Origin of the sequence: Pacificoceanicola algae, from assembly GCF_049341065.1 — a bacterium.
GTDB lineage: Bacteria > Pseudomonadota > Alphaproteobacteria > Rhodobacterales > Rhodobacteraceae > Pacificoceanicola.
In genome coordinates this window covers 226,575-282,246 of the sequence record NZ_JBMPIX010000001.1, presented here as the reverse complement: position 1 = coordinate 282,246, position 55,672 = coordinate 226,575, and the positions used below count along the sequence as shown (strand labels likewise).

The 55,672-nt window shown below is 61.6% G+C and carries 57 protein-coding genes (2 of these 57 only partly in view); 33 read left to right on the top strand and 24 right to left on the bottom strand.

Features of this window, described 5'->3' with window-relative positions:
• From ACOYQJ_RS01365 to ACOYQJ_RS01350, 4 genes are all read left to right on the top strand, one after another.
• Positions 1–450: the end of a bifunctional 2-C-methyl-D-erythritol 4-phosphate cytidylyltransferase/2-C-methyl-D-erythritol 2,4-cyclodiphosphate synthase gene (locus ACOYQJ_RS01365; protein WP_422904201.1), read on the top strand. The gene continues 684 nt to the left of window position 1, outside the view; only the last 450 of its 1,134 coding nucleotides appear in the window; the start codon falls outside the window, past its left edge; it ends in the stop codon at positions 448–450.
• 2 nt (positions 451–452) lie between these two features.
• Positions 453–938: a phosphatidylglycerophosphatase A family protein gene (locus ACOYQJ_RS01360; protein ID WP_422904200.1), complete on the top strand. Its 486-nt coding sequence runs from the start codon at positions 453–455 to the stop codon at positions 936–938.
• On the top strand, positions 935–1,408 hold the full coding sequence (locus tag ACOYQJ_RS01355) for a CinA family protein (RefSeq protein WP_422904199.1): 474 nt from the start codon (positions 935–937) through the stop codon (positions 1,406–1,408). Before ACOYQJ_RS01360 ends, ACOYQJ_RS01355 begins: the two co-directional genes overlap by 4 nt.
• 233 nt (positions 1,409–1,641) lie before the next feature.
• A complete protein-coding gene (locus ACOYQJ_RS01350; protein ID WP_422904198.1) occupies positions 1,642–2,820 on the top strand; it encodes an ammonium transporter in 1,179 nt (392 codons plus the stop codon).
• 70 nt (positions 2,821–2,890) lie between these two features.
• Here ACOYQJ_RS01350 and ACOYQJ_RS01345 read toward each other — a convergent pair whose 3' ends face one another.
• Entirely contained in the window at positions 2,891–3,340 is a 450-nt protein-coding gene (locus tag ACOYQJ_RS01345) for a type II toxin-antitoxin system RatA family toxin (RefSeq protein WP_422904197.1), read from the bottom strand.
• Between the two features lie 80 nt (positions 3,341–3,420).
• On the opposite strand from ACOYQJ_RS01345, the gene hpt reads away from it, so the two are divergent.
• The 3 genes from hpt (at position 3,421) to ACOYQJ_RS01330 (ending at position 5,469) form a co-directional block, all read left to right on the top strand.
• Positions 3,421–3,960: a hypoxanthine phosphoribosyltransferase gene (gene hpt, locus ACOYQJ_RS01340; protein WP_422904196.1), complete on the top strand. Its 540-nt coding sequence runs from the start codon at positions 3,421–3,423 to the stop codon at positions 3,958–3,960.
• A gap of 162 nt (positions 3,961–4,122) precedes the next feature.
• Entirely contained in the window at positions 4,123–4,578 is a 456-nt protein-coding gene (locus ACOYQJ_RS01335; RefSeq protein WP_422904195.1) for a c-type cytochrome, read from the top strand.
• A 6-nt stretch (positions 4,579–4,584) separates the two neighbouring features.
• Positions 4,585–5,469 (top strand): cytochrome c, encoded by an 885-nt coding sequence (locus ACOYQJ_RS01330; RefSeq protein ID WP_422904194.1) that lies wholly within the window; start codon positions 4,585–4,587, stop codon positions 5,467–5,469.
• Positions 5,470–5,606: 137 nt separating this feature from the next.
• Here ACOYQJ_RS01330 and lipA read toward each other — a convergent pair whose 3' ends face one another.
• From lipA to ACOYQJ_RS01315, 3 genes are all read right to left on the bottom strand, one after another.
• Positions 5,607–6,557 carry a lipoyl synthase gene (gene lipA, locus ACOYQJ_RS01325; protein WP_422904193.1) on the bottom strand — a complete coding sequence of 317 codons (951 nt, stop codon included), beginning with the start codon at positions 6,555–6,557 and terminating at the stop codon, positions 5,607–5,609.
• A gap of 102 nt (positions 6,558–6,659) precedes the next feature.
• Entirely contained in the window at positions 6,660–7,652 is a 993-nt protein-coding gene (locus tag ACOYQJ_RS01320) for a hydrogen peroxide-inducible genes activator (protein WP_422904192.1), read from the bottom strand.
• Between the two features lie 75 nt (positions 7,653–7,727).
• On the bottom strand, positions 7,728–8,822 hold the full coding sequence (locus ACOYQJ_RS01315) for a DUF6456 domain-containing protein (protein WP_422904191.1): 1,095 nt from the start codon (positions 8,820–8,822) through the stop codon (positions 7,728–7,730).
• 259 nt (positions 8,823–9,081) lie between these two features.
• Between ACOYQJ_RS01315 and ACOYQJ_RS01310 the strand changes: the two genes are divergently transcribed.
• The gene (locus tag ACOYQJ_RS01310) at positions 9,082–9,369 is read left to right on the top strand and encodes a DUF6477 family protein (RefSeq protein WP_422904190.1); all 288 of its coding nucleotides are present in this window, start codon (positions 9,082–9,084) and stop codon (positions 9,367–9,369) included.
• Between the two features lie 57 nt (positions 9,370–9,426).
• Here the strand turns inward: ACOYQJ_RS01310 and ACOYQJ_RS01305 are convergent, their stop codons facing one another.
• Complete coding sequence (locus tag ACOYQJ_RS01305) at positions 9,427–10,971, bottom strand: trimethylamine methyltransferase family protein (protein WP_422904189.1); 1,545 nt, start codon at positions 10,969–10,971, stop codon at positions 9,427–9,429.
• Positions 10,972–11,189: 218 nt separating this feature from the next.
• Here ACOYQJ_RS01305 and ACOYQJ_RS01300 point away from each other — a divergent pair, with 218 nt between their 5' ends.
• The 4 genes from ACOYQJ_RS01300 (at position 11,190) to bmt (ending at position 15,108) form a co-directional block, all read left to right on the top strand.
• Positions 11,190–11,972 carry a delta-class carbonic anhydrase gene (locus ACOYQJ_RS01300; RefSeq protein WP_422904188.1) on the top strand — a complete coding sequence of 261 codons (783 nt, stop codon included), beginning with the start codon at positions 11,190–11,192 and terminating at the stop codon, positions 11,970–11,972.
• A gap of 76 nt (positions 11,973–12,048) precedes the next feature.
• Entirely contained in the window at positions 12,049–12,219 is a 171-nt protein-coding gene (locus ACOYQJ_RS01295) for a hypothetical protein (protein WP_422904187.1), read from the top strand.
• Between the two features lie 57 nt (positions 12,220–12,276).
• Complete coding sequence (gene guaA, locus ACOYQJ_RS01290; protein WP_422904186.1) at positions 12,277–13,833, top strand: glutamine-hydrolyzing GMP synthase; 1,557 nt, start codon at positions 12,277–12,279, stop codon at positions 13,831–13,833.
• A 258-nt stretch (positions 13,834–14,091) separates the two neighbouring features.
• Positions 14,092–15,108: a betaine--homocysteine S-methyltransferase gene (gene bmt, locus ACOYQJ_RS01285; RefSeq protein WP_422904185.1), complete on the top strand. Its 1,017-nt coding sequence runs from the start codon at positions 14,092–14,094 to the stop codon at positions 15,106–15,108.
• A 69-nt stretch (positions 15,109–15,177) separates the two neighbouring features.
• On the opposite strand, the gene ACOYQJ_RS01280 is transcribed toward bmt, so the two are convergent.
• On the bottom strand, positions 15,178–16,263 hold the full coding sequence (locus ACOYQJ_RS01280; RefSeq protein ID WP_422904184.1) for a PA0069 family radical SAM protein: 1,086 nt from the start codon (positions 16,261–16,263) through the stop codon (positions 15,178–15,180).
• 177 nt (positions 16,264–16,440) lie between these two features.
• Between ACOYQJ_RS01280 and ACOYQJ_RS01275 the strand changes: the two genes are divergently transcribed.
• From ACOYQJ_RS01275 to ACOYQJ_RS01265, 3 genes are all read left to right on the top strand, one after another.
• Positions 16,441–17,142 (top strand): corrinoid protein, encoded by a 702-nt coding sequence (locus tag ACOYQJ_RS01275; protein ID WP_422904183.1) that lies wholly within the window; start codon positions 16,441–16,443, stop codon positions 17,140–17,142.
• A gap of 123 nt (positions 17,143–17,265) precedes the next feature.
• Positions 17,266–17,439: a hypothetical protein gene (locus ACOYQJ_RS01270; protein ID WP_422904182.1), complete on the top strand. Its 174-nt coding sequence runs from the start codon at positions 17,266–17,268 to the stop codon at positions 17,437–17,439.
• A complete protein-coding gene (locus ACOYQJ_RS01265; protein WP_422904181.1) occupies positions 17,411–18,067 on the top strand; it encodes a DUF1638 domain-containing protein in 657 nt (218 codons plus the stop codon). The genes ACOYQJ_RS01270 and ACOYQJ_RS01265 overlap by 29 nt, the downstream gene beginning before the upstream one ends.
• 75 nt (positions 18,068–18,142) lie before the next feature.
• On the opposite strand, the gene ACOYQJ_RS01260 is transcribed toward ACOYQJ_RS01265, so the two are convergent.
• A complete protein-coding gene (locus ACOYQJ_RS01260; protein ID WP_422904180.1) occupies positions 18,143–19,681 on the bottom strand; it encodes a divergent polysaccharide deacetylase family protein in 1,539 nt (512 codons plus the stop codon).
• A gap of 129 nt (positions 19,682–19,810) precedes the next feature.
• On the opposite strand from ACOYQJ_RS01260, the gene ACOYQJ_RS01255 reads away from it, so the two are divergent.
• The 7 genes from ACOYQJ_RS01255 (at position 19,811) to lexA (ending at position 25,316) form a co-directional block, all read left to right on the top strand.
• Complete coding sequence (locus ACOYQJ_RS01255; protein WP_422904179.1) at positions 19,811–20,392, top strand: anthranilate synthase component II; 582 nt, start codon at positions 19,811–19,813, stop codon at positions 20,390–20,392.
• Positions 20,389–21,408: an anthranilate phosphoribosyltransferase gene (trpD, locus tag ACOYQJ_RS01250; protein WP_422904178.1), complete on the top strand. Its 1,020-nt coding sequence runs from the start codon at positions 20,389–20,391 to the stop codon at positions 21,406–21,408. The genes ACOYQJ_RS01255 and trpD overlap by 4 nt, the downstream gene beginning before the upstream one ends.
• Positions 21,405–22,052: a uracil-DNA glycosylase gene (locus tag ACOYQJ_RS01245; RefSeq protein ID WP_422904177.1), complete on the top strand. Its 648-nt coding sequence runs from the start codon at positions 21,405–21,407 to the stop codon at positions 22,050–22,052. The genes trpD and ACOYQJ_RS01245 overlap by 4 nt, the downstream gene beginning before the upstream one ends.
• A complete protein-coding gene (trpC, locus tag ACOYQJ_RS01240) occupies positions 22,049–22,852 on the top strand; it encodes an indole-3-glycerol phosphate synthase TrpC (RefSeq protein WP_422904176.1) in 804 nt (267 codons plus the stop codon). Before ACOYQJ_RS01245 ends, trpC begins: the two co-directional genes overlap by 4 nt.
• Positions 22,849–23,325 carry a cyclic pyranopterin monophosphate synthase MoaC gene (gene moaC / locus ACOYQJ_RS01235; RefSeq protein WP_422904175.1) on the top strand — a complete coding sequence of 159 codons (477 nt, stop codon included), beginning with the start codon at positions 22,849–22,851 and terminating at the stop codon, positions 23,323–23,325. Before trpC ends, moaC begins: the two co-directional genes overlap by 4 nt.
• Positions 23,322–24,488, top strand: coding sequence for a molybdopterin molybdotransferase MoeA (locus ACOYQJ_RS01230; protein ID WP_422904174.1), 1,167 nt, complete (start codon positions 23,322–23,324; stop codon positions 24,486–24,488). The genes moaC and ACOYQJ_RS01230 overlap by 4 nt, the downstream gene beginning before the upstream one ends.
• 132 nt (positions 24,489–24,620) lie before the next feature.
• On the top strand, positions 24,621–25,316 hold the full coding sequence (gene lexA / locus ACOYQJ_RS01225; RefSeq protein WP_422904173.1) for a transcriptional repressor LexA: 696 nt from the start codon (positions 24,621–24,623) through the stop codon (positions 25,314–25,316).
• On the opposite strand, the gene ACOYQJ_RS01220 is transcribed toward lexA, so the two are convergent.
• Positions 25,310–27,376 carry a ComEC/Rec2 family competence protein gene (locus ACOYQJ_RS01220; protein WP_422904172.1) on the bottom strand — a complete coding sequence of 689 codons (2,067 nt, stop codon included), beginning with the start codon at positions 27,374–27,376 and terminating at the stop codon, positions 25,310–25,312. The genes lexA and ACOYQJ_RS01220 overlap by 7 nt on opposite strands.
• Before the next feature lie 77 nt (positions 27,377–27,453).
• On the opposite strand from ACOYQJ_RS01220, the gene gltX reads away from it, so the two are divergent.
• Both gltX and gltA read left to right on the top strand, forming a co-directional pair.
• Positions 27,454–28,857 (top strand): glutamate--tRNA ligase, encoded by a 1,404-nt coding sequence (gene gltX, locus ACOYQJ_RS01215; protein ID WP_422904171.1) that lies wholly within the window; start codon positions 27,454–27,456, stop codon positions 28,855–28,857.
• An 89-nt stretch (positions 28,858–28,946) separates the two neighbouring features.
• Positions 28,947–30,242 carry a citrate synthase gene (gltA, locus tag ACOYQJ_RS01210; protein WP_422904170.1) on the top strand — a complete coding sequence of 432 codons (1,296 nt, stop codon included), beginning with the start codon at positions 28,947–28,949 and terminating at the stop codon, positions 30,240–30,242.
• A gap of 72 nt (positions 30,243–30,314) precedes the next feature.
• Here the strand turns inward: gltA and ACOYQJ_RS01205 are convergent, their stop codons facing one another.
• The 5 genes from ACOYQJ_RS01205 to ACOYQJ_RS01185 all read right to left on the bottom strand — a co-directional run bounded on the left by ACOYQJ_RS01205 (position 30,315) and on the right by ACOYQJ_RS01185 (position 34,955).
• Positions 30,315–31,091: an enoyl-CoA hydratase-related protein gene (locus ACOYQJ_RS01205; protein WP_422904169.1), complete on the bottom strand. Its 777-nt coding sequence runs from the start codon at positions 31,089–31,091 to the stop codon at positions 30,315–30,317.
• A 167-nt stretch (positions 31,092–31,258) separates the two neighbouring features.
• The gene (locus ACOYQJ_RS01200) at positions 31,259–31,747 is read right to left on the bottom strand and encodes a cytochrome c-type biogenesis protein (protein WP_422904168.1); all 489 of its coding nucleotides are present in this window, start codon (positions 31,745–31,747) and stop codon (positions 31,259–31,261) included.
• Positions 31,744–33,711, bottom strand: a complete 1,968-nt coding sequence (locus tag ACOYQJ_RS01195) for a heme lyase CcmF/NrfE family subunit (RefSeq protein ID WP_422904167.1) — start codon at positions 33,709–33,711, stop codon at positions 31,744–31,746. Before ACOYQJ_RS01195 ends, ACOYQJ_RS01200 begins: the two co-directional genes overlap by 4 nt.
• Before the next feature lie 87 nt (positions 33,712–33,798).
• A complete protein-coding gene (locus tag ACOYQJ_RS01190) occupies positions 33,799–34,350 on the bottom strand; it encodes a holin family protein (RefSeq protein WP_422904166.1) in 552 nt (183 codons plus the stop codon).
• Positions 34,341–34,955: a holin-associated N-acetylmuramidase gene (locus ACOYQJ_RS01185; protein WP_422904165.1), complete on the bottom strand. Its 615-nt coding sequence runs from the start codon at positions 34,953–34,955 to the stop codon at positions 34,341–34,343. Before ACOYQJ_RS01185 ends, ACOYQJ_RS01190 begins: the two co-directional genes overlap by 10 nt.
• 80 nt (positions 34,956–35,035) lie before the next feature.
• Between ACOYQJ_RS01185 and ACOYQJ_RS01180 the strand changes: the two genes are divergently transcribed.
• Entirely contained in the window at positions 35,036–35,467 is a 432-nt protein-coding gene (locus ACOYQJ_RS01180) for a cupin domain-containing protein (RefSeq protein ID WP_422904164.1), read from the top strand.
• 92 nt (positions 35,468–35,559) lie between these two features.
• On the opposite strand, the gene pgi is transcribed toward ACOYQJ_RS01180, so the two are convergent.
• Genes pgi through zwf form a run of 3 tightly spaced genes read right to left on the bottom strand, consistent with a single transcriptional unit; the run spans position 35,560 to position 39,274 of the window.
• On the bottom strand, positions 35,560–37,140 hold the full coding sequence (gene pgi, locus ACOYQJ_RS01175; protein ID WP_422904163.1) for a glucose-6-phosphate isomerase: 1,581 nt from the start codon (positions 37,138–37,140) through the stop codon (positions 35,560–35,562).
• A 5-nt stretch (positions 37,141–37,145) separates the two neighbouring features.
• Positions 37,146–37,823, bottom strand: a complete 678-nt coding sequence (pgl, locus tag ACOYQJ_RS01170; RefSeq protein ID WP_422904162.1) for a 6-phosphogluconolactonase — start codon at positions 37,821–37,823, stop codon at positions 37,146–37,148.
• Positions 37,820–39,274 (bottom strand): glucose-6-phosphate dehydrogenase, encoded by a 1,455-nt coding sequence (zwf, locus tag ACOYQJ_RS01165; RefSeq protein ID WP_422904161.1) that lies wholly within the window; start codon positions 39,272–39,274, stop codon positions 37,820–37,822. Before zwf ends, pgl begins: the two co-directional genes overlap by 4 nt.
• A gap of 188 nt (positions 39,275–39,462) precedes the next feature.
• Between zwf and ACOYQJ_RS01160 the strand changes: the two genes are divergently transcribed.
• The 5 genes from ACOYQJ_RS01160 (at position 39,463) to ACOYQJ_RS01140 (ending at position 44,342) form a co-directional block, all read left to right on the top strand.
• Positions 39,463–40,410, top strand: a complete 948-nt coding sequence (locus ACOYQJ_RS01160) for a radical SAM protein (RefSeq protein ID WP_422904160.1) — start codon at positions 39,463–39,465, stop codon at positions 40,408–40,410.
• A gap of 437 nt (positions 40,411–40,847) precedes the next feature.
• Positions 40,848–41,789 (top strand): nucleoside hydrolase, encoded by a 942-nt coding sequence (locus ACOYQJ_RS01155; RefSeq protein WP_422904159.1) that lies wholly within the window; start codon positions 40,848–40,850, stop codon positions 41,787–41,789.
• Positions 41,790–41,986: 197 nt separating this feature from the next.
• Positions 41,987–42,433, top strand: a complete 447-nt coding sequence (locus ACOYQJ_RS01150; protein ID WP_422904158.1) for a GNAT family N-acetyltransferase — start codon at positions 41,987–41,989, stop codon at positions 42,431–42,433.
• The gene (locus tag ACOYQJ_RS01145) at positions 42,430–42,897 is read left to right on the top strand and encodes a GNAT family N-acetyltransferase (protein ID WP_422904157.1); all 468 of its coding nucleotides are present in this window, start codon (positions 42,430–42,432) and stop codon (positions 42,895–42,897) included. Before ACOYQJ_RS01150 ends, ACOYQJ_RS01145 begins: the two co-directional genes overlap by 4 nt.
• A 26-nt stretch (positions 42,898–42,923) precedes the next feature.
• Positions 42,924–44,342: a protein adenylyltransferase SelO gene (locus ACOYQJ_RS01140; RefSeq protein ID WP_422904156.1), complete on the top strand. Its 1,419-nt coding sequence runs from the start codon at positions 42,924–42,926 to the stop codon at positions 44,340–44,342.
• Positions 44,343–44,418: 76 nt separating this feature from the next.
• Here the strand turns inward: ACOYQJ_RS01140 and ACOYQJ_RS01135 are convergent, their stop codons facing one another.
• Complete coding sequence (locus ACOYQJ_RS01135) at positions 44,419–45,300, bottom strand: DMT family transporter (RefSeq protein ID WP_422904155.1); 882 nt, start codon at positions 45,298–45,300, stop codon at positions 44,419–44,421.
• A 122-nt stretch (positions 45,301–45,422) separates the two neighbouring features.
• Here ACOYQJ_RS01135 and ACOYQJ_RS01130 point away from each other — a divergent pair, with 122 nt between their 5' ends.
• From ACOYQJ_RS01130 to ACOYQJ_RS01120, 3 genes are all read left to right on the top strand, one after another.
• Entirely contained in the window at positions 45,423–46,316 is an 894-nt protein-coding gene (locus ACOYQJ_RS01130) for a DUF533 domain-containing protein (RefSeq protein ID WP_422904154.1), read from the top strand.
• Between the two features lies 1 nt (position 46,317).
• Complete coding sequence (locus ACOYQJ_RS01125; RefSeq protein WP_422904153.1) at positions 46,318–47,193, top strand: DMT family transporter; 876 nt, start codon at positions 46,318–46,320, stop codon at positions 47,191–47,193.
• Between the two features lie 63 nt (positions 47,194–47,256).
• On the top strand, positions 47,257–47,670 hold the full coding sequence (locus ACOYQJ_RS01120; RefSeq protein ID WP_422904152.1) for a Fur family transcriptional regulator: 414 nt from the start codon (positions 47,257–47,259) through the stop codon (positions 47,668–47,670).
• Between the two features lie 135 nt (positions 47,671–47,805).
• On the opposite strand, the gene ACOYQJ_RS01115 is transcribed toward ACOYQJ_RS01120, so the two are convergent.
• The 7 genes from ACOYQJ_RS01115 to ACOYQJ_RS01085 all read right to left on the bottom strand — a co-directional run.
• Positions 47,806–48,528: an alanyl-tRNA editing protein gene (locus tag ACOYQJ_RS01115; RefSeq protein WP_422904151.1), complete on the bottom strand. Its 723-nt coding sequence runs from the start codon at positions 48,526–48,528 to the stop codon at positions 47,806–47,808.
• A complete protein-coding gene (locus tag ACOYQJ_RS01110; RefSeq protein WP_422904150.1) occupies positions 48,525–50,936 on the bottom strand; it encodes a DUF3772 domain-containing protein in 2,412 nt (803 codons plus the stop codon). The genes ACOYQJ_RS01115 and ACOYQJ_RS01110 overlap by 4 nt, the downstream gene beginning before the upstream one ends.
• Positions 50,933–51,967 carry a cysteine synthase A gene (locus tag ACOYQJ_RS01105; protein WP_422904149.1) on the bottom strand — a complete coding sequence of 345 codons (1,035 nt, stop codon included), beginning with the start codon at positions 51,965–51,967 and terminating at the stop codon, positions 50,933–50,935. The genes ACOYQJ_RS01110 and ACOYQJ_RS01105 overlap by 4 nt, the downstream gene beginning before the upstream one ends.
• Positions 51,968–52,033: 66 nt before the next feature.
• Positions 52,034–53,149 (bottom strand): gamma-glutamylcyclotransferase, encoded by a 1,116-nt coding sequence (locus ACOYQJ_RS01100; protein ID WP_422904435.1) that lies wholly within the window; start codon positions 53,147–53,149, stop codon positions 52,034–52,036.
• Between the two features lie 11 nt (positions 53,150–53,160).
• Entirely contained in the window at positions 53,161–53,601 is a 441-nt protein-coding gene (locus tag ACOYQJ_RS01095; RefSeq protein WP_422904148.1) for a TrgA family protein, read from the bottom strand.
• A gap of 4 nt (positions 53,602–53,605) precedes the next feature.
• On the bottom strand, positions 53,606–54,847 hold the full coding sequence (locus tag ACOYQJ_RS01090) for a class I SAM-dependent methyltransferase (protein WP_422904147.1): 1,242 nt from the start codon (positions 54,845–54,847) through the stop codon (positions 53,606–53,608).
• A 79-nt stretch (positions 54,848–54,926) separates the two neighbouring features.
• Positions 54,927–55,672, bottom strand: partial view of a cryptochrome/photolyase family protein gene (locus tag ACOYQJ_RS01085; protein WP_422904146.1) — the 3' portion only. It continues 676 nt past the right edge of the window; only the last 746 of its 1,422 coding nucleotides appear in the window; its start codon lies off the right edge, out of view — the gene reads right to left on this strand; the stop codon is at positions 54,927–54,929.

The window sequence follows — 55,672 nt, the reverse complement described above, 5'->3', positions numbered from 1 at the left end:
GTACATGCCTTTGAGGACGGCGATCACGTTGTTCTTTGCGGTGTGAAAGTCCCGCATGATCACGCGCTCAAAGGCCATTCCGATGCCGATGTCGGCATGCACGCGGTGACGGATGCGATTTACGGCGCGCTGGCCCAAGGCGACATTGGTCGCCACTTTCCGCCCTCGGACCCGCAGTGGAAGGGCGCCGAAAGCCATATTTTCCTGCGCCACGCCGCCGATCTGGCGCGCAGCAAGGGGTTTGCGATTGCCAATGTCGACTGCACCCTAATCTGTGAGCGCCCAAAGATCGGCCCCCACGCCGAGGCGATGATGCAGGCGATGGCGGCGATCCTTGACATCGCAGCCGAGCGGGTGTCCATCAAGGCCACTACCTCGGAACGGCTTGGCTTTACCGGACGCGAAGAAGGCATCGCCGCCATCGCCACCGCAACATTGATGAAAGCCTGAGCATGAAACTGATCGCCTCTTTCTTTAACGTCGGTTTTATCCGCCCTGCCCCCGGCACATGGGGCTCGCTTGCGGCGCTGCCCTTTGCCTATGCGCTGCATCTGGTGGGCGGCTTCTGGCTGCTGCTGGTTGCCACGGTCGCGGTGTTTCTTCTGGGCTGGCAGGCCACGAAACAGGTCACCCAAGGCTCCGAGGATCACGACCCGTCATGGATCGTCATCGACGAAGTGGTCGGCATGTGGATTGCGCTGTTCCCGGTCAGCTATGGCGCCGGGATGATGGGGATCGAAGTGTACCGCCTTTGGCCCGGCTGGATCGCGGGCTTTGTCCTGTTCCGCCTGTTCGACATCACCAAGCCGTGGATCATCGGCAAGGCGGATCGCCTTGGCACGCCGATGGGGGTCATGCTGGACGATGTGTTTGCCGGACTGTTCGCTGCAATCGGCTCGGTCATTCTGGCCAGCCTCTACCACGGGTTTCTGATGTGACGACAGCGCTTGCCCTCGACATCCTGACCCGCGCCAAGTCGCGCGGGCTGACCGTGACCACCGCCGAAAGTTGTACCGGCGGCATGGTGGCCGCGGCGCTGACGGATATCGCGGGCAGTTCCAACATCTTTGAACGCGGCTTTGTCACCTACAGCAATCTCGCCAAACAAGAGATGCTGGGCGTAAATGCAGAAACTCTTGAAGCCCACGGCGCCGTTTCAGAACAGGTCGCCCGCGAGATGGCCGAAGGGGCGCGTGCCGCCGCGCGCGCCGATATCGCCGTGGCGATCAGCGGCATCGCGGGTCCCGGCGGATCCGAGTTCAAACCCGAGGGCCGCGTGTGTTACGCGCTGGCCACCGCCCAAGCCACGCAGAGCCTGACCATCGAGCACGGCGCTTTGGGCCGCGCCAAGGTCCGCGCCGCCGCGACCAAACAAGCCCTGTCCATGATCCTTGCGGCATTGAGCTGAACGCAAACGGCGCGGCATTTCTGCCCAACCGCCGGGGCCAAACCCGCGATCTGACGAAACACGCCCAGCCCTACTTCGCTCAATTTCACCTCAAATGGGGAAATTTCAGCCTAGTAATTAGGCGTTTTGCAAACCGCCCGTATTTTGCACAGCAAAACGCCCTATGCCGCTTTTTTCCGCAGACGAATCCCGCTTTTACCGCGCGTAACAAGAAAACGGGAAGGACAGGACAAATGAACGGAGCGGATACCGCTTGGATTATCGTCGCGACAGCCTTGGTGCTGTTCATGACGCTTCCGGGGCTGGCACTTTTCTACGGCGGGCTGGTACGGGCGCGAAATGTGCTCAGCGTCTTCATGCATTGCTATTCGATCGCCTGCTTGATGAGCATCCTTTGGCTGGCGGCGGGCTATTCCATCGCCTTTGGTGATGGCAACGCGATCTGGGGGGGGCTGGGCAAGGCCTTTCTGAACGGGATCGACGCCGATACCCTGTCGGGCACCCTTCCCGAGGTGCTGTTCTTTGCCTTCCAGATGACATTCGCCATCATCACCCCCGCGCTGATCGTCGGTGCCTATGTCGAGCGCATCGGCTTTGGCTTTGTGCTGCTGTTCTCGGCGCTGTGGATGCTGCTGTGCTATGCCCCCGTGACCCACTGGATCTGGGGCGGAGGCTTTCTGGCCGACGGTGGGATCTTTGGCGAAACCGGGGTCAAGGACTTTGCCGGCGGTATCGTCGTGCACGAGACCGCTGGTCTTGCGGCGCTGCTGGTCGCCTACTTTCTTGGGCCGCGCAAGAACCACACCACGCCGCCGCACAACCCCGGTTATGTCTTCATCGGCGCGGCCATGCTTTGGGTTGGCTGGTTCGGCTTCAACGGCGGCTCGCAACTGGCAGCCGATGGCGGCGCGGCCATGGCGCTGACCGTCACACATATCTCGGCGGCGACAGCGTCGCTGACCTGGGCGCTGTGGGAAAAGATCAAGTTCGGGCGCGCTTCAATGGTTGGCATCGTCACCGGCACCATCGCGGGCCTTGCCTCGATCACCCCGGCGTCTGGCTTTGTCGGGCCGGTCGCAGCGCTGGTCATTGGCGGCATCGCGGGCATCCTGTGTCAGGAAGCCGTGGGCCTTATCCGCAACAAGCTCAAGATCGACGACACGCTGGACGTCTTTGCCGTGCACGGCGTTGGCGGCATCTTCGGCACCATCATGATCGCGGTTTTCGGCGCGGGCAGCTGGGCCGCCCAACTGGGCAGCCTTGCAATCGTTGGGGTTTTCACCGTGGTGGTCACCGTGATCTTGATCTTTGTGGTCAAAGCCATCACCCCGCTGCGCGTCGATCCCGAATCCGAAGTCAACGGCCTGGATATCGCGGTCCATGGCGAGCGCGCCTACGACCACGCCAGCTGATCAGACACTCCAAAACGCAAAAACGGGCCTTTCGGGGCCCGTTTTTTCTTGCCGCATGCCAAGGCGGAACCTAGGAGCCGTAAAGGTCCGCCGCGCGCCGTTCAAAGGCGCGGACCACGCGCTGCATAGCCTCGTAAAAGAACATGCCGGCCGCGCCTTGCAGGATGCGGTTCTTGAATTCGAAATCGACAAAGAAAGACACATCCACTCCGCCGCCCTCGGACTCCGCAAAGGCCCATTTGGAAATCAGGTGTTTGAATGGGCCATCAAGGTACTCGGTGTCGATGCGCCGCTCATCGGGCCAAAGCGTCACCTTGGAGCCAAAGCGTTCGCGGAAGACCTTGAAGCTGATCACCAGATCGGCCAGCATCACTTCGTGATCGCCGCAATCCTCGCGGGAACGGATGCGCGCCGCCGCTGTCCATGGCAGAAAGGCGGGGTAATTGGCCACATCGGCCACAAGGTCGTACATCTGATCTGCCGTGTACGGCAGGTGACGGGTTTCAGAGTGGGTCGGCATGTCGCCCCTTTTCGCGCCTTTGCTTGGTGACAATGTTGCCTCATGTCGTATGCTGCGCCCGAAAATTCAAGGGGATAGACATGCCACAGCGTCCTTATGTCGTAGACCAGATGATCTCGGCCAAGACCATTGCCGCGCGGATCGAAGACCTGAGCCGCGAGATCGAGAAAGAGTTCAGCAAGACGGACAAGCTGGTTGTCGTGGGATTGCTGCGCGGCTCGTTCGTGTTTATCGCGGACCTCGTGCGCGAGCTGGCCTTGGATGTTGAGGTCGACTTCCTCGAAGCCTCATCTTACGGAAATGAAATGGAAACGTCGCGCGAAGTGCGCATCCTCAAGGACCTGCGCGGCGGCATCGAAGGGCGCGACGTGCTGGTGGTCGAGGATATCATCGACACCGGGTTCACGATGAAACATGTGCTGAGCCTGCTGGCGTCACGTGGGCCGCGCAAGCTGCGGTCAATCGCACTTTTGGACAAACCGGCCCGCCGCGAGGTCGAGGTCAAAGCGGATTGGACGGGCTTTGAAATTCCCGATGAATTCGTCGTTGGTTACGGCATCGATTTTGCCCAGCACAACCGCAACCTGCCATTTATCGGCAAGGTTCGTTTCACGGATTGATTGCGCCACCACCCCGGCGCCATGCCTTATTTTGGTGCGTTTTCGAACAGGGCATGATCACATCTGCGCGCGCAAGTTATGGTATACCTGAATAGGATTGTGCGACATTCTGTACCTACTATGGTCAAGCTATTGTACGAATAAACTTACAGGGAGACTCTCATGAACAAGACTTTCGCAATTGCCGCCGTCCTGTCGATGCTTGGCGGAACCGCCGCCATGGCGCAGGATCACGCCGCCGAGGTTAAAGCCCGCCAAGGTCAATTCCGCATTCTGGCACTCAACCTTGGGGTGTTGGGCGGAATGGCCAAGGGCGCGATTCCCTATGACGCTGCGGCGGCTCAGGCGGCTGCGGATTCTCTGGTGGGTGTCTCGATGGTGCACCAGCCCACGCTTTGGCCCGAAGGCTCGGACAACATGAGCATCGACGGCACCCGCGCCCAGCCGAACATCTGGGAAAACCTTGATGACGTTCTGTCCAAATGGGATGCCCTTGGCGTCGCGGCAAAGGAAATGCAGGTCGCCGCAGGCACTGGCCAAGAGGCCATTGGCCCGGCCCTGGGCAAACTGGGCGGCGCTTGCAAGGCCTGCCACGACACCTATCGCGCCCCCGAGTAAGTGCACATGAAACGCGTATTGAAACTGCTTGTCCCGGTGGCGATTATCGCCGCCGGGGTGGGTTGGTGGCTGACCGCTCCGGCCGAGGTCGATCCGGACCGGATCGCCGGGCTGACCGGCGATGCGACGCGGGGCGAGGCTGTATTTACCGCGGCTGGCTGTGCCTCGTGCCACCATGCTCCCAAGAGCGAAGAAAAGCTGCTCCTGTCCGGAGGGCAAGCCTTTGCAACGGCCTTTGGCACCTTTTATTCCCCGAACATTTCGCCCGATCCGGAACAAGGAATTGGCGCATGGAAATTTCCGGACTTTTCCAATGCGGTCCTGAAAGGCACCTCGCCCGAGGGCCAGCATTATTACCCCGCCTTTCCCTACAGCGCATACACCAAGATGGAGCCTCAGGATCTGGCTGACCTCTGGTCTTACATGCAGACTTTGCCGCCCGATGCCACACCGTCCAAGGCGCATGACGTCGGGTTTCCGTTCAACATCCGGCGCAGTCTGGGAGGCTGGAAACTGCTGTTCTTCTCGGATGACTGGGTGATCAGGGATGTGCCTGCGGATCTGGAGCGCGGGCGTTATCTGGTTGAGGCGCTGGCCCATTGCGGCGAATGCCACACCCCGCGCAACCCTCTGGGCGGATTGGAAAAATCCCAATGGCTGGCCGGTGCGCCGAACCCGTCGGGGCAAGGCACGATCCCGGCGCTGACCCCGAACAAGCTGACATGGGCCGCAACGGACATCGCCTATTACCTAGAGACCGGCTTTACCCCCGACTTTGACAGTGTCGGCGGCCATATGGCCGAGGTGGTGGACAACTTCTCGAAACTGCCCGCAGAGGATCGCGCCGCGGTTGCGGCCTATGTGAAAGCCCTGCCCGTCCCATCAGAATAAAGCGCAGATTTATCTGACTGAAAAAACCGGCCGATTGGGCCGGTTTTTGCTTGATTGGTAAGGGGTTGGGGGCTCTGCCCCCGGCGCAGCCGGGGCTGCGCTCCCCCGGGATATTTTCAGACCAGTGAAGCGGCGGGTCAGTGCTTGGCCAGTTTGGCCTCGCGCGCGGCGCGCAGGCGGGCAAAGTCATCCCCGGCGTGATAGCTGGAGCGGGTCAGCGGCGTCGCCGAGACCATAAGGAAGCCTTTGCCGAAGGCGGATTTTTCATAGGCCGCAAATTCATCCGGCGTGACAAAGCGATCAACACGGTGGTGTTTCGGCGTTGGCTGCAGATATTGGCCGATGGTCAGGAAATCCACATCGGCGGCGCGCATGTCATCCATGATCTGGCCCACGGCCTGACGCTCTTCTCCGAGGCCGACCATGATGCCGGATTTGGTAAAGATCGAAGGATCAAGCTCTTTGACCCTTTGCAGCAGGCGCAACGAATGGAAATAGCGGGCGCCGGGGCGGACCGTCGGGTACAGGCCGGGGACGGTTTCAAGGTTGTGGTTGAAGACATCGGGTTTGGCCTCGACCACGGTCTGAAGCACGCTGTCATCGCACTTGAGGAAGTCCGGCGTCAGGATTTCGATGGTGGTGCCGGGCGAGCGGTGGCGCACGGCCCGGATCGTCTGGGCGAAGTGTTCAGCACCGCCATCTTCGAGATCGTCGCGGTCAACCGAGGTGATCACAACATGGTTCAACCCAAGTTTCTGCACCGCATCAGCGACGCGGCCCGGCTCGAAGGCGTCCAGCGTGTCGGGTTTGCCGGTGGCGACGTTGCAGAAGGTGCAGCCGCGGGTACAGATCTCGCCCATGATCATCATGGTGGCGTGGCCTTGGTTCCAGCATTCGCCCGCGTTCGGGCAGCCGGCCTCTTCGCAGACGGTGACCAGCTTGTGTTCACGCATGATGCGCCGGGTTTCGTTATAGCCTTCACCGCCGGGCGCCTTTACCCGAATCCAATCCGGTTTCTTCGGCTGGGCATTGTCCGGGCGATGGGCCTTTTCAGGATGCCGCTCGGACGGGATTTTGAGATCACGCACGTTTTTTTCCCCGCGAAGATATGACGTTACGTTCTTATTAAAGAAATGCAGGGGGTTTTACCAGTACCGCTTGGAGTGTCTCCGAGTGGCGCATCCCAACCTTTAATGAGTGCCCCCTGCACCCTTTTCCATATTTGACAATGGCTTATGCTGTGTGCCGCGCCCTGCAACCGCGTCGCATAGCTGCTTTGCATCACTGACAAGTCGCGTACCCACGCCGCTCAGGGTTTGTGCCAGCTCATCAAACCATGGCGCCGATTGCCGGGTCGCGCGGCGCACCAGACCGATGGCGCGCGACGGCTCGGCTCCATCGAAACGGCGCAGCGCGATGCCCGGCGCCACGGCGCATTCCGTGGTGGCCGCCAGTTCCGGCATCAAGGTCAGGCCAAAGCCCGCCTCGACCAATCGTGTCAGGGTTGGCAAGGACGAGGCGCCCATGTGGATACGCGCATGGCCCCGCCCGCGACCGCAAACAGCCAGCGCCTGATCGGTCAGACAGTGACCGTCCTCCAGTAGCAAAAGTTGACTGTCGCCAAGCCCGTCAGGGCTGAGATCGGGGCCAAGGCTGTCCAGCCGCGCCGCGCTTCCGGCCAACAGAAAACGGTCTGTGAACAGCACACGTTCCTCAAGCCCGTCACGCTCAGCTGGCAGCGCAAGGATGCAGGCGTCGAGACCGCCGTCAGACAACATGTCCAGAATGCGGTCCGTCTTGCCCTCTGTGATCTGCACGTCCAGCGAAATATCGGCCGAACGCAGGGCCGCCAGCACTTCGGGCAGAAGGTAGGGCGCGATGGTCGGAATGACGCCAAGGCGCAGCGCACCTCCAAGGCCAAGCCGGCTGTGGGCGCTGTGTTCAAGTTGCGAAATCTCGGACAAAACGCGCTGCGCTGTCTCGAGCACTTCGCGCCCAAGAGGTGTCAGATGCAACTGCCGAGCCTGACGTTCGACAAGAGGGCCCCCCAAACTGCGTTCGAGTTCCTGAATTTGCACGGAAAGCGCGGGCTGGCTGACGCAACACTGCTCGGCTGCGCGGCGAAAATTGCCCTGCTCGGCGAGCGCTTTGAAATAGGTCAGCTGTTTGAAGGTGATGCTCATGCAAAGTACCTATCGCTGGGGGCGATAGGTTCAAGGTAGGCTAATCAAAGATTGTCTCACAAAAGGTGGAATTCGTCAGCCAACAAGGTCGCCGCCCTTGGCAGACTGTTCCTCGTAGTGGCGGCGCAGTCGTTGCAGCGCGATCCGCAAAACCACCTTGCCTGAACGGGCAGACCAGCCAAGCTGTTTCTCGGCGGTCTCCAGCCCTTCGAGGTAGCAGCAGCAGCGCAGGGCCACATCGCCCAGGCCCGGGCCAAGATCGCGCAAGGCGGCCTCAAGGCGCGCGCGGGCCGCCGAGCTGCCCATGTTGCCCTCGCCCCGGCCCTGCGACTGGGCACCGGCGGTCAGGAACTGATCCCAGTTCTGCGTGGTCCGCGGCCCCATCTTCGCCAGTTCAAAGTCTTCGCGCATACGTTCCCCTGCCGAGACAAGCGCATCGCTCAGGAAGGGCGTGCCCTCTTTGTCGCGGCGGCGGGCCAGGGCGGTCAGCGGGCTTTCGACCAGCATGAAACGGCCTTTGCGGGCGCGCGGATCGCGGTCGATCTCATCCAGCGCTTCTTCGGCCTCCCGGCCGGTGTCAAAACCCGCCTGCGCTTCGGCAAAACCGCGCACACGGCTTTCCTGTTCGGCCATCAGCTTGTTCAATGCCGCACGCCCCGCCGAGGTGATGCGGTAGCGTGAAATCCGGCCCGGCGCCTCGCAGGCGATCCACTCCTTGAGTGCCATGGCCTGCGCGATGGCCGAATCGACAACCGCGGTGCGGGTCGATCCGCCTTCGCCGGTGTCCCGGACGACCACGGATTTGTCCATCTCTGCCGCAACGGCCAGGACAGCGCCGCTCTCACAAAGCCGTCGCAACACCCGGCGGGCCTCGCGGGCAAGTGTCTTTTCGTCCGGAGTGGACGGTATATCGCAAAAAGCCGTCATTACGTCACTGTCCTTTTCAGAAGTCATCGCACCCTTGGCAGATCTGCAGTGGCCAAGCTGTCGCAAGGCGGCATCGATCAATGGATCATCACGACGAGTTTCAATCCGCCGCACCTGCCGCAGCACGGTCGAGGCATGACACCCCGCCTGCCGCGCAAGTTCGTGGATGGAATGGCCTTGTTCGGTATGCGCAAGATAGACCCGCGCCGCTTCAGGCACCCAGTTAGGTAGCGTTGCCACCATGTTTCTTCCCCTGGCCTCGATCATGATTCCCCTTCCCCGGGCGATCGGTTATCCACAATTTTATCCCCATGGATCGATCGCAACCTAGGCGTGTATGTGTTACTCCAAAGTTAAGATTGCCGTGCAGCGTCTAGATTTCGCCACATTTTCTAAACAGTCCGGTAGCCATGCGTTCGCGCCACCACAGTCCGGCGCAACACCGCCCCAAGCTGTGCCAGTTTTCCATCAACAGAATCACCGAGTTTTTTGAGACCGAGCCATGAAAGACATTCTGGGACTGTTGAACGACCTGCGCCGCCCGCGCCTGCTGATCCGTGCCGCCCGGATCGGCGTGCAGGATTACCGCCGCGATCCGCACCTGCATCGGCTCTTGGGCTATGGCGCCCTGCCACGCTCTGGGGCGGCAATCATGAAACTGATGGAACTTGAGACAGATCTCGATGATCGGAGGCGCAGTGCCGACGCGGGCTATTCGGTGGCGCGCCACGTGGAATTACTGGTCGCGCTGATGGGCGAGGCCCGCATTCTGCGCGAATCCCGCAGTTGAGCGACGCGCTCGGTGATCGCGGCCCGACCTGACGGGTCGGGCCTGTTCTTGTCGATGTCAGCTGAAGCTGTCGGGCATCGAGGCCTTTTTCTGCGCCACATAGCTGGTGAGAGCTTCGGCAATGCCCGGGTCCATCTGCGGCTGCTGGTAGGTGTCCAACAGCTTTTTGACGCGGGCGGCCGCCAATGTCATTGTGTCCCGCGCGCCATCTTCGGACCAGGTCTCGAACGGTTTGTAGTCGAACAGTTCTGAGCGCCAGAAGGCCGATTTGAAATTCGCCTGCGTATGCGCGCACCCAAGGTAATGCCCGCCTGGGCCGACCTCGCGGATGGCATCCATGGCCTGCGCGTTTTCATCAACCGACACGCCTTTGGCCAAGTGGTGCAAGGCCCCCAGCTGGTCCGCGTCCATCACGAATTTCTCGAACGAGGACACCAGCCCGCCTTCCAGCCAGCCGCAGGCGTGCAGCATGAAGTTCACGCCCGATTGCAGACCGACGTTCAGCGAATTGGCTGTCTCATAGGCAGCCTGCGCATCCGGCAGCTTCGATCCGCAGAACGATCCCGCCGACCGGTAGGGCAGCCCCAGCCGCCGCGCCAACTGGCCCGCGCCATAAGTAATATGCGCGGCCTCCGGGGTGCCAAAGGTCGGCGCCCCCGAGTTCATGTCGATCGAGGTGACAAAGGCCCCCATGATCACCGGCGCACCGGGACGGATCATCTGGCTGTACGAAATTCCGGCCATCGTTTCGGCCAGCACCTGCGTCAAGGTGCCCGCCACCGAAACCGGCGCCATGGCCCCGCCCACGATAAACGGAGAGATGATGCAGGCCTGATTGTTTGCTGCATAAACCTCAAGCGACCCCATCATCACGTCATCGAAGGTCAACGGCGAGTTGATATTGATCAGCGAGGTCATGACCGTGTTGTTCTGCACAAAATCCTTGCCGAACAGGATCTCGCACATGTCGACCGAGTCCTGCGCCCGGCTGGGTTCGGTCACCGAGCCCATGAAAGGCTTGTCCGACAGCGTCATGTGCGCATGGATCATGTCCAGATGGCGCTTGTTCACCGCCACATCGGTTGGCTCGCAAACGGTGCCGCCGGAATGGTGCAGCCATTTGGACATTTGCCCCAGCTTCACGAACTTGCGGAAATCCTCCATCGTCGCATAGCGCCGTCCGCCTTCCATGTCGCGCACGAAGGGTGGACCATAGACCGGCGCCAGCACGAGATTCCGACCGCCGATATCCACATTGCGCTGCGGATTTCGGGCGTGCTGGGTGAACTGGCTGGGCGCCGTCTTGATCAGCTCGCGCGCAAGACCGCGCGGCAGGCGCACCCGTTCGCCATCCACATCCGCGCCAACCGCCTTCCAACGCTCAAGCGCCGCCGGGTTGTTGACGAAATTGACACCGATCTCTTCCAGCACCGTTTCGGCGTTGTGCTCGATGATCTGAAGCGCTTCTTCGTTCAGAATTTCGAAGTTGGGGATATTGCGCTCGATAAACCGGGCGGTCTCGACCACGACCGATGTGCGTTCTGCCCGCCGCGCGGCACCGCCGCCACCCCGAGCCCGTCTGCGCGCTTCAACTTCTGCCATGTCTCAAGCCCTCATATCTTTGGGCGCGTGGCACCCGCTGCGCCCCGCCTTTGCAGCGGTTCTATCCTGTCCCGAAGCCGCACCGTTTGCCTTTTCCGGCGATTGAGGGGGGAAAACGACATCCCGTACCATCTGAAATTTTAGAATTGTCGGTTTAAGGCGGCGTTAGCAGAGCTTGGATCAAGGTGCGCCCTACGCACTTGCCGGAGCTTTCTGCAATGATCTTTCGCCTCGTCCTGCCACTTGTCGCACTGGCCCTCATTGCCAACAGCGCCAACGCTGTCTGCGCCAATTTCGGCCCACAAACACCGCGCGACATTTCCAATGCCTACGGAATGAACATGTCGCGATTTGCCATGGCGCCCCCGGCCGAAGAAATGAACCTGTGCAATATCCACACGCACACCAATGCCGAACACATGGGGCCGGGCTTTTCGGTCTATGCCGGGCCGGGCGAAAATGGCGGGTTCAAGTGCTCCGCCAGCAGCCAACTGAGCGAGGCCGAGCTGACCCGACCGCACGGCAGCCACGGTGCCTTTCATGGCGTCGAACCGGGCGACACGATTGAGGTGCATTGGGTCTATTCCACCTGTCCGGTGCAGCCCGGTCCAAGCCTTGGCTCTTGCCTGTCAGAGACCTGTTCAAACCCGCAATTGCGCGTGGAAAGCCAGGTCTTTCTGGTTGTGAACGATCCCAACGCGCTGGATTTCCGCGACTTCACCTATCGCGGCACCCGCCGTGGCGGGCTGTATCAAGCCCGCGCCCTGCCCACCGGCACCGGCAATCCAGTGGTGTTCCGAGGTTCGACCACCGGGCCAAGCTATGACGAACAGACATGTTCCCCGATGCAGGTCACATGGTCTGTGCGACCGCGCTGTGCCCGTCTGGACATCGAATCGCTGGACGCCTGGGCTGAGGCCGGCAATGTGTTTGAGGAAAACCACAGCCATGGTGTGCGCCAACTGGTCACCAATCCGGCCTTGCTTGCACCGATCCAGTGACCTCGCCGCCCTGAGCCAGATCAAGGCAAATCCTTTGCCGCGCGTCATACTCCGATGACGAATACGGAGGATGAACATGGATTGGCGCAGGAAAAAGAAACCTCTGATGGGCCTTGTCGGCGGTCTCGGTGTCGTGGTGGCGATGGGTGGGCTGATTGGCGGATGGTACAGTTTTGGTACAATGATCGTTTTGACCTTCGGCATCTGGATACTTGGCGCGCTTCTCGTCAATCTTTTCTGCGACTAGCCACCAAACACCCCAAGCCATCTTGCACAGAGGCGCGCGCCCGCCTAAAGCGTGGCCATGATACAGCATGACCGCCTCCTCATCATCGACTTCGGCTCTCAGGTGACGCAGCTGATCGCGCGCCGCTTGCGTGAATTGAACGTCTACTGCGAAATCCATCCCTATCAGGCCGTGACCATGGACATGGTCCGCGAGATGGCGCCAAAGGCGATCATCTTTTCCGGTGGCCCCGACAGCGTGACCCGGGCAGGCAGCCCTCGCGCGCCGCAAGAGATTTTCGACTACGGCGTGCCGATCCTTGGCATCTGCTATGGCCAACAAGTCATGATGCAACAATTGGGTGGCACGGTTGAATCCGGCCATGGCACCGCTGAATTCGGCCGCGCCTTTGTGCAGCCCAAAGCCAAGCTCGATCTGCTCGACGGTTGGTTTGACGGCACCGAACAGGAACAGGTCTGGATGAGCCATGGCGACCACGTCGCCAAGATCGCTCCCGGCTTTGAGGTCTACGGCACCTCGCCCGGCGCGCCCTTTGCCATCACCGCCGACGCCAAGCGCCATTTCTATGCGGTGCAGTTCCACCCCGAAGTGCACCACACGCCCAAAGGCGCAAAGCTGTACGAGAACTTCGTGCGTCTGGCCGGTTTTACCGGCGACTGGACCATGGGCGCCTATCGGCAGGAAGCAATTGAAAAGATCCGCGATCAGATCGGCGACAAAAAGGTTATCTGCGCCCTGTCGGGCGGCGTCGACAGTTCCGTGGCAGCAGCGCTGATCCACGAAGCGGTCGGCGATCAGCTGACCTGCGTCTTTGTCGACCACGGCCTGCTGCGCCTGAACGAAGCCGAGGAAGTCGTCGGCATGTTCCGCGATCACATGAACCTTTCGGTGATTCACGCGCAAGAACAAGAGCTGTTCCTCGGCGAGCTGGACGGCGTCTCTGACCCGGAAACCAAGCGCAAGATCATCGGCAAGCTGTTCATCGACGTCTTCCAGAAATACGCGAACGAGATTGAAGGCGCCGAATTCCTCGCCCAAGGCACGCTCTACCCTGACGTGATCGAAAGCGTCAGCTTTTCCGGCGGCCCCTCGGTGACGATCAAATCGCACCACAACGTCGGCGGTTTGCCCGAAAAGATGGGCCTCAAACTGGTCGAACCGCTACGTGAGCTGTTCAAGGACGAGGTCCGCGCCTTGGGTCGCGAGCTTGGCCTGCCCGACCATTTCATCGGCCGCCACCCCTTCCCCGGCCCCGGCCTTGCCATCCGCTGCCCCGGAGAGATCACCCGCGAAAAGCTGGAGATCCTACGCAAGGCGGACGCGGTCTATATCGACCAGATCCGCAAACATGGGCTGTACGACGAGATTTGGCAGGCTTTCGTCGCGATTCTCCCGGTGCGCACCGTGGGCGTGATGGGTGACGGGCGCACTTATGATTATGCTTGCGCGCTGCGCGCGGTCACCTCGGTCGATGGCATGACGGCAGATTATTACCCCTTCAGCCACGACTTCCTCGGTGAAACCGCCACCCGGATCATCAATGAGGTCAAAGGCATCAATCGTTGCACCTATGACATCACTTCGAAGCCCCCCGGTACGATCGAATGGGAATGATCTTCTGACCGGATCGCGCCCCGTCCGCAGGCCAGACTGAACGCTGTTCAAAATATCCCGCCTGAACATACCCAGCCGAGGGCGAAACAGACAACGCGTGCGGTTGGACCAATGGGATGGCGGGCGGGGCGATGGTCCCGTAAGGGGCCGAGCGCCGAGCCGACACGCCCAAATAATTCATAACAAACATGCAGATTATGAGTTTGCTTATAATCTTCAACCATGACAGACCCCGAATAAACCGACCAAGGGGTCTTTATGTCCAACGCTTTGTCCAAACTGCTCGCATCCCGCGACTGGCTGCTCGCCGATGGCGCGACCGGCACCAACCTGTTCAACATGGGCTTGATGTCCGGTGATGCACCCGAGTTCTGGAATGAGAACGAGCCGGACAAGATCCGTACGCTTTATCGTGGTGCGGTCGATGCGGGCTCTGACCTGTTCCTCACCAACTCATTTGGTGCAAATGCCTCGCGCCTGAAACTGCATGACGCGGCTCACCGGGCTTATGATCTGTCGAAGCTGGCCGCCGAGCTTGGCCGAGAAGTCGCCGATGCCTCTGGCCGTGACGTGATCGTCGCCGGGTCCGTCGGCCCGACAGGCGAAATCATGGGCGCCGCTGGCACGCTCAGCCATGAGACCGCCGTTCAGATGTTCGAGGAAACCGCCAAGGGCCTGATGGATGGCGGTGCGGATGTGCTCTGGGTCGAAACCATCTCGGCCCCTGAAGAATACAAAGCCGCCGCCGAAGCCTTTGGAAACATTGGAGCGCCTTGGTGCGGCACCATGAGCTTTGACACCGCTGGCCGGACCATGATGGGCGTCACCTCGTCGTCCATGGTCGAGATGGTCGAAGCCTTGCCCAATCCGCCGCTGGCCTTTGGGGCCAACTGCGGCGTCGGCGCGTCTGACCTGCTGCGCACTGTGCTGGGGTTTGTCGCCCAAGGCACCGAGCGGCCCATTATTGCCAAGGGCAACGCAGGCATCCCAAAATATGTCGACGGCCATATCCACTATGATGGCACGCCCGAATTGATGGCCGATTACGCCTGTCTTGCACGCGACTGCGGCGCGCAGATTATCGGCGGGTGCTGCGGCACCATGCCGGTGCACCTCAAGGCCATGCGCGAGGCGCTGGAAACCCGTTCCAAAGGTCCGCGTCCCACGCTGGATCAGATCACGGCGGCGCTTGGCGGCTTTTCCTCGGAAAGCGATGGCACCGGAGAAGAGCCCGGCGCCGGGCGTCAGCGCCGCAGCAAACGGCGTCGCGCCTGATCGGGCCAACGTCCATCACCTTTGATCCAAAGTAGGCCCGGGGTGTTCCCGGACTTCATGCCCATGCTCTCAGAACAGTGTCAATTGATCTCCGGCCTGTGGTGGCACCTTGAACAGGTCGCTGCGCAGCGACGGTTGTGGCGCATCCAGCCCAAGCGCCCGCACCGCCCGGTCGAACCGCTGCGCCAGGATCTGCGCATAAGGCCCCTCGCCGCGCATCCGGGCGAACCACGTGCTGGAATACACCTCGCCTCCGTGCATGTCGCGCAGATGCCCCATGATGCGGGTCTTGCGCGCCGGATAATGTTCTTCCAGCCATTCTTGCCAAAGCTCAGCGACCTCGCGCGGCAGGCGCAGCATGATCCAGCTGGCCGCCCCCGCCCCGGCATCGCGCCCGGCCTCAAGGATGGCTTCAAGTTCCGGGTCGGTCAGCGCCGGCACCATGGGCGAGGCCATGACGCGCACCGGCACCCCGGCCTTTGTCAAACGGCGGATGGTTTCCAATCGGCGCTTTGGCGCGGGGCAACGCGGCTCCATCCGGCGCGACAGGATCGGGTCCAGCGTCGTGACCGAAACCCCGACGCGGACCAACCCGTCGCGCGCCATGTCCGACAAAATGTCGATGTCGCGTTCGATCAAAGTGCCCTTGGTCACGATCGCCACAGGATGGCGAAAGTCGCGCAACACCTCAAGGCAGGCGCGCATGATGCCCCGGTCGCGTTCGATCGGCTGATAGGGATCGGTGTTCGTGCCGATCGCCAAAGGCGCCACCTTATACCGCTTGGCCCGCAATTCCCGCGCCAGCACCTGTGGCGCGCTGGGTCGGGCAACCAGCCGGGTTTCGAAATCGAGGCCCGGCGACAGACCCAGATAGGCATGGCTGGGCCGGGCAAAGCAGTAGATGCAGCCGTGTTCGCAACCGCGATAGGGGTTCAGCGTCCGGTCAAACGGCAGATCCGGCGACCGGACATAATTGATCACACTGCGCGGAACCTCATCGCTGACAAAGGTGCGCAGCACCGGCAGCTCTTCGGGGATATCCCAGCCGTCCTGCACATCCTCGCGCGCAAAGCGCTCAAACCGCCCGTTGTCGCGGCTGATGGCCCCCCGTCCGGGGCGGCTTTGCTTGATCACGGGGCGCAGAGGTTGGGACATCTGCGCAAAATAGAACACAACGAGAACATTCGCAAGTTTTTGGCATTCTGCCGCGTCCAAGTCGGAACTAACGCGCCCGATGTCGGAATTTGCCTATCGCAACACCAATAATCGCCCCAATAGAGAGACGAGCCACAGCCCTGCCCGATGCGCAGGCCGGTACAAGGAAACGCACCAATGTCCGAAGACCAAGACATCATCCTCGCAGACCTGAACGACGAAGAACTTGTCGAACAGATGTGGGACGACCTCTACGATGGAATGAAAGAAGAGATCGAAGAAGGCGTCAACATTCTGCTTGAGCGCAAGTGGACGCCTTACGACGTGCTGACCAAGGCGCTTGTCGGCGGCATGACCATCGTCGGAAACGACTTCCGCGACGGTATCCTCTTTGTCCCCGAGGTGCTTTTGGCCGCGAATGCGATGAAGGCCGGTATGGCCATTCTCAAACCGCTTCTGGTCGAAACCGGTGCGCCGCGCATGGGCAAGATGGTGATTGGAACGGTCAAGGGCGACATCCACGACATCGGCAAGAACCTTGTGTCGATGATGATGGAAGGCGCGGGCTTTGAGGTGGTCGATCTGGGAATCAACAACCCGGTTGAGAAATACCTCGAGGCGCTGAAAGCCGAAGAAGCTGATATTCTGGGCATGTCCGCCCTGCTGACCACGACCATGCCTTACATGAAGGTCGTGATCGACACATTGATCGAACAGGGTCTTCGCGATGACTACATCGTTCTGGTCGGCGGCGCGCCGCTGAACGAGGAATTCGGCAAGGCCATCGGCGCCGATGCCTATTGCCGCGACGCTGCGGTGGCCGTCGAGACCGCCAAGGATTACATCGCGCGCAAGCACAACCAGATGGCTGCTGGCTGAACCCCTGGGCTTTTGCCTGTACCGGGAACAGCGAAATTTCACGGGAGGGCCTCTTTCTTGCAAAGGGGCCTTTTTCTTTAACCACATTTGGCGCATACTGAGGGTATAAGAGAGGAGATTGGCGTGCCTGTTACATCCTTTGCCCTTCTGGTCCTGTCCGTCATTGCCGCAGCGGCGCTGACGATCTGGGCGATGTCTGCTTGGGGAATGTTGACGGTCCTGCCGCTTTTGCTCTTTGTTGCGCTGGTTGCCCGCTGGGCCATGGCGCATGTCCCCCACGATGACAATCACGCCTGATCTTTCCACGCTGACGGACGATGGCCTGCCCCCTTCCGGCAAGGGGCGCGTACTGCTGATCGCCTGCGGGGCGCTGGCCCGGGAGATTCTGGACATCAAGCAGCGCGGCGGCTGGGATCATATGGATCTGGCCTGCCTGCCCGCGATTCTCCACAATCACCCCGAGCGCATCACCGAGGCCGTGCGCGCGGTGGTGCAAAAGCACCGCGCCCGCTATGACAGCATTTTCGTGGTCTATGCCGATTGCGGCACAGGGGGCCTGTTGCAGGCCGCCTGCGAAGAGATGGGCGTCGAAATGGTGGCCGGCCCGCATTGCTATGCCTTCTTTGACGGACTCGAAGCCTTTGCCGCGCGCGGTGAGATCACCAGCTTTTACCTGACGGACTTTCTGGCGCGCCAGTTCGACGCCTTTGTCTGGAAGCCTTTGGGTCTGGACCGCCACCCCGAGTTGCTCGAGATGTATTTCGGGCATTACGAAAAGCTGGTCTACCTCGCTCAGATCGACGATCCGGCGCTGACCGAAAAGGCACGAGGTCATGCCGAGCGGATGGGTCTGTCCTTTGAGAGGCGGCTGACAGGCTACGGCGATCTGGCGGCGACCCTGTCTGGCTGGGCGCGCCGGGATTGACGGCGGTGGGGGCGCTGCCCCCTTCGCGTCGCAACTTACCCGGGATATTTTGGGATCCGTGAAATACGGCCAGATCTATTGCTCGGCCGCCTCCTGCAGCACCAGGGATACCGGGACCAGAGCGACCGAGGACGCGCGGTCCTGAAGCCCCCAGAGCACGAGCGCCGAAACGGTATCAGCCCGCAAACGGCCAAGCATGATGACTGCCCCTTCCTGCCGCGACCGGAAGGCCGCCTGATCAAGAAAGCGGCGAATGACGCGGGCGTCTTGGCCTTCGCCATCGAAGTCGCGGAACAGGGTAGCAGAGGGCACTCCCTCTTTGGCGGCAAGTTGCTGCGCCGTGTTCAGACCCTTGGGCAGGGTCACGAGACCATGGCCAGAGGCTGCCAGATAGGCCGATACCTGTGTCGAGATCGCACGGCTGCTCTGAATGCCGTTGCCGTCTGGATCTTCGAGCAGGCCAATCGCCTGCGGAACAGTGTCCAGCGTTCCCGCCAGGATCACCTCGACGTCAGAGGCCTGCGCGCCTTCGGGCACATCGGCCAGCGCCATGACCTCGAACCCAAGCTCGCGGTAGGCGGCGGCGGTCTTGGCCGGGTCTGGATGCGACGGAGCAATGGCGAAGGTCACCGGGAAGGGAAAGGCTTCAAGCGCTTCGGGGCCAAGCGGGCCGCTGCCGTCGTCGATCAGGACAATGGCCATGCGAGGCAGATCGGCGGCGGCATCCACCTTGGTCGCAAACCGAACCAGCGGGCTTTCGTCGGTCAAGGTGGCCGTTTCGGATTCCACTGCGGCGCTTTCGGCGGTTTGAGCGGTGTCATCCCCGCCGATCGTGGGCAGACGGCCCTGCGGCACTGCCGGATCGCGGTCTGTCAGCGTGCCGGCCGGCGTGCCGAGCCCGGCCGACTCGGCGGCAGTAGCTTCGTCTTCGGTAGCGGTGCTTTCTTCGGATTCGGACTGGGTTTCCACGACCGGTTCCGGCGCTGCTTCGGCGTTCGTCGCGGGAACTGGCTCATCGGCGACAAGGGCGGTTTCGGCCTGCGGAACATCGGGCATCGGAGGCTGCGCGGGATCCGTGGAGATCGAAAGGTCTTGCTCGGGCGCGGGCATACCCGGTGCATCGGCCTGGGCGGCGGGCATGACAGGGGCATCAGTGCTGACTGCGACCCTTGCGCTCTGCCCTTCTGCGGTGGTTTCCAGAGCCTGCGGCGCGGCGCCGACCTGCGGGGCGGCCAGCGGTTCGGTATCGGCCCCAATCTGCGCCGGGGCGTCGGGGGTATCGAGCGCGGGCGCTGCCTGTTCAGGCAGATCAACGTCTGTTTCGGGATCGGGTCGCCGCCCAGGTTTCGCCGGTTCGGCAGACATTTGCGCGACTGGCTTGGGCTCGGGGGCCGGTTTGGCCTCGGGTTCGGGCTGAGGCGCGAGCTTGGGCGCAGCAGCTGGTGCTGGGGCTGGGGCTTCGACCGGCGGCGCGGCAGTTTCCTTAACTTCGGGCACATCAGGCATCGGCTTTGGCGCATTGACCGGCGTTCCCAGCGCGATCGACATCGCCCCGGCGCCAAGCCCCGCAACAACGGTGCCCCAGATTGCCCCCATCACAAATCCGCGTGCCATGTCCTGCCCTTTGCCTTTTTTGCCTTGCCTGCTGCGGGCCTCTTGCCGTCGGTGCACTTGACGCCACCGGGCCCGCCTGCGCATGTATACCGCGACCAAGCCCCGAGCCGCCAGCCCTGAGAGAGACCCATGCTGCTGTTGATCGACAATTATGACAGTTTTACCTACAACCTCGTGCATTATCTTGGCGAGTTGGGCGCAGATGTGCAGGTCTGGCGGAACGATGCCATCGATGTCCAGCAGGCCATGGCGCTGAATCCGGCGGGTATTGTCCTGTCCCCCGGCCCCTGCGATCCGGATCAGGCCGGGATTTGTCTGGCGCTGACCCATGCCGCCGCCGAGGCGAAAGTGCCGCTACTTGGCGTGTGCCTTGGGCATCAGACGATTGGTCAGGCCTTTGGCGGCACCGTGGTGCGCCATAGTGAGATCGTGCATGGCAAGATGGGCGAGATGCACCACAAGGGCGAAGGCGTGTTCAAGGGCCTGCCCTCGCCGCTCAAGGCGACGCGCTACCATTCGCTCGTGGTGCGGCGCAGTGATCTGCCCACATGCTTGAAGGTCACGGCCGAGCTGGAGGATGGCACCATCATGGGGCTGCGCCACGAAAGCCTGCCCATCGAGGGCGTGCAGTTCCATCCCGAATCCATCGCGTCGGAGCATGGTCATGCGCTGCTGCAAAACTTTCTGGATATGACAAAGGTGCCGGCATGAGCGACGACATCAAACCTTTGATTGGCGCCGCCGCCGACCGCCCCCTGTCTCGCGCCGAGGCCGAGAGCGCCTTTACAGTGCTGTTCGAAGGCCAGGCCTCGCCCGCGCAGATCGGCGGGTTCCTGATGGCTCTGCGCACGCGCGGTGAGACCGTGGATGAATATTCTGCCGCCGCCGCCGTAATGCGCGCCAAATGCAACAAGGTCGCTGCGCCCGAAGGCGCCATAGACATCGTTGGCACGGGCGGCGATGGCAAAGGTACGCTGAACATCTCGACGGCGACGGCCTTTGTGGTGGCGGGCGCCGGTGTGCCCGTGGCCAAGCACGGCAATCGCAACCTGTCGTCCAAGTCCGGCGCGGCAGATGCGCTGAGCCAGATGGGGATCAACGTCATGGTTGGTCCCGATGTGGTGGAAAAGGCGCTGAAAGAGGTCGGCATCTGTTTCATGATGGCGCCGATGCATCACCCGGCCATGGCCCATGTCGGCCCGGTTCGGGCGGAACTTGGCACGCGCACCATCTTCAACATTCTCGGCCCGCTCACCAATCCTGCTGGCGTAAAACGTCAGTTGACCGGCGCATTTACCCGCGATCTGATCCGCCCGATGGCCGAAACGCTGGGCCAGCTTGGCAGCGAACGCGCCTGGCTTGTGCACGGCTCGGACGGCACCGATGAGCTGTCGATCGCCGGTGTCAGTTGGGTGGCCGCGCTTGAGGAGGACGGCTCGATTCACGAGAGCGAGTTGCACCCCGAAGACGCGGGCCTGCCGCAGCATCCCTTTGAGGCAATCCTTGGCGGCACGCCGGAAGAAAACGGCAAGGCTTTCGCCGCGCTTCTAGAGGGTGCAAAATCGGCCTATCGCGACGCGGTTCTGCTGAATTCGGCGGCGGCCCTGACCATTGCAGGCAAGGCGAGCGACCTGCGCCAAGGTGTTGAAGTCGCGCGTGAAAGCATCGACAGCGGCAGCGCATTGGCCAAGGTCAAGGCGCTGGCAAAAGCCACGCAAGAGGTGTGAGCCAGCCGCCCAAAGCCTGGGCCAATCTGCCCTTTTTCACCCGCGACTGGCCCGCACTCAGTGCCGCCATCGCGGGCGACACCCGGCAGATCCTGCCCCCCGAATCCCAACGCTTTGCCGCGTTGGAGGCCTGCGCGCCCGCCGAGGTCCGCGTCGTCATCCTTGGGCAAGACCCCTACCCGACCCCAGGTCATGCGCATGGGTTGGCGTTCTCAGTCGAGCCAGACGTCAGGCCCCTGCCGCGATCCCTGAACAACATCTACAAGGAATTGGTCGACGATCTGGGTGCCTGTCCGCCGAGCGGCGATCTGCACTTTTGGGCCGCGCAGGGCGTGCTTTTGCTCAACACCTGCCTGAGCGTTCCGGCGGGCGACGCAAACGGCCACGCCAAACTTGGGTGGAAAACCCTGACGCAAGAGGTGCTGACGCATCTTTCCGATCGCCCGCGCGCCTTTGTTCTCTGGGGCAAGCCCGCGCAAAGCTATGAAACGCATATCAAAGGGTCTGACCATCTGATCCTGCGCAGCGCCCATCCCTCCCCGCTCTCTGCCCGGCGCGGCTTTTTCGGCTCGCGCCCCTTTTCCCGCGTGAACGACTGGCTTAAAGCCAATGGGGACAGGCCCATCAATTGGACGACACCATGACGCAGACCATCCTCGACAAGATCAAAGCCTACAAACTTGAGGAAGTGGCCGCCGACAAGGCCGCCCGCCCGCTGTCCGAAGTCGAAGCCTCCGCCAAAGCGGCGCCGCCGATCCGCCCCTTTTCCAAGGCGCTCATGGAGGCTGCGAAATCCGGCTACGGTTTGATCTCCGAGGTCAAGAAAGCCTCGCCCTCCAAAGGGCTGATCCGCGCCGATTTCGAACCGGCCAAGCTGGCCAAGGCCTATGAAGACGGCGGCGCGACCTGCTTGTCGGTCCTGACCGACACGCCGTCCTTTCAGGGCGCGAAGGATTTTCTGGTTCAGGCGCGCACGGCCACGCAGATGCCCGCGCTGCGCAAGGATTTCATGTACGACACCTATCAGGTCGCCGAGGCGCGCGCGCTGGGGGCCGACTGTATTCTGATCATCATGGCCAGCGTTTCGGACGCACAGGCAGCAGAGCTGGAAGACGCCGCATTCGGCTGGGGCATGGATGCGCTGATCGAAGTGCACGACGGCGACGAACTCGATCGTGCGCTGGCGTTGAAAAGCCCGTTGATCGGAGTAAACAACCGCAATCTCAAGACCTTCGAGACCACGCTTGAGACGACGCGCACATTGTCCAAACGGGTGCCGCAGGATCGCTTCCTGATCTCCGAATCCGGCCTCAACACCCCGGCAGACCTCGCGGACATGGCCGCGTGCGGCGCCCGCGCCTTTCTCATCGGCGAAAGCCTGATGCGTAAGGAAAACGTCGCAGAGGCCACCCGAACGCTGCTGAAAAACCCGGTGCCGGCATGAGCGGGTTGACCCATTTCGATGCGCAGGGCAACGCGCATATGGTGGACGTGTCCGACAAAGCCGTGACTTCTCGGATCGCCACGGCAGCAGGCTGGGTCCGGATGGCGCCCGAGACCTTTGCCCTGATCACCGAGGGGCGCGCGAAAAAGGGCGACGTCATTGGCGTTGCGCGCCTTGCGGGCATCATGGGGGCCAAGAAGACGCCCGAACTGATCCCCCTATGCCACCCTCTGCCGATCACCAAGGTCACCGTTGACCTGAGCGCCGACCCGGATCTGCCCGGCCTTCAGATCGAAGCCACGGTCAAGACCACGGGCCAGACCGGCGTGGAAATGGAGGCGTTGACGGCCGTCAGCACCGCCGCATTGACGGTCTATGACATGGTCAAGGCGGCGGACAAATCCATGGAGATCGGCGGCATTCGCGTGCTGCTGAAAGATGGCGGCAAATCCGGCCGGTACGAGGCGACATGATCACGGTCGCCGAAGCCCTCGATCAACTTTTCGCCCTTGCCCAACCGACTGGCGTTGAAGAGGTTCCGCTTTTGCAGGCCTATGGCCGGGTCTTGGCACGGGATGTCGCCTCGACCCGCGATCAACCCCCCTTTGCCGCCTCGGCGATGGACGGTTATGCGGTGGCGCAGGCTGCACCCGGTGACGTGTTGTGCGTGATCGGCGAAAGCGCCGCGGGGCATCGCTTTGACGGTGCGGTCGGTCCAGGTGAAGCTGTGCGCATCTTTACCGGCGCGCCGGTGCCGCCCGGCGCCACCCGCGTGGTGATCCAAGAGGATGTGACGCGCACGGCCGATCAGATCACCATTGGCGAGCGCCTTGATGAAAGCGATAATATCCGCCCCGCAGGCAATGATTTTCAGGCCGGAAGCCAGATCTCGGCGCCGCGCGTCCTGACGCCAAACGACATTGCCCTTCTGGCGTCGATGAACATCGCAAAGGTCCCGGTGGCGCGCCGTCCGGTGGTGGCGCTGATCTCGACCGGCGATGAGCTTGTCATGCCCGGCGAAGCCCCCGGACCCGATCAGATCATCGCGTCGAATACCATGGGCCTGCACGCCCTGCTGCGCGAACTTGGCGCCGAGCCACGGCTGTTGCCGATTGCGCGGGACAACGCAGCCTCACTCAAGACTGTGCTGGCGTTGATTGACGACGCGGATCTGGTGATCACCATTGGCGGCGCCTCGGTTGGCGATCACGATCTGGTGGCTCCCGTGGCCGAGGAACTGGGCATGCAACGCGCCTTTTACAAGGTCGCCATGCGCCCCGGCAAACCCTTGATGTCGGGCCGTCTGGACCGCGCGATGATGATCGGGCTGCCCGGAAATCCGGTTTCGGCCATGGTGTGCGGGCATGTCTTTGTCGCCCCGGTGGTCCGCGCGATGCTGGGCCTTGGTGCCGCGCCAGCAGGCCGAAAGACCGCCCCGTTGGCCGCGCCGCTGCCCCCCAATGGCCCGCGCGAACATTACATGCGCGCTGTTCTGACCTCTGACGGCCTGCGCGCCTTTGATCGGCAGGATTCCTCGCTGCTGAGCGTATTGGGGGCGGCCAATGCCCTTGTGGTGCGCCCCGTCCGTGATCCTGCCCGCAACGCCGGCGACACGGTGCAATTCATCCCGCTCTAGCGTTAGAACAAATTTAACCAAATTGAATGGAAACTCATGCCAGAGACATGGGTTATCCACAGTCGTGTTGACACAAAACAAGAACATGACTAGAACAAAAGTTAACAAACACCTTTTTGGGGGACGCTGGGCATGCTGACCAAGAAACAACTCGACCTGTTGGATTTCATCAACAAACGCATGGCGCGCGACGGTGTCCCGCCAAGTTTTGACGAAATGAAAGACGCGTTGGATCTGCGGTCCAAATCCGGCATTCACCGGCTGATCACCGCCTTGGAAGAGCGTGGCTTTATTCGCCGTCTGGCGCATCGCGCCCGCGCCATCGAGATCGTGAAACTGCCCGAAAGCCTTGGGGGCCGCCCCGCGGGCTTTACCCCTCGGGTGATCGAAGGCGACCGCCCAAATGCCACGCCCGCCAATGCCCAGATGATCGAGCGCGGCGAGGTGGCCGACCTGCCTATCATGGGCCGGATCGCCGCCGGTGTCCCGATTGAGGCAATCAACGACGCGCCCCCCTCTATCGCCGTTCCCGGACAGATGGTGAAAGGCGCAGGCCGGCACTATGCGCTTGAGGTCAAAGGCGATTCCATGATCGACGCGGGCATCAACGATGGCGATGTCGTGGTGATCCGCGAAACCGGCACCGCTGAGGAAGGTGACATCGTCGTGGCCCAGGTCGAAGGCTACGAGGCCACGCTGAAGCGGTTTCGGCGCAATGGCGACATGATCGTTCTCGAAGCTGCGAATCCCGCCTATGAGCCGCGCGTTCTGCCCAAAGGGGCGGTCAGTGTTCAGGGCAAACTGGTCGGGTTGATCCGCACCTACTGAGCGCGCTGCGCCAATCGCACGGGCTTTGACACCCCATGCCACAGACGGCGGCCCGAAACTTCGGCCGCCGTTTTCAGTTCCGGCCCGTCGTCCCGCAGCCAGACCGCGACCGACCCGGTACGCTTCAGCCGTGCTGTATCAAACATCTGGCATGGCCCGCTTGGCGACGTCTCGGCGCTGGCGATGACGATCTGATCCTTGGTGCAACGGGTAAAACTGCGCGCGGCCCTCTTGCCTTGCAGGTGAACCACCTCAAGCGGTCCGATCTGCGCCCGCGCTATACGATCCTGCGCCTGCGGCCAACGGCTGGCCGCCAAAGCTTGCGAGCCGCCGCGCCCGTCGTTTTCAAGCCAGGTCTCAGCGATAAAGCCCGAGCCTTTGGCGCGCGAAAGGGCTCTCCCCTCATCGGTCATCACCCCCACCAGCGTGCCGCTGTCGGCGATCAGCAGCGCCGGGCGCTCGGTCTGGGTCCAAATCGCCACGGCAAGCGCCATGGGGACCACTCCGACCAGACGCCCGCGCCCCTGCCAGAGGCACAGGATCAATCCGCCAAGCGCGATGACCGGCAAGACCCAAGGCGCCGGGGCCACCACTGGCCGTACCGCCCCGGACCATCCGGCCACCTGCCCGGCCACCAGCAGGATCCAGTCGAGCCCCAGCCCCATGACCGCCAGCGCAAGATGTTCCAGCCCAAAGGGCATCAACAAGACAGCCGCCACCCCCATCGGCACCACCAGCACCCCCATCACCGGCACCGAGACAAGGTTGGCGATCAGACCGTAGGTCGAGGCTTGGTTGAAATGCGCCATCCCGACCGGGGCGGTCGCCAACCCGGCGATGGCTGAGGACAGGACCAGTGACAGCACAGGTCCGGTCCAGCGCGGCCAATCGCGGCTGGCTTTGGATTGGCTGACCCGCTCGAACACCGCGACAAGGGCTGTGGTGGCCGCAAAGGACATCTGAAACCCGGGGCTGACCAGTGCCTGCGGGTGCAGGATCAGAACGATCAGCGCCGCCATGGCAACGGCCCGCAGGCTGATCGCTCGGCGGTCCAGCATCAGCGCGCTCAGCGCCGTGGCCGCCATGATAAAGGCCCGTTCGGTCGCGACATTGCCCCCTGACAGCAGCAGATAGCCGAAGGCGGCGATCAGGGCACCGAACGCCGCCAGTTTCTTGACCGGCCATCTGTGGCGGGGCACCGGATGCAACAAGAGACCAAAGCGCAGCAGCGAAAAGACAAATCCCGCCAGCAACCCCATGTGCAGCCCCGAGATTGCCAGAAGATGCGCCAGATTAGTGTCGCGCAGGGCTTGCAGGGTGGCTTTGCTCATGCCCGAACGGTCCCCGGTCATCACCGCTGCGGCAAAGGCTCCGGCCTCGCCCTGCAGCCCGGCCTGAACGCGGGCGGACAGCCACATGCGCGCCTTGAAGATCTTTTGCCCCGCGCCCGGAGGCTCAAGCAACAAGGCGGGCGTGCGGGTATAGCCGATCCCGCCCAAACGCAGGAACCATGCGTGCCGCTTGAAATCGAAACCGCCCGGCTCGACCGCGCCGCCAGGGGCCGACAGGTGGCCCGTCAGGATCACCACTGCACCGGGCTGGGGGTCCAGAAACCCTTGATCGCCATGCAAGGAAACGCGCACCCTCTTGGGGGTCTTTTCCGGCGCCATGCGTTCCAGAACCACCCGATCCAGCGTCAGCCGCAAAGCATCCGAGGCCGAGCGATCAATGCCGACGATGCGCCCTTCGATCGGGCCGTAGTAGCGAAAGTCCAGCACGGGCCCCGACACCCAGTTGGCCCGTAAACCGGCAAGGCCAAAGCCCGCCGCGATCAGTGCAAGCGCCAGAACCAGCGGCCCCAGAACCGCCCCTGCCCAACGCATCGCCAGAAAGCTCGCCATCCCGAGCCCAAGGCACAGCCACAAAAGCGGCAGCGGCGGTTCGACCCGCAGGGCAAAATAGCCACCGATTCCCACGGCCAGACAGACCGGGGACCAAGGAAACAGAAAGCCGCGCTGCGCGAGGATCACGCTTTGCGGCCATGAAAAGAACCCGGCCATAGCTTGCCCCGCGCACAGGGGGTGTTTAAGGAACGGCCCAAGCTATCCTCGCCACCGTTATCAAAAGGTTAACCAAGATGACCGACGTCGTAACCCGCTTTGCCCCCTCGCCCACCGGGTATCTGCACATTGGCGGCGCTCGGACCGCCTTGTTCAACTGGCTTTTCGCCCGAGGCCGTGGCGGCAAGTTCCTGCTGCGGATCGAAGACACCGATCTGGCACGCTCGACCCCAGAAGCGACGGCGGCGATCCTCAAGGGGATGGAATGGCTGGGTCTGGACCATGACGGTGAGGTGGTCAGTCAAGCCGCTGGCGCCGAGCGTCATCGCGACGTGGCGCTGGAGCTTCTGAACAAAGGCGCGGCCTACAAATGTTTTTCGACTCAGGAAGAAATCGAAGCCTTCCGCGAAGCCGCGCGCGCCGAAAAACGCTCGACCCTTTTTCAAAGTCCATGGCGCGATGCCGATCCGGCGACGCACCCGGAAGCGCCCTATGCCATCCGCCTCAAGACCCCGCAGGACGGCGAGACGGTGATCGAGGATCAGGTGCAGGGCCGCGTGACGATCCGCAACGACCAGCTGGACGACATGATCCTGCTGCGCAGCGACGGCTCGCCGGTCTACATGCTGGCGGTGGTGGTCGATGACCATGACATGGGCGTGACCCATGTGATCCGGGGCGATGACCACCTGAACAACGCGGCGCGCCAGATGGGCATCTATACCGCCATGGGCTGGGACATTCCGGTCTGGGCGCATATCCCGCTGATCCACGGCCCCGACGGCAAAAAGCTGTCCAAGCGCCACGGCGCGCTGGGTGTCGAAGAATATCAGGCTTTGGGTTACCCGGCGGCGGGGATGCGCAATTATCTCGCGCGGCTGGGTTGGAGCCACGGCGATGACGAATTCTTTACCGATGCTCAGGCAAAGGAGTGGTTCAATCTGGAAGGAATCGGCAAATCACCCGCCCGGTTCGATTTCAAGAAACTGGAAAATCTCTGTGGACAGCACATTACCACAGCCGAGGATGCTGCACTGCTGCAAGAACTGGAGGCATTTCTGGACGTGACGGGGGCCGAACCCTTGACCGATGCGCAACGCGACGGCCTGTCGCGGGGCATGTATTGCCTTAAAGAACGCGCGAAGACATTTCCAGAGCTTATTGAAAAGGCACACTTTATCCTTGCCAGTCGCCCGCTTGAGCCGGATGAGAAAGCAGCAAAGAACCTTGATGCGGTATCCCGTGGTATACTGAGCACATTGACGCCGCACTTGCAAAATGCTAGCTGGACGCGAGATGATCTGGAAGCGGTTTTGAACCGCTTTGCCGAAGATCAAGGGACCAAGTTTGGAAAGCTTGCCGGGCCGCTGCGCGCCGCCCTTGCAGGCCGGGCAGTTACCCCGAGCGTCTTTGACATGATGCTCGTACTGGGCCGGGACGAAAGCCTTGCCCGTCTCGAAGCGGCTGGAACCGGGGACTGAGCGTTACGCGTCCCCCCGGACGGCCATGTGAACTAGATCAGCACGGGCCAGCCGGCCCCTGCTTTACCGTATACGAAGGGATGATATGCATGGCTGAAAACTCAAAAACCGCGACACTCACCATTGATGGCAACAGCTTTGAGCTGCCGATGCACTCGCCCACTGCCGGGCCGGACGTCATCGACATTCGCAAGCTCTATGGTCAGGCCGGCGTCTTCACCTACGACCCGGGTTTTACCTCGACCGCGAGCTGCGACAGCACCATCACCTTCATTGACGGTGACAAGGGCGAGCTGCTGCACCGCGGTTATCCGATCGACCAACTGGCTGAGAAATCGCATTACCTCGAAGTTTGCTTCCTGCTGCTGTACGGCTATCTGCCCAAAGCCGAAGAGCTTGAGGAGTTCGAGCAGACGATCACCCGTCACACGATGATCCACGAACAGATGCACAACTTCTTCCGCGGGTTCCGCCGCGATGCGCATCCGATGGCGACCATGGTGGGTGTTGTTGGCGCGATGTCGGCTTTCTATCACGACTCGACGGACATCAGCGATGAACGCCAGCGCGAGATTGCCAGCCACCGCCTGATCGCCAAGATGCCGACGATCGCCGCGATGGCCTATAAATACTCGATCGGTCAGCCCTTCGTGTATCCGCGCAACGATCTCGATTACGCGGCGAACTTCCTGCACATGTGCTTTGCCGTTCCGGCCGAGGAATACCATGTGAACCCGATCCTCGCCCGCGCGATGGACCGGATCTTTACCCTGCACGCCGATCACGAACAGAACGCCTCGACCTCGACGGTGCGTTTGGCCTCGTCCTCTGGTGCCAACCCCTTTGCCTGTATTGCCGCTGGCATTGCCTGCCTTTGGGGCCCGGCACATGGTGGTGCGAACCAGGCCTGCCTTGAAATGCTCAAGGAAATCGGCAGCCCGGAGCGCATCCCCGAGTATATCGCCCGCGCCAAGGACAAGGATGATCCGTTCCGCCTGATGGGCTTTGGTCACCGCGTCTACAAGAACTTCGACCCGCGCGCGACGGTGATGAAACAGTCCGCCGACGAAGTGTTGGATCTGCTGGGCGTTCATAACAACCCGATCCTCGCCACCGCGAAGGAACTGGAACAGCAGGCCCTCGCCGACCCCTATTTCGCCGAGAAAAAGCTGTTCCCGAACGTCGACTTCTATTCCGGTGTCATTCTCGAGGCGATGGGCTTCCCAACCTCGATGTTCACCCCGATCTTTGCGCTGTCGCGCACCGTCGGTTGGGTGTCGCAGTGGAAAGAACAGCTGGAAGATCCGGCTCACAAAATCGGCCGCCCCCGTCAGCTGTACATGGGCGAGACGGAGCGCGATTATCAGGACATCGAAAACCGCTGATCGCCAGCCCATTCCAAGCAAAAGGCCCGGTCACACGACCGGGCCTTTCTTGTTTCCTAACCTGTGGTGGGATCAACGGCCTTCGTAACTTGCTGGGCGCTTTTCCAGAAAGGCCATGACACCTTCTTTGAAATCGCGTGTCTTGCCGCAGTCGCCCTGAAGCCTGGCTTCGATGGCTAGTTGCGCATCCAGATCGTTTTCAAATGACCCTCGCAGCGCCTGCTTGAGGTGCTGGTAGGCCACAGTCGGCCCCTTGGCCAGATGCGCGGCGCGGGCACGCCAATGCGCCTCAAAACCCGCGTCAGGCACGGCCTCCCAGATCATGCCCCAGTCATCCGCCTGCCGCGCGCTGATCCGGTCAGCGAACAGGGCCGCGCCCATGGCCTTGGCAAGCCCCATCTGGCGCGGCAAGGCCCATGTGCCCCCGGCATCGGGGATCAGGCCGATTCTGGTAAAGGCCTGCATGAAAAAGGCGCTCTCGGTGGCGATGACCACATCCGCGACCAAGGCCAGATTCGCCCCTGCCCCGGCCGCTGCGCCGTTTACAGCGCAGATCACCGGTACCGGACAATCGACGATGGCGCGCAGCATTGGCACGTATTCGTCGCGCAGCACCCGCTCCAGATCGAGGCTGACCGCCGAGCCGCCATCGCCCAGATCTTGCCCGGAACAGAAGGCCGGCCCATTTCCCGTCAGAACGACAACCCGGGCCGCCTTGCCTGCGCGCGCCACTGCATCGGTCAGCTCGGCCCGCATCTGAGTGTTCAGCGCGTTCATCACATCGGGGCGGTTCAGCGTGACGATCGCAATGTCATCGCGCAGATCATAGGTAATCGTATCATATTGCATGAAAGGCCTCGCTCCTGTGTTTGCGCCATGAAATACCGCACCCCCCGGAAAGGCAAAGCGAAACGCCGCGTCAAACCCCTTCGCGGGACGCGCATCGTTTGATTACAGGGAAATTGGCCAATTTTTCGAGAACGGACATATTCCGCCCATAGCGTCGATCATCAACCTCAGCTCTTGAGGATTTCTTCCAGACGCTTGCGCTCGTCATCGCTCAGCCCAACCTCTGTGGGTGCAGGCGCCGAGGCACGACGGCGAAGATAGAAGGCTGCCATGATCAGGGCAAAGACAAACAGGATCGGCCCCGAGGCCCAAAGCAGCCAGTTCCACCCGCCGGACGTTGGTTTGAGCAGAACAAACTCGCCATAGCGATCGACGATAAAGGCCACGACCTCTTCGTTGCTGTCCCCGGCAACAATCCGTTCGCGCACCAGCAGGCGAAGATCGCGGGCCAGTGTCGCGTTGCTTTCGTCAATGCTTTCGTTCTGGCAGACCAGACAGCGCAGACCGGCCGAAATCTCGCGCGCCCGCGCCTCTTGCGCCGGATCGTCCAGCATCTCGTCCGGCTGAACCGCCAAGGCGATGGTTCCGACCAAGGCCAGCACCAGCCCAAGGATCAAAGGCGCGGTTTTCCCCCGCCACACGGCCACGATGCTCATTCCGCCGGAACCCCTTGCACAGGTGCCGATTTGCGCGCCCCTGCCGCCACGCGGTAGCGACGGTCAGACAGGCTGAGCATACCGCCAAAGGCCATCAGCAGACAGCCGCCCCAAATCCAGTTCGCCAGCGGTTTGATGTAGGTCCGTATGACCCAACCGCCGTCGTCCTGACTGTCACCGATCACCAGATAGACATCACGCATAAAGCGATAGTCGATGGCCGCTTCGGTGGTCGGCATCTTGGCCACCGGGTAGTTGCGCTTTTCCGGGAAAAGCCGCGCAACTTCAGCGCCGTCCTGACGCACGATCAACTCACCACGGGTCGCAAACCAGTTGGGCCCCTGAACGCGTTGAACATCGACCAATTCGATCTCAAAGGCGCCGACGGTGTAGGGTTCGTTGATTTGGGCAACGCGGATATCTTCTTGGTCCCACGCGGTCAGGCCAGCGATCCCAAGCATGGTGATCCCCAGACCGCCATGCGCCACCGCTTTGCCCCATTCCGCGCGCGGCAGGCGAAGAAGCCTGCGGAAATCGCGGGATTTTCCGGTACGCGACAGAAGATCGGTTGCGGAGCCCGCAACCAGCCACGTTCCAAGGAAGGCCCCGACTGGCCCCAGCAGCGTCTTGTCAGCCTGCATGGCCCACACCAGCCCCATGACGGCGACCGCCAGAACAAAGGCCGGCACCAACATTTTCAGGACACGGCCAACCTTGCCGCGTTTCCAGCCGATCATCGCCCCGATCGGCATCAGCAGCCCGAGCATCACCATGAAGGGAGGGAAGGCCATGTTGAAAAACGGCGCCCCGACCGAAAGTTTGCGACCAAAGGCCATTTCCGCCACCAGCGGCCAAAGCGTACCGACAAAGATGACGAATGAGGAAACCGCCAGAAGGATGTTGTTCGCCACCAAGGCCGATTCCCGGCTGACGATCCCGAAGACACCCTTGGCCTCCATCACGCTTGCGCGGGCGGCGAACAGCGTCAGCGCCCCGCCGGTAAAGAAGAACAGGATGGCAAGGATGAACAGCCCGCGTTCCGGGTCATTGGCGAAGGCGTGCACCGAAGTCAGAACCCCGGAGCGCACGATAAAGGTGCCGATCAGCGAAAACCCAAAGGCGAGGATGGCCAGCAGCACCGTCCAGCTTTTCAGAGCCTCGCGTTTTTCCACCACAATGGCCGAATGCAGCAACGCGGCGGCGAACAGCCAAGGCATGAACGAGGCGTTTTCCACCGGGTCCCAGAACCAGAAGCCGCCCCAGCCAAGCTCGTAATAGGCCCACCAGGACCCCAGCGCGATGCCGATGGTCAGAAAGACCCACGCCGCCAAGGTCCAGGGCCGCACCCAGCGCGCCCAAGCGGCATCGACCCGACCTTCGATCAGCGCGGCAACGGCAAAGCTGAAGCAGATACTGAGGCCGACGTAGCCGAGATAAAGGAACGGTGGATGAAAGGCGAGACCGGGGTCTTGCAAAAGCGGGTTCAGATCCGTCCCGTCAAAGGGCGCGACCCCCATCCGCGTAAACGGGTTGGAGGTGAAGATCGTGAAGGCAAGAAAGGCCACCCCGATCGAGGCCTGCACCGCCAGCACCCTTGCCCGCAGACTCGGCGGAAGATTACCGCCAAACCATGCCGCCATGGCGCCAAAGAGACTCAGAATCAGCGCCCACAGAAGCATCGAGCCTTCGTGGTTTCCCCAGACGCCGCTCACTTTGTACAGCATCGGCTTGGCCGAATGGCTGTTCATGTAAACCAGCCGCAACGAAAAATCCGAGGTAACAAAGGCGTAGGTCAACGAGGCAAAGGCCAGCGCCACCAATAGAAACTGGGCTGTCGCCGCAGGTTCCCCGACGGCCATCCAAGCCGGCCAGCGTTTGTGCGCCCCCACCAAGGGCACGATCATCTGCACCATCGCGACAAAAAAAGCGAGGATCAGGGCGAAATGTCCGAGTTCTGTAACCATGCTTTCTTTATAGGGCCACAAACAAGCCGGGCCAATCAGAATTGACCCGGCCCGGCGATCACATTGTCGCAATCGAATATCTTGGGCTCAGCGCAGTGCGCGCCAATCGGCCAATGCCGGGTTGTCGCCCTGCCCCAAATCCGTCTCATCAGGCGTCGCCTCGGGGCTGATGTCGCGCATGGCTTCGACCTGCCGCACGGTCTGAACCACTTGCGGGACGGCCGCGATGGTCGTCGCGACTTCGCGCTGGAACTCCTGTCCCTTGGCCTGATGGCGCGCGCCGAAATAGAAGCTGACAATTGCGCCAAGCAGCCACCACAAGGGTTCGGGCACAAGGGCGATCCCCGCCATGCGTGCCGCGAACCAGACCGGATCGACCATGGCCGCGATGAACAGCCCCAAGGTGCCAAGGGCCATCGCCGGTCGCGGCACCCGGTTCAGCGCATCCATCAACCGGTCAAACCATCCCCGTTGCACGATCCGGAACTCTTGCCCGAACTGGTTCAGCGCCGCCGAGCGCAAAGACAATCCCCGCTCGGCATCGTTTTCCGCATTCACCCGAAAGACCTCGGCGGTTTCGGCAACCACGTTACGGCCTGACCCAAAGAGCACGCCAAACAGTTTCTCAATCACCCCCATGATGCCACCCGTGCGGCGAACTCGGCGTCCGACATGTGGTACTTGCGGGCGATGAACTCTTCTGCGCGCTTGATCCATCCGCCTTTGCCCCCGGCACGCGTACGCGCATATTTGCGCGAGGCCGGGCGACGGTCCGCGATCCCGAAGTAATAGTTGCGGCGGGCAATGCCATAGGCATCCACCATATGCCCCGGCGCGTTGGCGTAGGCACGGGCGCAGGCGGCAATCGTCTTTGGCCCGATGGCGCCATCTACGCTGACCTGTTCGCCCATTTGGTTCAACAGGCGCTGAAGGATCTTCACGGCATTGGCGCCCGCGTTCACATACATGTCAAAGACCGTCGCGTGCAAAGGTTCGGGCAATTCCGCAATGCGCGGTCTGAGAAAATAGTGCTGCAGGAAAATCTCGACCGCCTGCGCGCTGGTCAGCCGTTTGACATCTTCCGCCGTGACCCGCCCGTCGCCGGTCAGATCCAACCCAAGCCGACGCATGGTGTGGATCGTCACACCGTATTTCGTCGCCCCGCCCGGATCGTCGGGGTCGTTGACATATCCGCCCTCGCGGGCGACGATTTCTTCGGCCATATGCCGTACGCTTTGTGCCATCTCATGCCTCCTGCTCGAAGCGGTTTTGCGAGGGCATAGAATCGTGTGGCGGGATTAACCAAAGTTGAGCGGAGCGTACGGTGCAGACCCAAGCCGATAAGATCATTGACCTTTTGGGCCTGAAGCCGCACCCAGAAGGTGGCCATTACCGCCAGACCTGGATCGAGGACAGCAATGACAAGCGCGCCTCGGGCACCTGTATCTATTTCTTGCTGAAAGGCGATGAACGCAGCCATTGGCACCGCGTCGATGCGGCTGAGATCTGGCACTATTACACGGGTGCGCCACTGACCTTGTCGCTGGCGGAAACCGAGGCAGGTCCGCGCCGGGATCTGGTGCTTGGCCCCGACCTCATGAGCGGCGCGCGCCCGCAACTGATTGTTCCGGCGCACCACTGGCAAGCCGCGCAAAGCCGTGGCGACTGGACATTGGTCGGATGCACCGTCTCGCCGGGATTTCAGTTCGAAGGGTTCGAATTGGCTGCGCCCGGATTTGATATCCCACGGAAATGAAAACGCCCGAGCGATTGCCCGGGCGCGTCTTTGTAACAAAGCAAGGACCTGAAACCCTTGCAGGTTTTCACGTCTTGCGGCCTGCTGGGCAATTACCCTGCGTTTTTATGCACAAAGTCAATCAGTTGCGCGGTCGATCCATCTTTGCCATCTGCCGGAGCATCGCCGCTGACCAACGGTCCAAGCGCGGTCGCCAGTTCTTTGCCCAGCTCGACGCCCCATTGATCGTAAGAGTTGATGTTCAGGATCACCCCCTCGACGAACACCCGGTGTTCATAAAGTGCAATGATCTTGCCCAGCGTCTCGGGGTCGAGCTTGGGATAGATCAGCGTGGTCGAAGGGCGGTTGCCGGGGAAAACCCGGTGCCGCGCCTGCCGTTCCAGTTCATCGCCCTCGAACTTGCCCGCCACCTTGCCTCGCGCTTCATCGAGATCGCGGCCACGCATCAGTGCCTCGGACTGCGCAAGGCAGTTGGCAATCAAAAGCTGGTGGTGATGCTTCAGATCGACCTCATGCCCCGACGCGGCCACCATGAATTCGCAAGGTACCACACGCGTGCCTTGATGGATCAACTGGTAAAAGGCGTGCTGACCATTGGTGCCAGGCTCGCCCCAGACAACGGGTCCCGAGTTGTAAGGAAGATCGACGCCGTCCATGCTGACGCCCTTGCCGTTGCTCTCCATTTCAAGCTGCTGCAGATAGGCAGGCAGACGGGAAAGTCGGTTGTCGTAGGGCAGTACTGCGCGCGTCGCGTGGCCCAGCACCTGATTGTGCCAGATGCCAACCAGAGCCAGCAAAACCGGCATGTTTTCCGCCAGCGGCGCGGTCTGAAAATGCCGGTCCATCGCCTGTCCGCCGCTCAGGAACGCCCGGAAGCCTTCGGGGCCAACGGCGATCATTACGGACAGGCCAATCGGCCCCCACATGGAATAGCGCCCGCCGACCCAATCTTCGAAGCCGAACACGCGGTCTGCCGGGATGCCGAACTCGCCCGCCTTTTCAACGTTCGAGGACAAGGCAATGAACTTGCCGTCGTCGGACACGCCCTTGCCCGCCAGCCAAGCCTTGGCACTGGCGGCATTGGTCATCGTCTCGATGGTGGTAAAGGTCTTGGACGCAACGATAAAGACCGTGCGCTCGGGGTCGCACTTTGCCAATGTGTCAGCAATATCCGCGCCATCCACGTTGGATACGAAATGGCAGTTCGGCCCGTCGTGATAGGGCGCCAGCGCCAGCACCGCCATAGCCGGCCCAAGGTCAGAGCCGCCAATCCCGATGTTGACAACATCCGCGACATTCGAGGCACGCAACTCCTTGGCCAATGTTTCCATCCGGCCTAGCGTTGCCAGCACCTCGGGCATGACGTCCTGCCCATCGACCAGAACCGGCGCGGCATCCAGATTGCGCAGCGCGGTGTGCAGAACCGCCCGGCCCTCGGTCTCATTGATCTTTTGTCCGGCGAACATGGCGTCCCGGCGGGCAGCAACACCTGCGTTTTCGGCAAGTTCCAAAAGGGCCGCCCGGATATTGTCATCCAGTTGCGTCTTGGAATAATCAAACAGCATGCCCAAGCCGTTCAGGCTGAACGCCCCGGCGCGGCCTGCATCATCAAACAGGGCCTCAATCCGGCAATCCGCGATCTTGGAGGCCATTTGTTTCAGTGTTTCAAACATATCCGTCACTCCGCCCAATGGACCTTGGCGCCCGAAAGCACCGCATTGATTGGCGCCTCAAGCGCCGGTTTACCTCGTGCCGCCTCAAGCGCCGCGCGTTTGTCAGCGCCAAAGATCAGCACGTGTTTGCATAAGGCGCCATCCAGCACCGGCGCCGTAAGGGTAATGCGCGGTTCAGGGGCGCCAGGCGCGCGCATGGGCAAAAGAACCGGCGCATGCGGATCAAGCGCTTCGGCCAGTCTGTCGGCCCCCGGAAACAGCGACGCGGTGTGCATATCTGCCCCCATCCCCAGCAATACAACCGCCAAGGGCATCTGTTCGGCAATGGGTTTCGCCAGATCCTCCAACGCCTGTTCCGGCGTTTCGGCGGGGGCGTAAAGCGGCAGGTATCCGGCCTGCGCCGCACGATCGACCAACAGGCGCTGGCGCAGCAACCGCGTGTTGGATCGCCCGTGATCTTCGGGCACCCAGCGTTCATCCGTCAGAACCACGTCAACCCGGTCCCAATCCAGACTGGCCGCGCATAGATCGTCAAACACCGGCCCGGGAGACGTGCCCCCAGGTACCGCAAGCGCCGCACGCTCTTCGTGTCTCAGCGCCGCGCGCAACTCGCCCGCAATAAGGTTGGCCAGATCGATGGCCAGCATGTCCCGATCGGCATATTCGATGAATTCATAGCTCATGTTCGAATGTCTCGCCATTTCCTGCCATCGCGATGCATCAGCATCAGGCTATCATCCGGACCAGAGCTGCCAACGTCATAGGGTTTGGGCACTTCGCCGCGCGACTGCCAGCCTTCGATGATCGGATCTGTCCAGGCCCAGGCCGCCTCGACCTCGTCGCCGCGCATGAACAGCGTCTGGTTGCCGCGGATCACATCCATGATCAGCCGCTCATAGGCGTCGGGCACCTCTTCGGCATCCGCCCCCAGCGCATCGGCAAAGCTCATATCCAACGGCACATCGAGCAGGCGCATCCCGCCCGGCCCCGGTTCCTTGATGGTAACGCCCAGTTCCATACCTTCGTTGGGCTGCAGGCGAATCGTCAGGATATTGCGGTGCCGTCCCGCATCCGCGCCAAAGATCGAATGCGGCGCATCCTTGAAGACCACGGCAATCTCGCTGGCGCGCGCGCGCAGCTTTTTCCCGGTGCGAAGGTAGATCGGCGTGCCTGCCCACCGCCAGTTCGACACATGGCACTTCAACGCAATAAAGCTCTCGGTGGTCGAGCGTGGATCGCCCGCATCTTCGCGGTATCCCGGCGCGTCGCCGTCGCGGTCATACTGGCCGCGCACGATGTGATGCGGCAGAACCGGATCCAGCGCCCGGATCACCTTGAGCTTTTCGTCGCGTACCGAATCCGGCTCAAACCGCGCGGGCGGCTCCATCGCGATCAGGCAAAGCAGCTGCATCAAGTGGTTTTGCACCATATCGCGCATGGCACCCGATTTGTCGTAATAGCCCCCCCGACCGCCGACGCCCACCGTTTCGGCGACGGTGATCTGAATGTGATCGACGTATTGCGAATTCCACAGCGGTTCAAACAACACGTTGCCAAAGCGCACAGCCATCAGGTTCTGCACCGTTTCTTTACCAAGATAGTGGTCGATCCGGTAAATCTGGTGCTCATCGAAATGCTGGGCCAGCGTGGCGTTCAGCGCCTTGGCGGTTTTCAGGTCATGCCCAAAAGGTTTTTCGACAACCACACGGCTTTCGTCGTCTGCAAGTCCGAAATGGCGCAGGCGCTCTGCCAGATCGCCAAACAGGCTTGGCCCGACCGAGAAATAGAACGCCCGGATCATGCCATCACGCAACCGCCCCTTGAGTGCCTCCCAACCGCCGTCGCCCTTGGCGTCGACCGCCTCGTAAGAGATGTGTTTGAGGAACTGATCCAGCGTGCCATCCTCGCAGGCGCGCCCACCGCCGAATTCGCGGATTGCCTCGGCGACCATGTCGCGGAATCCGGCGTCGTCCATTTCGGTCCGCGCCGCGCCAATGATTTGCGCATTTTCGGGCATTTGCCCTGAACAGAATCGACGGAACAAGCCGGGAAGGATCTTCCGCCGGGCCAGATCGCCGGTTCCGCCGAATATGACCAGATCGAAAGGATCCACTGGGATGACACGTGAAACCATGGGGCACCTGTTCCTGTTGCTGTCTGCATCTTAAGCGCCGTTAGCGCTAACTTGAGGGTCTTCTAGCGCAGCTTTGAGCGCGAGTCTAACAGGGATATGGCGCTTCACAATGCCGTCAGGAAAAAACTCAGCTCTGGCCCCTATGCCATCTGCGGTCTACCACGTTGGAAAACCGGAGTTTAAGGCACATGAAAGACAGCGTTACGAGCAATTCCGCCAAGTTTGGCGATCCCTTGGTGACGGCGGACGGCTCTGCCCGAGCCCGAGTCGCATTGAGCGATCCACAAACGCTTTGGTTCAACACCGGAACGCTGTGCAATATCGAATGCGTGAACTGTTACATCGAAAGCTCGCCCGACAACGACCGGCTCGTCTATATCACAACGGCAGAGGTCGAGGAGTATCTTGACCAACTTGAAGACCGTAAATGGGGTGTGCACGAAATCGGCTTTACCGGCGGTGAGCCCTTCATGAACCCCCAGATGATCGACATGGCCCGCGCCGCCCTGTCACGCGGCTACCAGGTTCTGATCCTGACCAACGCCATGCGTCCGATGATGCGGCCGCGCGTTCGCGCAGGCCTTGAGGCTTTGCAAGACGAGTTTGGCGAAAAGCTGACATTGCGCATTTCGGTCGACCACTGGTCGGCGGAACATCACGACACCGAGCGCGGATCCGGCACGTTTGAGCGCACGCTGGAAGGCATGCGCTGGCTGCGCGACACCGGGATTCGCATGGCCGTCGCGGGTCGGACCGTCTGGGGCGAAACCGAAGCCGCATCGCGCGAAGGCTACGCCCGGCTGTTTGAGACGGAAGGCTTTGCGATTGACGCCAATGATCCCGGAATGACAGTGCTGTTCCCCGAAATGGACGAAACCGTCGAGGTGCCGGAAATCACCACGGCCTGCTGGGGTATCCTGAACAAATCGCCAAACAGCGTGATGTGTTCTTCGTCGCGCATGGTTGTGAAACGCAAGGGCGCGGCCTCCCCATCGGTTCTGGCCTGTACCTTGCTGGCCTATGATCCGCAGTTCGAGCTTGGCACAACCTTGGAGCAGGCCGAACAGGACGTTTCCCTCAATCATCCCCATTGCGCGAAATTCTGCGTGCTGGGCGGTGCCAGCTGCTCGGCCTGAGGCGAGTCAGAACAGCTCTGGCAAGACATCAAAATACGCAGCAGCCCCGAGGCCGCACAGAATGACGACAAGGGCAAGAAACCACGCCTGATTGAAAACCGTGGTGGGCCGAAAACAGTACGAACATGTTCTCGCGCCCAACCGATTGGTGTGCTTGCAGGCTTTACACTGGAAAATACGAAGGGCCATACCGTTATAATTGCGCTCAAAAATTGGGCACACAACCAAAAAGCGTCCAACTGTCCTTTGGTCATCCAAGCATCTTGAACGATGCCAAGCCGCGACACCAAACCGTTGGCCATCGCCCCCGCTGACCATTCCGATTTCCGAATGCCCATCCCGCGCCTGAGACGATCGCGATAAGCATCTAGGCAGGCAAGGCACTTGCACCCGTGCGATCCCCATGCGACCAAATCCGGACATATCAGGAGACCCGCATGCCCCCTCGCAAGATCATCATCGACACCGATCCCGGTCAGGACGACGCGGTGGCCATATTGCTGGCACTGGCCTCTCCCGAAGATCTGGAGGTGCTGGGCATCACCTGCGTCGCAGGCAACGTCCCGCTGCCGTTGACCACTCGCAATGCCCGGATCGTGTGCGAATTGGCGGGCAAACCGGACACCCGCATTTTTGCAGGTTGCGACAGGCCCTCGGGCCGCGATCTTGTGACCGCCGAACATGTGCATGGCAAAACCGGGCTGGATGGGCCGGTGCTGCCTGACCCGACAATGCTCTTGCAAGACCAGCACGCCGTGGATTTCATCATCGAAACCCTGCGCGCCCAACCCGAAAAATCGGTCACGCTTTGCCCACTCGGCCCGCTGACCAACATCGCCACCGCCCTTCAACGGGCACCTGATATCGCGCCGCGCATCGCCGAGATTGTCCTGATGGGCGGCGCCTATTTCGAGGTCGGCAACATCACCCCGACCGCCGAATTCAACATCTACGTCGATCCAGAGGCCGCCAAGATCGTCTTTGACTGCGGCGCCCCGATCGTGGTCTTGCCGCTGGATGTGACTCACAAAGCCTTGGTAACCCCGTCGCGGAACCAGGCCTTCCGCGACATCGGAACCCGTGTCGGCACAGCCGTCGCGCAAATGACCGACTTTTTCGAGCGTTTCGACATTCAGAAATACGGCTCCGAAGGGGCGCCCCTGCACGATCCCTGCGTCACAGCCTACCTCTTGGCCCCACATCTGTTTTCCGGGCGCCACATCAATGTGGAAATCGAAACCGACAGCGCCTTGTGCCGCGGGATGACCGTCGCGGACTGGTGGCGCGTCACAGACCGCGAGGCCAATGCCTTGTTCCTTGGTGACATCGACGCCGAGCATTTCTTCAAACTGCTGACAGAAAGGCTGGCGCGGCTTTAAACTTCGCTTTCACGGATCAAGATGCTGTGGGGCACCCCCAAGCCGACGCGGTACAAACCCGGCAATCCTTCGCTCAATTCCGCCCCCTGATGGCGAAACCCCTCACGCCGCCTTGCATCCCCACCGGTTGCCCGCCTACCTTGCGGCAGTTTTGCTTTTGTCCACTGGATGAAAGCCACAGCACTGGACAAACCAAGATGAAAAGCCTCCACCTCGCCGCCGCCGAGGACGCCGACAAGCTGCTGCCTCTTGTGGCCGCCTTCCATCAGGAACAAGGCTTCGGCACCGACGACGATCATCGCGCGGCCGCCGTTCTGCCGTTGCTGGAAGGCTCGCCTCACGGGGCGATCTGGCTGATCGGGCCGCGCCGTGCGCCTGTGGGGTATGTCTGTATCACCTTCGGCTGGTCGCTTGAATTTGGCGGTATGGATGGCACTGTCGATGAGTTGTACATCCGCCCCGCCGTGCGCCAGCGCGGCATGGGGTTCGAGGCGCTGAATGGCATCTCGAAGGCGATGAAAGAGGCTGGCCTCAAGGCCCTGCACCTCAAAGCCGGGCGCGGAAACGAACGCCTGCTTGGCTTTTACCGCCGCGCCCGCTTTGCCGCCCGCGAGGACAAGATGTTCATGAGCCGCATGTTATGACGCCGCGCCCCGCCGCAGCCAATTTCAACGACTGGGCGGGTTTGCACAGACTGATCATCGACAGTTTCGCCTATATGGACGGGATCATCGACCCGCCCTCTTCCGCGCACCGGCTGACACCTGCCACCCTCGCTGACAAAGCCAGCGCCGAACATCTTTACCTGAGCGGATCTGACCCGCTTTCCGGTTGCGCCTTTTTCGCCGAACGCCCCGGCGCGCTCTATATTGGCAAGCTCGCCATCGCGCCACACGCGCAAGGCCGCGGGCTTGGCCGCGCTTTCATTCAACAGGCCGAAACTCTGGCTCGTCGGCTTTCCCTGGCGAAACTGCAACTGGAAACGCGGATTGAGTTGACTGGCAATCACGCCGCCTTTGCTGCGATGGGATTTGTCAGAACTGCGGAAAAGGCGCACGCTGGCTTTGACCGCACCACCTCGATCACCATGGAAAAGCCTCTGGTCTGAGGCAGATTCGGGATTATCTTCTCCTCATGACTTTGCACATTCCCTTCGACAATACCTACGCCCGCCTTCCCGGCGGATTCTTTGCCTTTCAGCGCCCGACCCCGGTCAAGGCGCCCTCACTGATCGCCTTCAACGAAGCGCTGGCCAAGGACTTGGGCATTGAGGGGGCCGACGATCCGAGACTGGCCGCAATGTTCGCCGGAAATGCTCTGCCCGAAGGCGCGCAGCCCTTGGCACAGCTATATGCAGGCCACCAGTTTGGCAGTTTCAACCCGCAACTGGGCGATGGCCGCGCGGTGCTGTTGGGTGAGGTCGTTGATCGCGCAGGCCAACGGCGCGACATCCAGTTGAAAGGCTCAGGCCCCACACCCTTTGCGCGGCGCGGTGACGGGCGGGCCTGGCTGGGGCCGGTGCTGCGCGAATATGTGGTCAGCGAGGCGATGCACGCGCTTGGCGTGCCAACCACCCGGGCACTTGCCGCAACCCGCACCGGCGATGAGGTGATCCGCGAACGCCCCCTGCCTGGCGCCGTCCTGACCCGCGTGGCTGCCAGCCACATCCGTGTCGGAACCTTTCAGGTCTTCTCGTCCCGCAACGATCAAGCGGCCCTGCAAACGCTTTATGACTACACGGTGCGGCGCCACTATCCGCATGTTCAAAACCCTGCCGAGCTGCTGTCTGCGGTGATCGAACGCCAGGCGGCGCTGGTGGCGCAATGGATGTCGCTTGGCTTTATCCACGGCGTGATGAACACCGACAATTGCGCGATCTCGGGCGAAACGATCGACTATGGCCCCTGCGCCTTCATGGACGCCTACGATCCTGACACGGTGTTTTCTTCGATCGACCGATTTGGTCGTTATGCCTATGTCGCGCAGGCCGATATTGTCGTCTGGAACATGGCGCAACTGGCAACGGCGCTGATCCCGCTGATGCCCGATGTCGATGCCGCAATCAAAGATTTCACGGACCGCGTTCACACTATGGGCGACTTGATCCGCAGCGCATGGCTGGATCGCTTTGCCGCCAAGATCGGGATCTCGTCACCGCAGCCCGAAGACGCTCAGTTGGTCTCGGAGCTGCTGTCCTTGATGCAGGCGGGCGGGTCGGATTTCACCAATACTTTCAGCACCTTGGCAACTGGCGGGGCGCGCGATCAGATCGCAGACCGTTCAAGCTTTGACGCTTGGGCCACGCGCTGGCAAGAACGCCTGAGCGCGGAACCGGACCCGCAAAATGTCATGCTGCGCGCAAACCCGGCCTTCATCCCACGCAATCACCGTATCGAAGAGATGATCAGCGCAGCAGTTGACGGGGACGACAGCCTTTTTCACCGCATGAATAGGGTGCTCGCTCATCCGTATGAGGATCAACCGGACGACGCCGACCTGACCCGCGCGCCCTCCAAGTCCGAGATTGTCACCGCAACTTTCTGCGGCACGTGACAGTGAAAGTCGTACGCTTGGTCGTGTAATGAATCCGCGCGGAACGACCCGAGTTCAGAAGGTACAAGCGGGGCTGTCAGACAGCCTGAACCCGCTTTCGCCGAATGTTGATCAGGACGATCCCCACCGCCACCAGCCCCAACGCCCCAAGAAACCCCGGCCCCACAGGTTCGTCCAGAAGCGCCCAGCCAAAGCCAACCGTCAGAACCGGCGACAGGAACGAAAACGCCGCGATGTCCGAGGCGGGGTAGATCGACATCAGCCGGAGCCAGAACAGAAACCCAAGGCTGGCCACCAGAACCGCCTGATATCCCATCCCTGCCCAATGCACCCATGTCGGCTCGCGCATCAGGGGGCCGAACAGCGGCGCCACGACCACCAGCACCACGGCCGAGACCGCCAATTGCCAGAAAAGCTGGGATTCCGGCGGCAGCTCTGAAACCTTCGTCAATCGCACCGTCAGGGCGATCCCCGCCCAGCACAGCGCACCCAAAAGCGCCAGCAGATCGCCCCAAAGGCTGCCCGCGCGCAAACTGTCCGGATCGAGTAAGGCCCAGACCACCCCTGCCATGGCCATCGCCAGACCCAGCGCCCGACGGGCCGACAGGGTCTCGCCCGGAAGGGTAAAATGGGCAATCAAGGCCAGCCAGACCGGCATGGAGTAAAACAGGATCGCCGAGCGCGAGACCGTCGTAAAATCCAGCGCGCTGAACAGAAACAGGAACTCGACGCTGAACAGCAGCCCCAGCATCATCCCCGGGACAATGGTCTGCCGAAGCCCGCCCAGAGGACGCTTCATCACAGCCACCCACAGCCCCAGAACCGCCAGCGCCAGTACCGAGCGCACTCCTGCGCCAAAAACCGGTCCGAAACCGCCGTTCGAAACCTTGATCACCACCTGGTTAAGCGCCAGCATGGCGGCAAAGGCCACCATCCCCGCTGCGCCCGGAATATCCATACTGTCTCTGCGTGCCATGCGCCTTTGGACACCGCTTTTCGGGTCTCGTCAATCAACCCTGTGACTCACGAGGAAAATCTGCCAATCTGACGAGGTAATGCTTGCTCGGGAGGAAACTTGATATGGGTCTTATGGGAACACTGGCCAAAGTCGCCATCGGATATGCTGCGGCTCGGGGCGTCGACAAGATGTCCGGCGGCGCCGGGCTTGGCAGCCTTTTGGGCGGCGGCGCGCAGATCAAGGGCGAACACCCGGCCTCGGCTGCGCAGGCGCAATTGGGTCAGGCCATGTCAGGGAAAATGCCCGAGGGCGCGAACAATCCTTTGTCCGGCATGATGGAACAGCTTCAGCAAGGCGGCCTTGGCGCGATGATGGGCGGGCTGACCGGCGGCGGGGCCGCTGGTGGCGCAAACCCGATGACCGAGATGATGGAAAAGCTGCAAAGCGGCGGGCTTGATCTTGCCTCCCTTATGGGGGCGATGGGCGGCGGCCAAAGCAATGCCAACAGCGAAGGTGGCGGCCTGTTGTCCGGCCTCGGTGGTGGCGGCGCTGGCCTTGCCGGTCTGCTCGCGGCTGCGGGTGGTGCCACAGCCATGGCGCAGGGCAAAGGCGCAAGTGCCATGCTGGACGCCTTCAACACCAAGGAAACCGCCCCCGACGCCGAGAAGATGGCTGCCCTCATGCTGCGCGCGATGATTCAGGCCGCCAAATCCGATGGTGGCATTGATGCGGCGGAAAAGGCCAAGATCCTTGAAACCGTCGGCGAAGACGCCGACGCCGAGGATATCGCTTTTATTCAGGAACAGCTGGCCGCCCCCATCGACATCGAAGGGCTGGCCTCCGAGACACCGGAAGCCATGCGCACGCAGGTCTATTCCGCCTCGCTCATGACGATCCGGGTCGATACCCAAGAAGAGGCACAGTATCTTCACGGCCTTGCCAAAGCGATGGAACTGGACGAACCCACGGTCAACACCCTGCATATGCAGATGGGCCTGCAACCGCTTTACGCCTGACATGACCACACCGCGCCGTTTCGGCCTTGGACTGGCGCTCTTCGGAGCGCTGGTCCTGACGCCGGATGCCCTGTTCATGCGGCTGTCGGGCATGTCAGGGTTTCAGATGATGGGCTGGCGCGGGCTTTGCATGGGCACGCTCTTTCTCACCGCTTGGTCGCTGACCAGCCGCAGCCGCGCCGCCGATCTGCCTATGCTGCTTGGACGCGCCGGGATCACCGTCATCCTCTGCCAATATTTTAACGCTATGCTCTTTCCGCTTGGGATCGGTTCGGCCCCAGTGGCGCCGGTCTTGCTGGGCGTGGCCACTGTCCCGGTCTGGGCCGCCCTACTGGCCCGCGCCCTACACGGCGAAGACACACCGCCCGCCACCTGGGGGACGATCGCCCTTGTGCTTGCGGGCATAATTCTGGCCATTTCCGGCAAGGGCCAGATGTCGCTGAATCCTGCGGCACTGATGGGCGCCGCCTGCGGGCTTGGCGTCGCCTTTTCGCTGGCGCTGAATTTTGTCACCCTGCGCAATGCCCCCGATCTGCCGCTGCTTCTGGCCATCGGCATCGGAGCTGTGCTCTCAGGCACCACCGGCCTTTGGATCACCACCCCTGCGCGCATGACCGAAGGCAATGTACCCGCCATCCTGCTGACCGGCCTCGTGATCCTGCCGCTGGCCTTCTTCTCGCTCAGCCAGGCCTCGCGCCACACCTCGGCGGCCAATGTGTCACTTCTGCTTTTGCTCGAAACCGTCCTTGCGCCGCTCTGGGTCTGGCTTGGCACCGATGAGGCGCCCAGCCTGCGCATGCTGGCGGGCGGCGCCATCGTCGTCGCCAGCCTTGCCGCCTTTCTCTGGCATCGGACAAAAGCGCCGATGCCCGCCTGACCCCTTGGCCTTACCCGTGGCATTTGGCACAACAGGTCAAAGAGCGCGAAAAAGGCCCGCCCCATGAGTGATACCATCCTGACACGTTGCCGCGGCAAGGGGCTGCGCATGACCGGACAAAGGCGCACCATCGCCGAAGTCCTGCAAAATTCCCGCGATCACCCCGATGTCGAAGAACTCTATGCGCGCGCCGCAAGCCGCGACCCGAAAATCTCGATCGCCACGGTCTATCGTACCGTCAAACTCTTTGAAGAGGCCGGTATCCTCGACAAGGTCGATTTCGGCGATGGCCGCGCCCGATACGAAGACGCCGAGCGTGCCCACCACGATCACCTGATCGACATGCAGACCGGGCATGTGATCGAATTCGTCGACCCCGAGATCGAAGCCCTTCAGGAAAAGATCGCCAAGAAACTGGGCTACAAGCTGACCGGCCACCGGATGGAGCTATACGGCGTACCGCTGAAAAAGCCCTGACGTCCCTGTCGTAATCCTGACCTGTATAGGCTTGGAACGGCGGTTTGGCCCAAGGGCCACCCGCCTATTGGCCATGTCACCTTTCGACAAGCGGAATAAAAGCGCGCGGAAGCGCACATTTCAGTAACAGCTCGCTCAACTATCCAGAACGATGCTCACGCGGCGGTTCTGTTTGCCCTTGTTCTCGATCTTGCGCAGCTTGACCGCCCCGATCTCGCCGGTGCGCGCGACGTGGGTGCCTCCGCATGGCTGCAAGTCCACCTGCTCGGCGCCATCGCCGATCCAGACCAGACGCACCGTTCCAGTCCCGCGCGGTGGCATGACAGAGAGCGTCTTGACCAACCCGGGGTTGGCATCCAGATCAGCCTCGCTGATCCACTCTTCTCCGACAGGCAGATCGCGGTCGACCAGATCGTTCAGGGCCTGCTCCAGCGCATCGCGATCTTCGGGCGGCTCTGGCATCATGAAATCCAGCCGCCCGTTGCCAGCGCCGATTTGCCCGCCGGTCACGGGCAAAGGCACCACGACGCTCAGCAGGTGCAGTGCCGTGTGAACCCGCATGTGTTTGTGACGGCGTTCCCAATCCAAAACCTGAACCACATGGGCGCCCTTTGGCGGCAAAGCGGCGGGCTCGGCCGGCACCAGAACCGAGGCAACCCCGTCCTCACCTTTCACCGCCGTCGCGATGGGCAGGCGTTTGCCATCCCATTCAAGCCATCCGCTGTCACCGGGCTGGCCGCCGCCCTTGGGGTAGAACAATGCAGGCGCGACGATCACGCCGCCCTCTTCTGTATGGCCGACCACCCGACCCGGCGCCTCGCGCAGATAGGGGTCCGTCCTGTACAACAGCTCTGTCATCTCTCTGGTGCCCCTTCGCCATTGTCATCAAATCCAAGCGCGCTTGGCGCCCGGGTTTCGGCCTCTGCCTCGGTTTCAGTTTCACTGGACCCAGACGAGGCAACCGTCGAGAGCGCCTCGGGATTGCGAATCCAGATATCACGCTGCGCGAAGGGAATCTCGATGCCTTCCTTGGCGAACCGTTCCGCGATCTGATGGTTCATCTCTGTCTTGACGGCCAAACCACTGTTGATGTCGCGCAAGATCACGCGGATTTCAAAGTCGAGGCTATCGGCCCCAAAGCCACTGAAAATCACCGCTGGCGGCGGGTTCATCAATACCATGTCGTGGTGGCGCGCAATATCCAGAAGGATACGTTCAACCTTGCGGGTGTCATTGCCATAGGCCACCCCGACCGGCACGATCACTCGGCCAATCACGTTGCCGCGGGTATAGTTCGTCACCTGCCCCGACACCAGGTCGGCATTGGGCACGATCACATCAAATCGGTCAAAGGTTTCGATCCGGGTCGAGCGCACCGAGATGTCCTTGACGATGCCATGACGCCCGCCGACCTCGATCCAGTCGCCTTCGGAAATCGGGCGCTCGATCAGCAGGATGATCCCGGAAACAAAGTTGGACACGATGTTCTGCAGGCCGAAACCAATGCCAACCGTTAGCGCACCGGCGACGATGGCCAGCGACGACAGATCCAGCCCACCGGCCGTTACCGCGATGATGGCCGCGAGGAAAATCCCGATATAGCCGACACCGGCGACAATGGCGTTCTGCCCGCCCATGTCGATCTTGGTCTTCGGCAGGACCGTGCTGCGCAGACTTCCCTGCAAGAGCCGGGTCAGCATGTAAAGCGCTGCAAAGACCACCGCGACGACAAGGAAATCCGTGGGCGAGATCCGCGTATCCCCCATCTGGAACCCTTCGCGGAACCGCGTCCAAAGCTCGGTCAGATCGGCCACGCGCGCGCCCCAGATCAGGGCAAGCACCGGCAGCGAGAGAAGCACGAGGATGAAGCCGACCAAAACCGGGATCAAGCTGTCAGATTCAGAGCCCCCCTGCCCGGTGATCAGCTCGTAAAGGTCATCGACTACCCTTTGCAGCACGAGGACAAGACCAATCACCCCCAGCGTCGCAATGAAGGGGTAAATCAGCGTCTCGCCCACGCGGAAATACCCGATGGCGGCCATGATGGGACCAACCACCCCAACGATCATCGCCGCGCGCCCGACGATCCGGGCAAAGCGCATCCGGAACGGTCCTTCGTCCGACAAAGCCGCAGCGCTGCCTGCAATCGGGGCGTGATTGCGTACCTTGCCAAGACGGAACAGCAAGAACCCGGATAGAACCAGCAACGGAAAATCGATCACCGCGCTGCTTTCAACCGAGAAATTGTCATACTCCACCATCGACCGAACCACGGCTCGCGCCACAAAGGTCAACGCCAGCAAGTTGGCATAAGCCCGCGCCCGAAACCGTTCTTCGGCGTCCAGCCCCAGCGTCGCGATTTCCGGGTTGTCGTTAAAGCTTTGATCCGCAAGCCAGCGAATGCTCAGCATGATCAAGGCCCAAATGGGCACCTGGACAAGGATAAGCGTCCAGCGTTGTCCCGCCATTCCGGTGACAATCAAAGCCTGGCTCAATGCCCAGATACCAGCAAAGGGCAAGATGATCTGGCCCAGCGACAACACAAACCGCCAGACGCCCGATCCGCGGCGGGTTGCGCCGCGCATCTTGCCGACGGCAGCCTTGGCCCAACCCTGCCCGCGCGCCAGCAGCGTGATAGCTATAGCCACCAGCAAAAAGATCACAGGCAGATTGGCTTGTGCCTGGGCTCGAAGGCCCGGGGATTTCAGATTGACGATCAGTTCGTCCCAGGTCTGGCTCAAAGACGCCATCAAATCCTCGGCTGCTTTTCTCCAAAGGACCGGGTTCAAAGGCGACGGCCCAAGGCTCAGCAGCTCGTCGGTCTGGCGACTGCGGATGATCGTATCGATTTCCGAGATGATCCCGTCAGCCCTGGTATATGCCTCGTCGGCGCGCTGGACGGGTGCACGCAGACGCGCCAGTTGATCTTGCAACTCGGCCCTGCGCGCTGCAATGGCTTCTTCTTCGCTCTGCCCCTCCTCTGGGGCTGGCCCCAAGGCATCCAGTTGCGCCTGCACGCTGCTGATCCGCGCTGACGATGTCCCTTGCGCGACGAGAAACTGATCTCGCCAGCCCGCGACTTCGGTCCGCAGGTCTTCGAGCGCTGAATCCGAGGCGCGTCCATCTTCGACAGCCTGTTCCGCGCGCGTGGCCACGCTGTTCCAGGACTCGTAGTCCAACTCGGCGTTGTCTTGGGCAAATGCGATTGCGGCGCTGAAAAACAGCGCCGCGACAAGGGCAAGAAGCCTCGTGAAAAAATGTGTCATGCGTCCTCGAAAACGCCCGGAATGCTGGCTGGCGCGCGCGTCAGCCAATGCGGACTGGGCAACCCCTTTTCGGCCAGGAATTCCGGGTTAAAGAGTTTGGATTGATACCGCGTGCCATAGTCACACAGGATGGTCACGATGGTGTGGCCCGGCCCCATTTCCTGCGCCATGCGAATTGCGCCTGCAACGTTCACACCGGACGAGCCACCAAGGCAGAGGCCCTCTTCCGAGAGCAGATCAAAGACCACTGGCAAGGCTTCGGCGTCCGGGATGTTGAAGGACATATCGGGTGTAAAGCCTTCGAGGTTGGCGGTGATCCGCCCCTGCCCGATCCCCTCGGTGATCGAGCTGCCCTCGGCCTTGTGTTCGCCCGTGGTGTAATAGCTGTGAAGCGTCGCGCCATCGGGATCGGCCAGGGCAATCTTGACGCCCTTGGGCTGAAGCGCCATGCCGACGCCCGCCAGTGTACCGCCCGACCCCACCGCACAGACAAAGCCATCAACCTTGCCGCCGGTCTGTTCCCAGATTTCCGGCCCGGTGGTTTCAATATGCGCCTGACGGTTCGCGACATTATCGAACTGGTTTGCCCAGATTGCGCCATTGGCTTCGGTCTGGGCCAGTTCTTCGGCCAGTCGCCCGGAGTAGCGCACATAGTTGTTGGGGTTGCGATAAGGCGCAGCGGGGACTTGAACCAGTTCAGCGCCCGCCAACCGCAGCATATCCTTCTTTTCCTGACTTTGCGTTTCAGGAATGACGATCACCGTCTTGAAGCCCATCGAAGCGCCAACCAGCGCAAGACCGATACCGGTGTTGCCTGCGGTGCCCTCGACGATGGTGCCGCCGGGCTTCAGCAGGCCCTTGGCCACCGCATCGCGGATGATGAACAGCGCCGCGCGGTCCTTGACCGACTGACCGGGGTTCATGAACTCGGCCTTGCCCAGAATCTCGCAGCCGGTCATCTCGGAGGCCTTGTTCAGGCGGATCAAAGGGGTGTTGCCAACGGCCTGAGCCAAATCCTGAGCGATCCGCATGAGAGGTCCTTTCGTAAACGTGCTACCCCAAGGTTTAGGGCTGGAGGGGGGGGAACTCAAGGGCACTCAGCCCCCGGAACGCAACCCTTCGCGCTTTGTCGCCAGCCACAAAAGCATCATGGCAAGCGGAACGGCATTCACCTCGCCGCTGTCGATCAACGCCATGGCATGATCGAACGGGATGGCGTGATTGCGGATATCTTCGTGCTCGGTCGCCAAACCGCCCTGCCCGGTCTCGGATCGCCCGCTCAGATCGCACAGCCCCAGAAAGCAATGGAAGAACTCGGTCGAATACCCGGGCGAGGAATAGCCTTTGGAAATCGGCAAGAGTTGCCGCATCTGCAAGCCCGCCTCTTCGACAGCCTCGCGGCGGGCGCAGTCCTCGGGGGCCTCGCCTGCGTCCACCAGACCGGCGATCGGCTCCAGCACCCAAGGTGCCGGATCGCCGCGCTGGATCGGACCATAGCGCAGCTGTTCAATCAACAGGACCTTGTCGAGCACCGGATCATAGGGCAGCACCAGCGCCGCGTCGAAAGCAACAAAAGCTTCGCGGCCGATGACGGCGCTTTGGCTGCCGTCAAAGCGGCGGTGCGTCAAGTCAAACGCCTTGATGCGAAAGAAGCCGTCATAGCCCGGTCGGTCGCCAACGATCGCAACATCGTCCATCGTCATCGGGTTGCGCAGTGTTTGCGGGGCAGGCTGTGCGGCCAACTGACGTGCCCATGCCCGCGCCCGAAAGAACGGCAACAGCGGCACGATCTGCGACGCATCTTGCGTTCCGAAACGCTCCATCACCTCTTGGGCGGCGATCAGGGTCATCTCGCCCCATTGGGCGGCCCAACTCTCAAGCGACCATAGCGGGCCAAGCTCCCACTGTCCTGGGCGCGGCAGATAGACCTGCGCCAAAGCGGTGCCGTCATCGGTCTGGACCTGAACGGAAATCAGATCAAAGGCAAAACCGCCCTCATAGAAGTTTAGCCGGGCGACGTCTTCGGCCGACAAATCGCGCACCAGTACGCCTTGGGCCTTACCGCCCTCGCACGCCGCGATCATCGGAAAGGGCTGGTCCTTGGCGCTGTGCACTGCATAGCCGTCCAGCACCGCTGCCCGTACCTGCGGAACCGGATGGCCCAACACAAGCTCAAGCAACGGCAGATGGCGCAGCGTGCCGTAAAAGAACAGATCGGCCAGAGTTACCTCCAGCGCTCGGAAGCGGCTTCGCTGAGATAGCCGGTAACCAATGCGCCGCAGAGCAGCGCAGCCAGTACCCGAAAATCGACCAGATACTGGCCATAGTCGACCATGATCTCGAACACAGCGGCCAGCGCCTCGAGCGGGCCATCATAGCGGTGGCGCACGGCAAGACCGATCATTTCGTTTGCGGACTGAATGAACAGCGCCCAAAAGACCAGCGCCACCATTCCGGTGATCCCGTTGGACACGGCGGCCACCTGCCCGCGCCCGGCACGCGATCCAACCACAACCCAACCACAAATCAGACCCAGCAGCGTATTCACGATACTGAAAACTCCAAAATCCGTACTCGCAGGCATCAGTGTCTTGATCAGCTCAGATGTCGCATAGGCCAGCGCCGCAAGGCATAGTGCAGCAACGAGTTTGGCGGCGGTGGGCATGTTGTCAGCTCGGTCTTGTGATGGTTATCTGCGTCACATCACAATTACCGAAGTGGAAGGTCGCCGCGCAAGACGCAAGGTAGAAATTCCACATTCTTTGAAACCGAGTGTCGAAACCAAGTCGCGCTATCTGATCCCAACGCTCATTGAACTCCTCGTGCCAGCGGCGCAGCGTTATGCTGTAGCTTTCACCGAACTCGACGCTTCCGACCACGTGAAGACCGGCTTTTTCAACCTGTTCGCGCAGCACCACCGGGCTGGGCAGCATGCCCCCCGGAAAGATGTATTTCTGAATGAAATCAACGCCCTTCCGGTACACCTCCCAGCGCCTGTGCTGAACGGTGATGATTTGCAAGCTGGCTTGTCGGCCGGGTTTGAGCCGCGCGCGCACCGTTTCAAAATAGGTCGGCCAGTACTTTTCGCCCACCGCTTCGAACATCTCGATGCTGGCAATCCCGTCATATTGCCCGGTTTCGTCGCGATAATCTTGAAGTTTAAAGGTCACACGGTCTGACAACCCTGCCTTGTCGATCCGGTCCTGTGCGTACTTGAATTGCTCTTCGCTGATGGTCAAACAGGTGACTTTCAGCCCCCGTTCCTTGGCGGCATATTCCGCAAAACCACCCCAGCCGCAGCCGATCTCCAGAATGTGGTCCCCCGGCCGCACGCCCATCCGGTCCACCAGCGAGGCATATTTGGCGATTTGCGCCGCCTCAAGGCTTTCCTGCCCAGTCTCGAACAGGGCCGAGCTGTAGGTCATCGTATCGTCCAACCACAACCCGTAGAAATCGTTCCCCAGATCGTAGTGATGAGCGATGTTCTTTTTCGCCTGCCTTTTGGAATTGCGCTGCAGCCAAAAGCGCAACTTCTCGTAGGCGCGCACCAGCGCCATGCCCGGGAAGCCGTCATAAAGGTCATCATTGTCCGCATGAACAAGGTCCAGAAAGGCCATCAGATCGGGAGAGGACCACCATTCGTCCACATAGGCTTCGCAGAAGCCAAGATCGCCCTCGCGGATCAGCCGCGCAAAAATATCGGGGTTGTGGATGTGCAGTTCCGCCACCGGACCGGGATTGCGCCCCTCGGCTCGAAACCGGCGACCGTCCGGCAGCACGAAATCCAGTCGCCCCTTGTTCATGTCACAAGCCGCAGCATAGACCCGTGCAAAGTATCGTGGCAGATCCTTCTGGCCTTCCACGCTGGTGATCACGCCCCCCAAGAACGCCTCATCTGTTGTGTGTTTCATATCGCTGCCCTCCCACTGGACATAGGGTCAGATTTGCCCCGCAAAAGCGTTCTGGCAAGCGTTAACCATTTCACGGACTTCAAAAGCCCTTGTTTTCATAAGCACCAAGTGCGCGTTTGCGGCCTTCGTCCAAGGCCACGATGGGCTCGGGATAGGCATCCGAGGCCCGCATTCCCCAGCGTTCAGGAATGGCCTCGAAATAACTCAGCGCTTCTGGCGTCGGGGACTTGCGCCCTTCGGCGATCCAGCGATCCACGAAAACGCGCTGTGGGTCGAATTTTTCGCGCTGTGTCGCCGGGTTGAACACCCGGAAGTAGGGCGAGGCGTCGGGGCCAGAGCCCGCCACCCATTGCCAACCCATGGCATTGCTGGCCGGGTCCCAGTCGATCAGGCAGTCTTCGAACCAGCGTTGACCGATCTTCCAGTGGCACAGCAGATGTTTGGTCAAATACGAGCCGACGATCATCCTCACGCGGTTGTGCATGCGGCCGGTCACATACATCTCGCGCAGGCCCGCATCGACAAAGGGGATGCCGGTGCGCCCCTGTTGCCAAGCCTTGACCTCGGCGCGGCGTGCGTCTTCGTTCCACGGAAAGACTTGCCATTCCTGGCGCCAGTTGTCGGTCAAAAGGTGCGGTGTGTGCCACATCAGGTGATAGGCAAACTCGCGCCAGACCAGCTCTTTGAGAAAGGTCTCTGCGCCCGGCTTACCTTCCTCCATGGCCCGCCGTCCGGCTTGCCAGCATTGTGCCGGGCTGATTTCGCCGAGCGACAGGTTCTCGCTCAGCCCCGAGGTGCCGTCCTCGGCGGGCAAGTCGCGATGCT

Bases quoted from the DNA above. Each gene is read 5' to 3' on its own strand.
- ACOYQJ_RS01305 (WP_422904189.1), bottom strand. From the start codon at position 10,971: ATGGCAGAAGTTGAAGCGCGCAGACGGGCTCGGGGTGGCGGCGGTGCC.
- guaA (WP_422904186.1), top strand. From the start codon at position 12,277: ATGATACAGCATGACCGCCTCCTCATCATCGACTTCGGCTCTCAGGTG.
- ACOYQJ_RS01280 (WP_422904184.1), bottom strand. From the start codon at position 16,263: ATGTCCCAACCTCTGCGCCCCGTGATCAAGCAAAGCCGCCCCGGACGG.
- ACOYQJ_RS01150 (WP_422904158.1), top strand. From the start codon at position 41,987: ATGAAAAGCCTCCACCTCGCCGCCGCCGAGGACGCCGACAAGCTGCTG.
- ACOYQJ_RS01205 (WP_422904169.1), bottom strand. From the start codon at position 31,091: ATGCAATATGATACGATTACCTATGATCTGCGCGATGACATTGCGATC.
- ACOYQJ_RS01300 (WP_422904188.1), top strand. From the start codon at position 11,190: ATGATCTTTCGCCTCGTCCTGCCACTTGTCGCACTGGCCCTCATTGCC.
- ACOYQJ_RS01230 (WP_422904174.1), top strand. From the start codon at position 23,322: ATGATCACGGTCGCCGAAGCCCTCGATCAACTTTTCGCCCTTGCCCAA.
- ACOYQJ_RS01195 (WP_422904167.1), bottom strand. From the start codon at position 33,711: ATGGTTACAGAACTCGGACATTTCGCCCTGATCCTCGCTTTTTTTGTC.
- ACOYQJ_RS01125 (WP_422904153.1), top strand. From the start codon at position 46,318: ATGACCACACCGCGCCGTTTCGGCCTTGGACTGGCGCTCTTCGGAGCG.
- pgi (WP_422904163.1), bottom strand. From the start codon at position 37,140: ATGTTTGAAACACTGAAACAAATGGCCTCCAAGATCGCGGATTGCCGG.
- ACOYQJ_RS01200 (WP_422904168.1), bottom strand. From the start codon at position 31,747: ATGAGCATCGTGGCCGTGTGGCGGGGGAAAACCGCGCCTTTGATCCTT.
- trpC (WP_422904176.1), top strand. From the start codon at position 22,049: ATGACGCAGACCATCCTCGACAAGATCAAAGCCTACAAACTTGAGGAA.
- ACOYQJ_RS01255 (WP_422904179.1), top strand. From the start codon at position 19,811: ATGCTGCTGTTGATCGACAATTATGACAGTTTTACCTACAACCTCGTG.
- zwf (WP_422904161.1), bottom strand. From the start codon at position 39,274: ATGGTTTCACGTGTCATCCCAGTGGATCCTTTCGATCTGGTCATATTC.
- ACOYQJ_RS01310 (WP_422904190.1), top strand. From the start codon at position 9,082: ATGAAAGACATTCTGGGACTGTTGAACGACCTGCGCCGCCCGCGCCTG.
- lexA (WP_422904173.1), top strand. From the start codon at position 24,621: ATGCTGACCAAGAAACAACTCGACCTGTTGGATTTCATCAACAAACGC.
- ACOYQJ_RS01260 (WP_422904180.1), bottom strand. From the start codon at position 19,681: ATGGCACGCGGATTTGTGATGGGGGCAATCTGGGGCACCGTTGTTGCG.
- ACOYQJ_RS01185 (WP_422904165.1), bottom strand. From the start codon at position 34,955: ATGGCACAAAGCGTACGGCATATGGCCGAAGAAATCGTCGCCCGCGAG.
- ACOYQJ_RS01130 (WP_422904154.1), top strand. From the start codon at position 45,423: ATGGGTCTTATGGGAACACTGGCCAAAGTCGCCATCGGATATGCTGCG.
- ACOYQJ_RS01275 (WP_422904183.1), top strand. From the start codon at position 16,441: ATGTCCGAAGACCAAGACATCATCCTCGCAGACCTGAACGACGAAGAA.
- ACOYQJ_RS01155 (WP_422904159.1), top strand. From the start codon at position 40,848: ATGCCCCCTCGCAAGATCATCATCGACACCGATCCCGGTCAGGACGAC.
- ACOYQJ_RS01350 (WP_422904198.1), top strand. From the start codon at position 1,642: ATGAACGGAGCGGATACCGCTTGGATTATCGTCGCGACAGCCTTGGTG.
- moaC (WP_422904175.1), top strand. From the start codon at position 22,849: ATGAGCGGGTTGACCCATTTCGATGCGCAGGGCAACGCGCATATGGTG.
- hpt (WP_422904196.1), top strand. From the start codon at position 3,421: ATGCCACAGCGTCCTTATGTCGTAGACCAGATGATCTCGGCCAAGACC.
- ACOYQJ_RS01190 (WP_422904166.1), bottom strand. From the start codon at position 34,350: ATGGGGGTGATTGAGAAACTGTTTGGCGTGCTCTTTGGGTCAGGCCGT.
- ACOYQJ_RS01090 (WP_422904147.1), bottom strand. From the start codon at position 54,847: ATGAAACACACAACAGATGAGGCGTTCTTGGGGGGCGTGATCACCAGC.
- ACOYQJ_RS01140 (WP_422904156.1), top strand. From the start codon at position 42,924: ATGACTTTGCACATTCCCTTCGACAATACCTACGCCCGCCTTCCCGGC.
- ACOYQJ_RS01095 (WP_422904148.1), bottom strand. From the start codon at position 53,601: ATGCCCACCGCCGCCAAACTCGTTGCTGCACTATGCCTTGCGGCGCTG.
- ACOYQJ_RS01160 (WP_422904160.1), top strand. From the start codon at position 39,463: ATGAAAGACAGCGTTACGAGCAATTCCGCCAAGTTTGGCGATCCCTTG.
- ACOYQJ_RS01220 (WP_422904172.1), bottom strand. From the start codon at position 27,376: ATGGCCGGGTTCTTTTCATGGCCGCAAAGCGTGATCCTCGCGCAGCGC.
- gltA (WP_422904170.1), top strand. From the start codon at position 28,947: ATGGCTGAAAACTCAAAAACCGCGACACTCACCATTGATGGCAACAGC.
- bmt (WP_422904185.1), top strand. From the start codon at position 14,092: ATGTCCAACGCTTTGTCCAAACTGCTCGCATCCCGCGACTGGCTGCTC.
- ACOYQJ_RS01145 (WP_422904157.1), top strand. From the start codon at position 42,430: ATGACGCCGCGCCCCGCCGCAGCCAATTTCAACGACTGGGCGGGTTTG.
- ACOYQJ_RS01295 (WP_422904187.1), top strand. From the start codon at position 12,049: ATGGATTGGCGCAGGAAAAAGAAACCTCTGATGGGCCTTGTCGGCGGT.
- ACOYQJ_RS01360 (WP_422904200.1), top strand. From the start codon at position 453: ATGAAACTGATCGCCTCTTTCTTTAACGTCGGTTTTATCCGCCCTGCC.
- ACOYQJ_RS01135 (WP_422904155.1), bottom strand. From the start codon at position 45,300: ATGGATATTCCGGGCGCAGCGGGGATGGTGGCCTTTGCCGCCATGCTG.
- ACOYQJ_RS01115 (WP_422904151.1), bottom strand. From the start codon at position 48,528: ATGACAGAGCTGTTGTACAGGACGGACCCCTATCTGCGCGAGGCGCCG.
- ACOYQJ_RS01320 (WP_422904192.1), bottom strand. From the start codon at position 7,652: ATGAGCATCACCTTCAAACAGCTGACCTATTTCAAAGCGCTCGCCGAG.
- ACOYQJ_RS01335 (WP_422904195.1), top strand. From the start codon at position 4,123: ATGAACAAGACTTTCGCAATTGCCGCCGTCCTGTCGATGCTTGGCGGA.
- pgl (WP_422904162.1), bottom strand. From the start codon at position 37,823: ATGAGCTATGAATTCATCGAATATGCCGATCGGGACATGCTGGCCATC.
- ACOYQJ_RS01110 (WP_422904150.1), bottom strand. From the start codon at position 50,936: ATGACACATTTTTTCACGAGGCTTCTTGCCCTTGTCGCGGCGCTGTTT.
- ACOYQJ_RS01345 (WP_422904197.1), bottom strand. From the start codon at position 3,340: ATGCCGACCCACTCTGAAACCCGTCACCTGCCGTACACGGCAGATCAG.
- gltX (WP_422904171.1), top strand. From the start codon at position 27,454: ATGACCGACGTCGTAACCCGCTTTGCCCCCTCGCCCACCGGGTATCTG.
- ACOYQJ_RS01265 (WP_422904181.1), top strand. From the start codon at position 17,411: ATGTCCCCCACGATGACAATCACGCCTGATCTTTCCACGCTGACGGAC.
- ACOYQJ_RS01315 (WP_422904191.1), bottom strand. From the start codon at position 8,822: ATGGTGGCAACGCTACCTAACTGGGTGCCTGAAGCGGCGCGGGTCTAT.
- trpD (WP_422904178.1), top strand. From the start codon at position 20,389: ATGAGCGACGACATCAAACCTTTGATTGGCGCCGCCGCCGACCGCCCC.
- ACOYQJ_RS01120 (WP_422904152.1), top strand. From the start codon at position 47,257: ATGAGTGATACCATCCTGACACGTTGCCGCGGCAAGGGGCTGCGCATG.
- ACOYQJ_RS01330 (WP_422904194.1), top strand. From the start codon at position 4,585: ATGAAACGCGTATTGAAACTGCTTGTCCCGGTGGCGATTATCGCCGCC.
- ACOYQJ_RS01105 (WP_422904149.1), bottom strand. From the start codon at position 51,967: ATGCGGATCGCTCAGGATTTGGCTCAGGCCGTTGGCAACACCCCTTTG.